Here is a 55,911-nt window from a genome sequence, read left to right as displayed (position 1 = left end):
AGCGACTACACCGCCGAGGGTGGCGACGCCGGCGTAGACGACGGCTGGTTCGCCGAGGGCAGCTTTCCCAGCGGCAGCCGCGACAACGACGGGGACGACGAGGGCGACGGCCAGGACATCCAGGCCGCCGTCACCAGTCTGAAGGACCACCTAAACTGGCAGTTGGGCCTGACCTCCCTGTCGGACCGGGACCGCAGCCTGGCCAGCTTCATCGTCGAGGCCCTGGACGACGACGGCTACCTGGACCAGTCCCTGGACGAACTGGGCGAAGCCCTGCCCCACGAGCTGGAGGTCGAGCCGGAAGAACTGGAGATCGCCCTCAAGCACGTGCAGAACCTGGACCCCACCGGCGTGGGCGCGCGCAGTCCCCAGGAATGCCTGGCCCTGCAACTGCGCGCCCGCCCCGCCGGCCCGGTGCGCAACCTGGCGCTGACCCTGGCGGAAAAGCACCTGGACCTGCTCGCCAACCGGGACTTCACCCGGCTCAAGCGCCAGCTCGGCTGCGACGACGAGACGCTGAAGGCGGTGCAGGCCATGATCATGGGCCTGGACCCGCGCCCGGGAGCCCGCTACGCGCCCCTGGAAACCCGCTACATCATCCCCGACGTGATCGTGCGCAAGGTGCGCAATCAGTGGGTAGCGAGCATCAACCCAGACGCCTTCCCGCGCCTGCGGGTCAACCGGCTCTACGCCGACCTGCTGCAAAAGCACCGCACCCGCGGCGAGAGCGGCGGCATGTCCGGCCAGTTGCAGGAGGCCCGCTGGCTGATCAAGAACGTGCAGCAGCGCTTTGACACCATCCTGCGCGTCTCCCAGGCCATCGTGGACCGGCAGCGCGCCTTCTTCGACCACGGCGAGGTGGCGATGCGCCCCTTGGTGCTGCGCGAGATCGCCGACATCCTCGACCTGCACGAATCCACCGTGTCCCGGGTGACCACCCAGAAGTACATGGCCTCGCCCCGGGGTATCTTCGAACTGAAGTATTTTTTCGGCAGCCATGTGGCCACCGATACCGGCGGAGCCTGTTCGGCCACCGCCATCCGCGCCCTCATCAAGCAGCTGGTGGGCTCGGAAAACGCCAAGAAGCCTCTCTCGGACAACCAGATTGCTGACATCCTCGGCCAGCAGGGCATTGTCGTCGCCCGCCGGACGATAGCAAAATACCGGGAGGGGATGGGCATTCCAGCTGCCAATCTCCGCAAGTCCCTCTAAAGGAGTAGAACCATGAATCTGCAGATCAGTGGGCATCACCTGGAAGTCACTCCGGCGATCCGTGAATACGTGACCGGCAAACTGGACCGCGTCATCCGTCACTTCGACAACGTGATCGACGTAAGCGTGATCCTCTCGGTCGAGAAGCTGAAGCAAAAGGCCGAAGTGACCGTCCACGTGCGCGGCAAGGACATCTTCGTCGAGAGCGAGGATTCCGACCTGTACGCCGCCATCGACAGCCTGATCGACAAGCTGGACCGCCAAGTCATCAAGCACAAGCAAAAAATCCAGGATCACCACCGGGACGAGAAGAACATCCCCGTCGCCGAGTGATCTAACCAACGGATCGGCCGGGCCCCGCGGGGGCCCGCCGACTGTTCCCCTCACGGGCCCCTCGACCCTCGCTGCCCCGGGGCGCAGCCCCCGTCAGCGCAACGACCGGAAATCCTGTATCCTCCCGGCCACGTTTCGCCCTTAGTCTCCGAGACCCCGGCCCGATTTCCTCCCGGCCCGCTCCGAATCCCATCGCCACACCGGTGGCACCGTGCATTCAAGGCTGGCCCGTTCAACGTCTCCGTGGATCGTCCGATGGAGCTCATCGCCAAACTCCTTCCTCTCGAAAACGTCGTCCTAGACCTGGAAGCGACCAGCAAGAAGCGGGTCTTCGAACAGGCCGGCATTCTCTTCGAAAACCGCAACGGCATTGCCCGCGCCACGGTCTTCGACAGCCTGTTCGCCCGGGAAAAGCTCGGTTCCACCGGGCTGGGCCAGGGCGTCGCCATTCCCCACGGCCGCATCAAGGGTCTCAAGGAAGCCGTCGGCGCCTTCCTGCGCCTGGCCGCGCCGGTGCCTTTCGACGCTCCCGACGGCAAGCCGGTGAGCCTGGTGTTCGTGCTCCTGGTGCCGGAACAGGCCACCGAGCAGCACCTGCAAATCCTGTCCGAATTGGCCCAGCGCTTCTCCGATCGCGGCTTCCGCGAACAGCTCGCCAGCGGCGGCGACGCCACCATCCTGCGCGACCTCTTCATCCACGGGGCACCCCATGCGCCAGATCAGCATCGCGCAGCTGTTTGAGGACCACCGCGACAAGCTCGACCTGACCTGGGTCGCCGCCAACGGCGCCAAACGTCATCTAGAACTCAAGGAGCGGGGCAACTACGGGGCCGACGTGGTCGGCCACCTCAACCTGATCCACCCCGAGCGCCTCCAGGTGTTCGGCGTGGCCGAGCGGGAATGGTCCCTGCGGGTCGCTCCCCAGCGCCTCAAGCAGCAGGTGGACGACCTGATCGCCGCCCACCCGCCGGCGATCATCATCGCCGACGGCCTGGAAGTCCTGCCCACCATCCAGGAAGCCTGCGAGGCCACCGGCACCCCCCTGTTCGCCACTCCCAAGCCCTGCTCAGCGGTGATCGACCTGCTGCGCATCTACCTGTCGCGCCGCCTGGCCGACACGGTGGCGGTGCACGGCGTGTTCATGGACGTGCTCGGCATGGGTGTGCTGATCACCGGCGACTCCGGCGCCGGCAAGAGCGAACTGGCCCTGGAACTGATCTCCCGGGGCCACGGCCTGGTGGCCGACGACGTGGTGGAGCTGGCGCGTATCGCCCCCACCACCATCGAGGGCCGCTGCCCGGGCATGCTCAAGGATTACCTGGAAGTGCGCGGCCTGGGGCTGCTCAACATCCGCACCATCTTCGGCGAGACCGCCTCGCGGCGGAAGATGAAGCTCAAGCTGATCGTGCACCTGCAAAAGCCGGTGGCCGGGGTGGAAAGCCCGCGCCTGCCGCTGGATGCCCAGACCCAGGACATCCTGGGCGTACCGGTACGCAAGGTGATCATTCCCGTGGCTGCCGGGCGCAACCTGGCGGTGCTGCTTGAGGCGGCGGTGCGTAACACCATCCTGCAGCTGCGCGGCATCGACAGCATGGAAGAATTCATCCAGCGCCAGCAGCGTGAATTGTTGGACGAAGACCTGTAAGCTAGTTCGCCGTCATCATCCCCTCTGGAGGAAGTGCCATGAAGACCCTAGCCGCCGCTGTCGCCCTGACCTTTGCCACCCTCGCCGCCGGCTCCGCCCTGGCCGCCGACGAGAAGAAGCCCACTCCCCAGCAGGAACGGATGAAGTCCTGTAACAAGGAGGCCGGCGACAAGGCCCTGAAAGGCGACGAGCGCAAGAAGTTCATGAGCTCCTGCCTCAAGGGCGAGACCGCCGCCGAGGACAGCAAGGTGACCCCGCAGCAGGAAAAGATGAAGTCCTGCAACAAGGAAGCCGGCGACAAGGCCCTCAAGGGCGACGAGCGCAAGAAGTTCATGAGCTCCTGCCTGAAAGGCTGAGGCGACGGCACCGGGCTGGGCTGCATGCCGGCCCGCCTCATCAAGCACACAAACAAAAGGCCGATCCCGCGGGATCGGCCTTTTGCCTTGCACGCCCGGAAAACGCCCGGGGCCAGCGAGGGATCAGAGGTGCTCGAAGGTCACCACTTCCACCCCGGGGGCGGTGGTGGAATGGCCAAAGGCCAGCTGGCCAGCGCCGTTCAGGATGATCTCCTCGCGGCGCAGGAACATTTCCGGCCCCCCGGTGCAGACCAGGTAGGTGCCGTTGGTGCTCTGGTCCACCAGCACGAAGCCGCCGGGGCGGCGCTCGATGCGGGCGTGGCTGCGCGACACTTTGCCGTCGGTGACAATCACGTCGTTGCCGTTGCCGCGGCCGATCGACAGAGCTACGGAGCCCTCGTCGAGCAAATAGGCCTTGCCCCGGTAGCGCACGCAGAAACGGCCGCTGCCGGCGGGCGGGACCGGCTCGCCGATGCGGAGCCCCAGGGCGGCACCGGCCGAACCGTTGAGGTTGGCCAAGGTGGTGGCGGTCAGGGGCATGGCGGTGGAGGGATCGGTGGTTTCCGGATCGAAGACATAGACCGGCGCCAGGCCGTCGGGCACCCCGTCCGCTTCCACCAGGTGCTCCTGTTCGTCGGGGGCCAGCATCTCCCGGGTGCCAGCGTCCAGGGCCACCCGGCCGGGCACGCAGAGGTCGGCCAGGCGGGCGGCGCGCTGCGCCACCGCGGCATCGTCCAGGGCGCCGGCGCACAGCCCTAGCTGCAAATCGAGCTTGATGCCCGATACCGGGGGCAGGTCGTCCACCCGCACCAGCATCTCCAGGGTGCCATGCCAGGCGCTCTCGGCGGACGGGAAGCCGGCCACCATCTGGCCGCCGACGCACTGGCCGACGACGCCGCCGGCCCCCAGTACCGAACGCTCTACCCGCTTCAGGCAGCGGTCCACGGCGTGCTGGGCCTCCAGCCGGCCGATCTTACCGGCCAGGCGGGCCGACCCCACCACGTCGATATGCAGTACCAGCGCCACTGGATTAATCATGGCGTTCCCCCCGGTTTGCCCACATGCGTGCCACCCCCATACAGTGTCGATCCCAGTCGATTCTTAGTTAGTGTGCGAGGCTGCCAGGCGCCGGTTCCTCCCGGAACCGGTCTGGCGGCCAGTGTAGCAAACCGTTTATTGTCCGGCTGCCACGTTGCCGCCCCATGTCATCGTGCTACGACCGGGAGCGGAAAATTGCCCAGCGGCGTATCGCTGCCATCCTCCGCGCCGCCGGCCCGGGCCCAGGCCGCGGCGTCCATGGCCGGCATCACCGGCGGCAGCTCGGGGGCGTCGAAGGCCAGGTCGCCGCCGTCGGCATCGGCCGGGTCCATACCCAGGCGCAGGCCCTTGAAGTCGAACAGGGCGTTGTCGGCCAGATGGGACGGCACCACGTTCTGCAGCGCGGTCATCACCGATTCGGTGCGGCCCGGGTACTTGCGGTCCCACTCGGCCATCATTTCGCGGATCTTCTGCCGCTGCAGGTTCTCCTGGGAGCCACACAGGTTGCAGGGGATGATCGGATAGCCCATGCCCCGGGCGAAACGGGCGATGTCGGCCTCGTCGCAGTAGGCGAGGGGGCGGATCACCACGTGGGCGCCGTCGTCGGTCACCAGCTTGGGCGGCATGGCCTTGAGCTTGCCGCCGAAGAACAGGTTGAGGAACAGGGTGTGCACGATGTCGTCCCGGTGGTGGCCCAGGGCGATCTTGTTGGCGCCCAGCTCCTTGGCGGTACGGTAGATGATGCCGCGGCGCAGGCGCGAGCACAGGGAGCAGGTGGTCTTGCCCTCGGGAATCTTCTCCTTGACCACCGAGTAGGTGTCGGCCTCGACGATGCGGTGTTCGACCCCCAGCTGGGCCAGGTAGGTGGGCAGCACGTCGGCGGGAAAGCCGGGCTGCTTCTGGTCCAGGTTCATGGCGATGATGCGGAACTTGATCGGCGCCCGCTCGCGCAGGGCCAGCAGCACCGACAACAGGGTGTAGGAGTCCTTGCCGCCGGACAGGCACACCATCACGGTGTCGCCGTCCTCGATCATGGCGTAGTCGCCGATGGCCCGGCCCACCTGGCTCTCGAGCTTCTTCTTGAGGCGCAGGAAATTGTTCGAAAATTCCACGATGCTGCTTCTTTCACGGGCGCCAGCGGCACCCGATTTCAGAGGTGGGCGCTGCGCCCACCGTCCACGTTGATGACCTGGCCGGTGACGTAGGTCGCCTCGGCCAACAAGAAGCACACCGCCCGGGCGATGTCGTCCGGGCTGCCCTCGCGCTTCAGGAGGGTGTGATCGACGATGGCCTGACGGGCCGCCGCCGGAAAATCATCGCCTTCAGGCCACAGGATCGGCCCCGGCGCCACCGCGTTGACCCGCACCGCCGGCCCCAGCTCGACGGCCAGCGCCCGGGTCAGGGTGAGCAGGGCGCCCTTGGCGGCGCAATACAGGGCGTAGCCTGCCAGAGGCCGCTCGGCGTGGATGTCGGTGATGTTCACCACCGCGCCGCGGCTGGCCGCCAGGGCCGGCGCCGCCGCCTGGGTGAGGAACAGGGGCGCCTTGAAGTTGCTGCCCACCAGGTCGTCCCAGGCCGCCTCGGTGATCTCCCCCAGCGGCGTGGGAAAGAAGCTGGAGGCGTTGTTCACCAGCCCGTCGAGGCGGCCGAAACGCTCCAGCACCCCGTCCACCAGGCCGGGCAGGCTGGCGGTGTCGAGCAGGTCGGCTTGCAGGCAGGCCGCCGATCCCGGGCGCAGGGCCTCGAACTCGGCGGCAAGGGCCTGGGCCTCGGCGACGGCGTGGCGATAGTGCAACGCCACCGTCGCCCCGGCGCCGTGCAGGCGGCGGGCGATCGCCTCCCCCACCCGCCGGGCCGCCCCGGTCACCAGAACCACCTTGCCTGCCAATTCGTGCATCGCTTCCTCGGCCTTGTCCCGTGTGTTGCGCTAAGTTTGCGAATTTTAACGGATTGCCCGATGATTCCGGCCTTTTCCCGAGCGCCGGAAGGCGTGAAAAATTTCACACACCAGGAAATATTTCACACTTCTCTTCCCTTCGCCTCTCCGTCCCTCCTCCGCGGTCCCACTTCCCCAGCGATCCCTGCCATGGCCCTGCCCCTGCCCTCCCCCGACGCCCAAGCCGCCAGCGACGCCCTGAGCAACCAGCTCCGCGCGGCGATCCGCGAGGCCGGAGGCTGGCTGTCCTTCGCCCGCTTCATGGAACTGGCGCTCTACGCCCCCCGGCTCGGCTACTACGCCGGCGGCGCCCACAAGTTCGGCGCGGCCGGGGATTTCGTCACCGCGCCGGAACTGACGCCCCTGTTCGCCCAGGCTGTCGCCGTCCAGGTGGCCCAGGGCATGGCCGGCAGTGCGCCCCAGGTGCTGGAAGCCGGCGGCGGCAGCGGCCGGCTGGCCGCCGACCTGCTGCTCGCCCTGGAAGCCCGGGGTGCACTGCCGGACACCTACGCCATCCTGGAAGTCTCCGGCGAGCTGGCCGCCCGCCAGCGCGACACCATCGCCGCCGCCGCCCCCCACCTGCTGCCCCGGGTGCACTGGCTCGACCGGCTGCCGGAACGCTGGCGCGGCGTGGTGCTGGGCAACGAGGTGCTCGACGCCATGCCGGTGCAACTGGTGCGCTGGAGCGATACCGGGCCTCAGGAACGGGGCGTGGCCCTGGCGGAGGACGGCCGCTTCGCCTTCGCAGACCGGCCCGCCGCCGGGGCGCTGGCCGCCGGCGCGGCCCGGCTGGCCGGGGACTACGGCATCGCGCCGGGCTACCTGTCGGAAATCAACCTGGCGGCGGAAGCCTGGATGGGCGAATGGGGCCGGCGCCTGGAGGCCGGCCTGGTGCTGCTGTTCGACTACGGTTTTCCCGGCCGGGAGTACTACCACCCGGACCGCCGCGCCGGCACCCTGATGTGCCACTACCGGCACCACGCCCACCCGGACCCGTTCTTTCTGCCCGGCTTGCAGGACATCACCGCCCACGTGGATTTCACCGCCATGGCCGAAGCGGCCTTTACCGGCGGCCTGGACGTGCTCGGCTACACCGGCCAGGCGGCCTTCCTCTACAACTGCGGGCTGCTCGACGCCCTGGCCGCCCTGCCCGACGAGAACGCCCGGCTGCGCGCCACCGGCGCGGTGCACAAGCTGACCTCGCCGGCGGAAATGGGGGAACTGTTCAAGGTGCTGGCCTGCGGCAAGGGCCTGGCCGAACCCCTGGTCGGCTTCGCCCGCCACGACCGGCTGGCGGCGCTGTAAGCCTTCGACCCTCCCCGCCCGGGCGGCGGGGGGCATTCGGCGGCGTCTTCGCCCGGATATTGTCCGGATTCGGGCCGCCGCGTACGGGCCGGCCAGGCTCCGAATTTCGTCTCAGGCCCCGTCCTTGGCCTGCCAGAGGGCCCGGGCGAACGCCTTCCAGGCGTCGTTGCCGTGGGCCAGGATGCCCTGGTCGGCGCTGTGCTCCATGGTCATCAGCATGATCCCGGACAGGCCGAACAGGTCGAGCTTGGCCTGGGCCAGATGGTCGCCGCCGGCGGCCTGCTCGCGGATGCGGTGCAGGGCGGTCTCGTCGAGCATCTCTTCGGCCAGGGCACGCATCTGGGCGGGGTTGCCCCAGTCGGCCCCGAGGGCGATCAGGCGGCGGGTGATTTCCAGGGAAACGGCGTCGGCATCTTGGCCGTAGCGCAGGGCATCGATCATGGCGTGTCCTTGTAGGCATGTGCGTGCCGGCGGGGCTCGTGCCCCCGGCCGGCACGGGCGGGATCGACTATGATAAAGTTGTTGGCGTACGTTGTTGTCTGTTGTTTGCTTGCCGCCCTCCGGGGCCGATGAATCGGGAGAGTCCGATGGACGTCACCAGCATTGCCGCCACCGCCACGGCCATGACCACCCTCAACCAGACCAACCAGGTCCAGTTGAGCGTGCTCAAGAAGGCCATGCAGATCGAGCAGCAGGGCGCCATGGCCCTGATCGCCGCCCTGCCCCAGCCCGTTCAGTCCGCCAATCTGCCGGACCACCTGGGCCAGAACGTCAACACCACCGCCTGAGGCTCACAGCTCCAGGCTCTCCAGCCAGGCGGCCAGGTGCTCGGCCACCTGGAGCCAGTCCCGTTCCAGCATCATGCCGTGGCCCATGTCGGGGAAGATATGGGCCGGCACCCCGTAGGCCCCCGCCGTGGCCCGCACCTGGGCGGCCGGAATCAGCCGGTCCGCCTCCGCCCCCATTACCAGCAGGGGCGGCACCCGCATCGCGTACAGCCGCGGCAGGTCGAACAGGCTCATGTCCCACAGTGCCCGGGACGATTCCCCCTGCATCAGTCCGTAGTAGCGCTCCAGCCGCGCCTCATCCATCGGGTGGGCGAACAGCACGTCGGCCAGCAGGTCAGGATGGGCCGCGTGGCCGGCCATGTAGCGGTTGATCTCGCCGAACAGGTCGGGCCGGGCCAGGGCCAGGTGCATGGTGCTGGCCGCCAGCCCGTGGGGCGGCACCGCGGCCAGCAGGGCCGCCGCCGGCCAGGGTTCGTCCTTGGCGTATTCCAGGCACTTCTGCACGACGAAACCGCCCATGGAATGGCCGATCAGCACCGGCGGCCGCTCCATGCCGGCGGCGACGAAGCGCACGTCGCGCACGTAGTCGCCGATGCTCCACCAGTCCAGGTGGTCGTGCCCCTCGCTCTGGCCGTGGCCGCGCAGGGACACGGCTTGGGCCACGTAGCCCCGGGCGGCGAACCAGGCTAGGAAGTACTCGTCCCAGCACCAGGCGCCGATGAAGGCGCCATGGACGAACAGCAGGGGCACGGGCTTGCGCGCCACGCCTGCAGGCGGCAGGCGGGTGATGATTTCCAGTTTTGGGGTCATGGTCGGATCAGGAGAGCGGAGGAAAACCGCCCCGGCGCATCGGCAAGGCGGCGGGGCCGCCGGCCGGGAGGGCATGGTTAAATGGCGGCTTCGGTTTTGGGTTTTTTGTCATGCTGAAGTGGATTATTGCATTGGGCCTGGCGGTCATCGTCATCGGCGTGCTGCATCCGGCCATGGCCCGGCGTCTGCCCCTGGGCCGGCTGCCAGGCGACGTGCGTGTGGCCTTCCGCGGTCGAGCCTACCATTTTCCCTTTACCACCACGTTGCTCTTGTCGGCCCTGCTGGGCCTGGTACTGCGCCTGCTGTAGGCCGGAACCGGCAACGGCCCCTGAGACTCCAACCGCCATGACCCGCGCCCCCCTGCTCTGCCTCCTCCCCGCCATCCTGGCCCTGGCCGCCGTTCCGGCGAGCGCCCAGATGTACCGCTACGTGACCCCGGACGGCCGCGTCGTCTTCGGCGACTCGGTACCTGCCGGCGCCCGCAAGGTGGAAAGCATCGCTCCGGCGGACACGGTGACCCCCGAGCAGAGCGCCGAGGCCCAGCGCCGTCTGCAACAGGAAAAGGCGGAAGCCGCCCAGGGCGATGCGCGCCAGGAGCGCTTCGACGCCTCCTACGATGCCCTCAAGGCGGCGGAACAGAACCTGGAGGCCGCCCGGCAACGGCAGAAGGACGGCGAGGAGCCCCTGCCCGGCGAGCGGGTCGGCAACGTGGGCGGCACCTCGCGCCTGCGCGAGAGCTACTTCCAGCGCCAGGAACAGCTCAAGGCCGACGTGCAGCGGGCCGAGCGCAAGGTGGAAGCCCTGCGCTCCCAGACCCGGTCCCTGGAGTAAGGGCCGCCGGCTGCGGCCGGTGCCGTGGGTACGCGGCTACGGCCGTACCGCCCCGATCCTCCCTCTCCTGCTCATCCCTCCCGTTCAGCATCTTCGCCCGTCGCAGGCACCGGCATGCCCCGACATGCCTGGCGACGCCATCGCCAACGGGTGCCGGGGCGTCCGGGGAGTACTTTCGATCTATTAATTTTCTTCATGTTTCCCAACAGGCGGAGCGCCAAACACCAATACTGGCGCGGACCTTTGCTTTCCGCCAAGCTGGATAGATGAATTTTATTAATACATCCGGCGCCGCCTAGCCGCTCCGTCGTCCCTATTGCCTGCCCGATACCCACGGCTAGCCGGTCCAGCCCGGGCGGATCGGCCAGCCTCACGATCCCGCAGCGCCCCCTGTGGAAAGGCGCGCCCCGCTTGGCGTTCCCGCGCATGGCCGTGCAACGCCGCGGCGTCGACCGTTCCTCACATCCTTTATCGGAAAATCGGCCAGGGGCGCCGGTTACAGGCGCACGCCCGTCCAGCCCCTCTGCCCCTCAGCCGGACAACGCCTCGGCCACCGCCCGCACCCGGGCCTGGTGCAGCCGCTCGGGGATGGTCGCCGGCTTGCCCGCTTCCTGGCACTGCCGGGCGATGGCGCCGCCGTCCACCGCCGCCGCCGCGGCCCGGGCCCGCTCCCACAGCGCCGCCGCCGGATAGGGATCGTCGCCGTGGCCGAGGCGCCCCTGGGCGTCGCAGGCGCAGGCGGCGAGGAGCTGGGCGAATCGCTCCGGGCGGCGGAAGGCGTCGCAATGCTCCAGCACCTTGACGTAGGTGGACGGGGTGAGGTGCTCGTCACGCCCGGCGGCCCGGTGGATGGTGCCGTGGTAGCGGGTGCACAGGCGGGCCAGATCGCGGCAGTCGGTCGGCACCTTCCAGCGGGCGGCCAGGGCCTCCACCAGGGGCACGCCGCGCTCTTCGTGGCCGTGGTGGTGGGGCAGGTACTCGGCCGGGGTGGAGCCCTTGCCCAGGTCGTGGCACAGGGCGGCAAAGCGCACCGGCAGGGGCTCGCCCCGGGCCGCGGCCCGGTCGAGCACCAGCAGCAGGTGGGCGGCCACGTCCCCTTCCGGGTGGAATTCGTGGCGCTGGGGCACGCCGAACAGGGCGTCAATCTCCGGCGCCAGCCGGGCCAGGGCGCCGCACTCGCGCAGCACCTGGATCAGGCGCGACGGCGCCGGCTCCATCAATCCGCGGGAAACCTCCTGCCAGACCCGCTCGGGCACCAGGTGGTCGGCCTCGCCGTCGTCCACCATGCCGCGCATCAGGGCCAGTGTTTCCGGCGCCACGGTGAAATCGGCGAAGCGGGCGGCGAAGCGGGCCAGGCGCAGGATGCGCACCGGGTCCTCGGCAAAGGCCGGGCCGACGTGGCGCAGCACCTTGGCGGCCAGGTCGGCCCGGCCGCCGTAGGGGTCCACCACCGTGCCGTCGCCGCCCACTTCCTCGGCCATGGCGTTGATGGTCAGGTCGCGCCGGGCCAGGTCCTCTTCCAGGGTGACGTCTTCCGCCGCGTAAAAGGCAAAACCGTGATAGCCGCGCCCCGTCTTGCGCTCGGTGCGAGCGAGCGCATACTCCTCCTTGCTTTTGGGATGGAGAAAGACGGGAAAATCCCGCCCCACGGGCAGGTAGCCCTGGGCCACCATGGCCTCGGGGGAGGCGCCGACCACCACGTAGTCCCGGTCGTTGACCGGTCGGCCGAGGAGCCGGTCGCGCACGGCGCCGCCGACGATGTAGGTTTTCATGGGCAGGAAGGCTGGGTTCGCTCAGGTGGAGGAAAGCCCCGGCAAACCGGGGCGCGGGAGAACACACTGCAACGAAGGCCGCTCGCCCGGTAGCAGGCACCGATACGCCCGCCCCCACGGGCGGGTTCGGGCAGCGTCCCGCACAGGACCGACCTGCGCCGAACGAAGCGCCGCTGGCTGCCGCCGGGTCGATGCCAACGGCCAAAAGACGCAAGGCCCTCGGTCGAGGGCCTTGCAGCGGGCGACCGCGGGGGTCTCCTGGAAAGCGCCGGCTGGCGCGGTGCGGTCAGCGGTCAGCGACCGGCGTGGGCGCGGAACACGTCCAGGCGCAGCTTGGGCTGGTGGCGGCCCAGATAGGTGGGGGCCACCGCTTCCAGGTATTCCGGGTTCCAGCCGGCCGGGGCGACGCTGTCGCCGGCCAGCACGCTGTCGATCTCCATGGAGCGCAGGTTGTCCGGGGACAGGGGCGGCTTGGGCAGCAGGGTCATCAGGCCGGCCTGCAGGTAGGCCCAGCCGTCGGACAGGGCGATCACCGGGCGGCGGTGACCGGTGAGCTGGCCCACGTACTCGACGATCTGGCGCAGGCTGTAGACCCGGGGGCCGGCCAGGTCGTAGGCGCGGCCGAAGGTGGATTCGTCTTCCAGGCTGGCGATGAAGGCCCGGGCCACGTCCTCGACCCACACCGGCTGGAAGCGGGCGCTGGCGCCGCCCAGGGGCATCACCGGGAAGGACTTGAGCAGACGGGCGAACATGTTGAGGAAGGCGTCGCCGCGGCCGAAGATCACCGAGGGGCGGAACACGGTCACGTCCAGCTCGCCCTGGGCAGCCAGGACGATGGCTTCGCCGGCGGCCTTGGAGCGCAGGTATTCGGAAGGCGCGTCGGCGGCAGCCTTGAGGGCGCTCATGTGCACCAGGCGGCGCACGCCGGCCTTCTTGCAGGCGGAAACGATGATCTGCGGCAGGTCCACGTGGGCGCGCTTGAAGGCCGGGCCGTAGGGCAGGGCCGGGTCGCTGTGCAGCACGCCGACCAGGTTCACCACCGCGTCCACGCCGTCCATCAGGCGCACCAGGGCGGCTTCGTCGAAGACGTCGGCCTGGATCATGTCCACGGCGGGCAGCAGGATCAGTTGCTTGGTGCGCTCGCGGCGGCGGGTGGGCACCACCACCGAGATGTTCCGTTCCACGAGCTGGTTGGCCAGGTGGGTGCCAACGAAACCGCTACCGCCGATTACCAGGATCTTGTTCATCGCCATGGGTGCAAAACCGTCGTTTTAGGAAGGGGGACGGCCGCGCCGTCCGGGAAGCGTGCTTTTGCTTTACGCCGGCATTTTACGCCAAAACGCGGCGTTTTCGCCCTTCCCTTCGGTTTCTGCCCCGTTTATGGCAGTTCCTCGCCCTTCTCCAGCAGGCTCGCGTCGGCCCCGCCCCGGGGCGCCACGGTGCCCAGCAGGCGCTTCAGCGACGGCGGGGTGCCGTCGAACAGGGCGCCGTAGTAGACCGCGTTGTTCATCACTTTCTTGACGTAGTCGCGGGTCTCGGAGAAGGGGATGGTCTCGGCGTACACCGCCCCTTCCAGGGGCTTCACGTCCTTCCACTTGCGCGCCCGGCCGGGGCCGGCGTTGTAGGCGGCGGAGGCCAGCACCGGGTGGTTGTCCAGGCTTTCCTTGACCAGGCGCAGGTAGGAGGTGCCGAGCATCAGGTTCACCTCGGTGTCGGTGACCCGGCCCGGGTGGTAGTCGGCCAAGCCGATCTTCTTGGCCACCCAGCGGGCGGTGGCGGGCATCAGCTGCATCAGGCCGGAGGCGCCCACCGACGAGCGGGCGCCGGTAACGAAGCGCGATTCCTGGCGCATCAGGCCGTACACCCAGGCTTCGTCCACCTGGGCCGAGCGGGCGGCAGGGCGCACCTGGTCGGCGTAGGGGGCCAGGTAGCGCAGGGAGAAGTCGTGCTCGCCCCGGGTCTTTTCCGCGGAATAAATGGCCCGGTCGTAGAACTCGGCGCGGCGCGCCACCTCGGCGGCGGCGAGCAGGTCCCGGTCGGAAAGGCCCCGGGTGCCCCAGTTCCATTCGCGCACGGCCTCGGTGCGCAGGCCCAGGCGGTTCAAGGCCAGGGCGCGGCGGAAGGCGGGGTTGGCGCCGGCCTTGGCCAGCTCTTCGGGGCTGGCGGGGCGGGCCTTGGGCGGCACGGTGATGCTGCGCCCCATCTCCTCGTCGGCCAGGGTGCCGTAAAAGTGGGGCTGGCCGGACAACCGGGCGAACAGGGCGTTGGCCGCCTCCAGCTGGCCGCCGGCCTTCTTGGCCCGGCCGAGCCAGTACACCCATTCCGGCTGGGCGGCCTGGGCGGGCGCCATGGCCTCGATGCTGCGCAGTACCTCGCCCCAGTCCTGGGCGCGCAGGGCGGCCCGGGTGCGGAAGGCCAGGGCATCGTCGGACACCAGGGGGGCGGCCAGGGGCTTGCCCAGGGCCGCGTCGGCCTTGCGGTAGTAGCCCAGGGCCTCGGGCATCAGGCGGAAGGCGGCCTGCCAGCCGGCGTAGGCCCAGGCGTAGGCCCGGTCCTCGGGGGTGAGGCGGGCGCCCAGGCGGTCCAACTGCTCGGCGGCCATGGCCGGGTCGTTCTTGGCGATACGGGCCAGGGCGAGCACCGCCAGTTCGCGGCTGGTGCGGCCGTCCAGGCTGCCGGCGGGTTGCTTGATCAGGTAGGGCAGGGGCTTGTCGAGCACCAGGTCGAACAGCTTGGCCGAGGGGGTCTGGCCCTCGGGCAGGTACTGGAGGGTGGCCCGCGCCGCCCCCTGCTTGCCGGTTTCCACCTGGCGGCGCACCCGGGCCCAGACGTCGGTGGTGCCGACCTTGCCCTGGGCGACCAGGGCATTGAGCACCGGCTGGCAGCCCTCGGGCACTTCCAGCTGGGTCAGCCACAGGGCCCGGGCGTCGTCCAGGGCGGCGGCGTCGCCCCGGGCCAGGCGGGATTGCAGGGCGTAGCAGTTGAGTTCGGGGTCGCCCTGGACCAGCTTCGGGTATTCGGCGTCGAAGACGCTCCAGCGGCCGTAGCGGCCCAGCTGCTTGAGCCACTCGCCGCGCAGCTTGTCGGCCAGGTAGGTGCCGTCCTCCCGGGTCAGGAAGGCGCGGATGGCGTTGTCGTCGACGTCGCCGGGGCGTTTCAGGGTGGCGGAAAGGAGCCAGTAGGTCGGGTAGGCCCCCAGTTCGCTGCCCTGGAGATCGGACGCCAGGGCGGTGAGCTTGGCCCGGTCGCCGAGGCGGGCGGCATCCTTGGCGGCGAGCAGACGATCGTCGTCGCTCTGGGCCAGGGCGGTGTTGCAGGTCAGGGGCGCCAGGGCCAGGACGAAGGACAGGCGGGCGGCGGCGACCAGGGGCGCGAAGCGGGTGGCGCGGCGGAGCAGGCGGCGAGACGGCATGTGATAGGCTGCGGCAAATTGCGGACGTCCCGGCTTTCGCACCTGGCAGGCCGGTAGGGCCGCGACGGACGAATGGGAGGCTGGGGACGAGTGGGACGGTTTGAGGATAACACGGTGAACGCAGGGGACGCCCCCAGGATGACAGCGCCGGCCGACGGGATTGCCGGGGCCGCCCGGGATGCCGCGCAGCGGACGGCGGCGCGCAAGCGGCTGCGCCAGGACATGATCGCCCGGCGCGAGGCCCTGCCCCCCACCGATGCGGCGCAGCGCAGCGCCGCCGTGTGCGCCCACCTGACGGCGCGCTTTTCCGCCGACTTCTTCGCCTTCTTCCCCGACGGGCGAGCCAAGACCATCGGTTTTTGCTGGCCGGTGCAGAACGAGCCGGACCTGCGCCCGGCGATCCGCACCTGGCTGGCCCAGGGCGGCCACGCCTGCCTGCCGGTGGTGGTGGCCCCCGGCGAGCCCCTGGCCTTCCGCCCGTGGACCCCGGCCACGCCGCTGGCGCCGGACCGCTACGGCATTCCCACGCCGAGCGAAGGCGACCTGGTGCTGCCCGACGTGCTGCTGATCCCGGTCAACGCGGTGGATGGGGCGGGCTTTCGCCTCGGCTACGGCGGCGGCTTCTTCGACCGCACTCTGACCAGGCTGGCGGCTGTCGGCCACCCGGTGGTGACCCTGGGAGTGGGCTTTGACTTCCAGCGGGTGGACACCATCCACCCGGAACCCCACGACGCGCCCCTGATGGGGCTGGTGACCGAATCGGGCTTCGTCGAATTCGACTGAGCCGGTCGGTTTACTCAGGCATCGGACAGAAGCCCCGCCCCGCCTCGTTCTCCAGACAGGTGCCGCGGAGCGCCGCGCCAGTCCTCGATCCCCAGACAGCCATATCGGAAAGCCGCGCCCCGCTTGGGGTTGCGGCGTGCAGCTTCTCGCCGCCGCGGTGTTCGTTCGGTGTTACAGAGCGCCGGGGGACAGCGCCCCCCGGCGCGCGGCGCCTCCGCCGGCCTCAGCCGAGGAACAGCTTGTAGGCCGGGTTGTCGCTCTCGTTCCAGTACAGGTAGCCGAGCTGATCGAGGAAGCGGTTGAAGTCGCCCATGTCCTCCGGCGGCACCTGCATGCCCACCAGCACCCGGCCGTAGTCGGCGCCGTGGTTGCGGTAGTGGAACAGGCTGATGTTCCAGCCGGCGCTCATCTTGTTGAGGAAGTTCATCAGGGCGCCGGGCCGCTCGGGGAATTCGAAGCGGTAGAGGATCTCATTCCGCACGTTGGGCGCGTGGCCGCCGACCAGGTGGCGGATGTGCATCTTGGCCATCTCGTCGTCGGTCAGGTCCAGGGTCGGGTAGCCGTGCTTCTGCAACTGCTCCACCAGCTTCAGGGACTCGGCCCGGTTGCCCACTTGCAGGCCGACGAAGACGTGGGCCTCGGACTTGTCGTTGTAGCGGTAGTTGAACTCGGTGATGTTGCGCGAGCCGATCAGGGAGACGAACTTCTTGTAGCTGCCGGGCTTCTCCGGCAGGGTCACCGCCAGCACCGCCTCGCGCTGCTCGCCCACCTCGGCCCGCTCGGCGACGAAGCGCAGGCGGTCGAAGTTGGTGTTGGCGCCGGAGGCCACCGCCACCAGGGTCTGGCCCTTGAGCTTGTGGCGCTTGGCGTACTCCTTGGCGCCGGCCAGGGCCAGGGCGCCGGAGGGTTCGAGGATCGAACGGGTGTCCTCGAACACGTCCTTGATGGCGGCGCAGATGGCGTCGGTGTCCACCAGTACCACCTCGTCCAGGTATTCCTGGCACAGGCGGAAGGTTTCCTCGCCGACGAACTTGACCGCCGTGCCGTCGGCGAACAGGCCCACCTGGTCGAGACGCACCCGCCGCCCGGCCTTGAGCGAACGGGCCATGGCGTCGGCGTCGAAGGTTTCCACGCCGATGATCTTGATGTCCGGACGCACCCGCTTCACGTAGGCGGCCACCCCGGCGGCCAGGCCGCCGCCGCCGATGGCGCAGAAGATGGCGTGGATCGGCCCGTCGTGGCGCGAATGCTGGCGCAGGATCTCCATGCCGATGGTGCCCTGGCCGGCGATCACGTCCGGATCGTCGAAGGGATGGACGAAGGTCAGCTTCTCGGCCTTTTCCAGCTCCACCGCGTGGGCATAGGCCTCGTCGAAGGACTCGCCGGCCAGCACCACCTCGCCGCCCCGGGCCGCCACCGCCTGGACCTTGATCTGGGGCGTGGTGGTGGGCATGACGATCACCGCCCGGCAGCCGATCTTGGCCGCCGACAGGGCCACGCCCTGGGCGTGGTTGCCGGCGGAGGCGCAGATCACGCCGCGCTTGAGCTGGGCCGGCGACAGGTGGGCGATCTTGTTGTAGGCCCCGCGCAGCTTGAACGAGAACACCGGCTGCATGTCCTCGCGCTTGAGCAGGAAGCGGTTGCCGAGGCGAGCCGACAGGTTGGTGGCGAAATCCAGGGGGGTCTCGACGGCGGCGTCGTAGACCTGGGCGTTTAGCACCTTGGTAAGGTAATCGTGCGGCATGGGAAGAGGGGGCTGCCGAAGGCGTAAAGCGACCCAGTGTACCCCCCGGGTCGGGGCGCAGTCCATGCGCGGAGCGTCCCGAGCGGCATATCCACCGCCGGCCCCAAAAAAACGGGGCGGGTGCCTGCCGGCCCCGCCCCGCTGGTCCGCCGTGGCGAACCGGATGGGTCAGAACGAGTTGCGGATGCTGAGGTTGAAGCTGTGCATGGTCATGGAACCCATGCTGTTGCTGTACTGATAGCGGGCACCCAGGGACCAGGAGCGCTTGAAGTCGACGTCGCTGCCCAGGCCGAACACCAGGGCGTTACGGTTGATCCGGGTCGGCGCGATCTGGTAGATCGCCCCCCCAGGTCGTCCGCATAAGCGACCCGGGCCACGCCGGGGTCCTCAAAGTCGTGCTGGTACTCGGTGCGGAAATTGGGCCGGATGCGCGCCGACTCCAGGGCGATCACGGTTTCGCCGCGCAGGCCCCAGGACAGCTTGGTGGTGTTCACCGTCTGGGAGAAGTAGGTCAGGTTGTAGAACCCGGCCCCGCTCTCGCTGGTGGCGTCGAGCCGCGTCTCGGCCAGGTCCAGCCGCCCGTAGGGGGACAGCAGGAACTGGTCGGTGCGGAACTCGTAGGCGCCGCTGACCGAGGCGAACCACTGGGTACCGCTGCGCTTGGCAGTAGCGAAGGTGCCGGCCGGCGCCGAGTAGCGGCGCGATTCCATCTCCAGGTGGCCGACGCCGACGATGGCGTCGATGAAGGTACCGGGCATGGGCTGGTAGCTGCCGTACAGCGAGAAGGAGTAGTCGTTGCCGCTGTTGCGCCCGCCTTCCTGAAGCTTGGTCCAATCCCGGCCGAAGCCGGCGCCGACGCCCAGGACCAGCTTGTCGCCGAAGCGGCGGTCGGCGCCGAAGGAAATGCCCGAGGTGGTGAAGGTCATGCCCGCATCCTCCTGGCGGCCGATGTTGATCACCCCGGCACTCCACACGTCGATGCCGCTGCCGAAGGCATCGTTGGACTTGCTGCCGATGTTCAGGGAGGGCAAGCCCTGGGCGGACAGGCGCCCGCCGGAAATCAGCGAGAAGGGATCGAATCCGCCGCCCCCGGCCTGGGGCTGGGCCCCGCCGCCCATACTCCCGGACGGCACACCGTTGCCGGAATTGACCCCGGCCACGCTGCCCGTGCCGATCATGGTCGGCACCGGGCTGCCCGGCTGGGCGGACGCCAGCGCGTTGCCGCGCCGTTGACGCTGCTGCGGCTCCTGGGCCGGCGGTTGCGGATTCTGGGAACCCGGCCCGTCGGTGGTCGGCCCCTGCCCCGGCAGGTTCCCACCGGCCAACGGCGCTGCGGCCCCATCTTGCCGGCGCAGGCGGCCATGCAGGCTTTCCAGGCGGGACTGGAAGTTGCCGATCTGGGCCTGGCTGAAGCGCCGGGCGGTTTCCACCTGGCTGCCCACCAGGCCCGTCACCGTGGCGTCCTGGGTCGGGTCCGGACGGCCCATGACCTGGATCGTCACCGTCGCCGGAGCCGAGGTGGCCGTGGTGTTGGTCGCGGTATAGACGAAGGAATCCGTGCCCTTGAAGCCGGCATTCGGACTGTAGGTGATCGCCGCCCCATTCACCGCCACGGTGCCGTGCACCGGCGCGGTGGTCACCGCCACGCTGTTGGCCGCCCCCCCCGTCAGATTGAGGGGAATCGGGTTGTTGGCGCTATTGATCTGCACGGTGACGTTGACCGCCCCGGCCACCGGGGCCTGGGGATTGACCGTGATCGTCACCGTCGCCGGGGCCGACGTGCCCCCGGCGTTGGTCGCCGTGTAGGTGAAGCTGTCGTTTCCCGAGTAGCCGGCGGCGGGGGTATAGGTGATGCTGGTGCCCGACGCCGTGGCCGTGCCGTGCTGGGCCGGGGCGGCCACCGCCACGCTGGTCGGCACACCGCCGCTGATGCTGAGCGTAACCGGATTGGCGCTGCTGCCAAAGGCCACCGTGGCGCTCACCGCCCCGGCCACCGGCACCTGGGGATTGACCGTGACTGTGACCGTCGCCGGCGCCGACGTACCGCCGGCGTTGGTCGCCGTGTACGTGAAGCTGTCGCTGCCGACGTAGCCGGCGGTGGGGGTGTAGGTGATGCTGGTCCCCGACGCGGTTGCCGTGCCGTGGCTGGCCCCCGCCACCACCGCCACGCTGGTCGGCGCACCGCCGCCTGCGAGGTTGAGGGTAATCGGATTGGCCGAGCTGTTGTAGGCCACCGCAACGCTCACCGCCCCGGCCACCGGCACCTGGGGCGTCACCGTGATCGTTACCGTCGCCGGCGCCGACGTACCGCCGGCGTTGGTCGCCGTGTACGTGAAGCTGTCGCTGCCCGAATAGCCGGCGGTGGGGGTGTAGGTGATGCTGGTGCCCGACGCGGTAGCCGTGCCGTGGCTGGCCGCCGCCACCACCGCCACGCTGGACGGTGCGCCGCCGCCAATGTTGAGCGTGATGGCATTGGCCGAGCTGCCGTAGGCCACCGTGGCGCTTACCGCGCCGGCTACCGGTACCTGGGGATTGACCGTGATCGTCACCGTCGCCGGCGCCGACGTGCCTCCGGCGTTGCTCGCCGTGTAGGTAAAGCTGTCGCTGCCCGAATACCCGGCATTCGGCGTGTAAGTAATGCTGGTGCCCGACGCCACCGCCGTGCCGTGGCTGGCCCCGCTCGCCACCGCCACGCTGGTCGGCATACCGCCGCCGATGTTGAGCGTGATCGGGTTGGCGCCGCTGCCGTAGGCCACTGTGGCGCTCACCGCTCCGGCCGTCGGCACCTGGGGATTGACCGTGACCGTCACCGTCGCCGGCGCCGACGTGCCCGTCGCATTGGTGGCCGTGTAGGTAAAGCTGTCGCTGCCCGAATACCCGGTATTCGGCGTGTAAGTAATGCTGGTGCCCGACGCCACCGCCGTGCCGTGGCTGGCCCCGCTCGCCACCGCCACGCTGCTCGGGGCGCCGCCGGTGATGTTGAGCGTGATCGCATTGGCCGAACTGTTATAGCCCACCGTGGCGTTCACCGGGCCCGCACCCGGCAACTGGGGATTGACCGTGATCGTCACCGTCGCCGGCGCCGACGTGCCGCTGGCGTTGGTCGCCGTGTACGTGAAGCTGTCGCTGCCCGAGTACCCGGTATTCGGCGTGTAAGTAATGCTGGTGCCCGACGCCACCGCCGTGCCGTGGCTGGCCCCGCTCGCCACCGCCACGCTGCTCGGGGCGCCGCCGGTGATGTTGAGCGTGATCGCATTGGCCGAACTGTTGTACGCCACCGTGGCGCTCGCCGCATTGACTATCGGTAGCGGGGGATTGACCGTCACCGAATAGGTACGGAGGGTGGAAAAGGGCGCGCCGGTGCCGCCGGTGCTGTCGGTTGCTTGGACGGTGAAGTTGTAGGTGCCTTCGGCCGTCGGCGTCCCGGACAGGGTGCCGCCGGTAGCCAGGCTCAAGCCGGGCGGCAGGCTGCCATTGGACACACTGAACGTATAGGGGGCCACGCCGCCGCCCGCCGTGAGCGTCTGGGTGTAGACCGTGTTCCGGATCGGGTTCGGCAACGAGGTTGGCGACAGGGTCAGGGTCGGGGCGTTGACGGTCACAGCAATAGTGCCGCTGGTTCCGCTGTAGGGCCCGGACCCTGTGCTGCTGTCGCTGGCACTGACGGTGAACGAATAATTTCCCGCCGCGATCGGCGTTCCGCTGACCAGGCCGGTCGCGTTGAGGGTCAAGCCCGGCGGCAGACTGCCACTGGCCACGACAAAACTGTTGTAGGGCGCCGTGCCGCCGCTGACGTTGATCTGCTGACTGTAGGCGGTGGCCGGCGTAGCCGCCGGCAGGGTTGCCGGAGAAAAGCCCAGGGTCGGTGCAGCGATGGTCAACGAAATATTGGAACTGGTCCCGGAATAGGGGCCCGTTCCGCCACTGCTGTCGGTTGCGCGCACAGCAAAGGTGAAGGTTCCGCCCGCTGTCGGCGTGCCCGACAGTACACCGCCGGAACTCAAGGTCAGGCCCGCCGGCAGGCTGCCGCTGATGATTGTATAGGTATAAGGGCCGGTACCTCCGCTCGCCGAAAACGACTGGCTGTAGGCCGTCGCCACGGTGCCTCCGGGTATGGTGGCCGGGGTTATGTTGATCCCGGGAGGTGCAATCGTCAGGGAATAGACCTGGCTGATCGTCGCGGTCGTAACGTCGGTAGCCGTCACGGTGAATGAGAACGTCCCGCTTGAGCTAGGGGTGCCCGAAACGACGCCATTGGCAGTATTGAGGCTCAAGCCAGTGGGCAGCGCTCCGGCGCTAATGGAATACACATAGGACGAGCCGCCACTGGCAGCAAAAGTCTGGCTGTAGGCAACCCCCATGGCTCCCGCCGTGAGCGTTCCAGCGGCAGGCGTCATGGCCAGGGTTGGAAAATTGGGCGACACCATCAGGTTGTCGATGCTTATAAAACCATCGCCATCTGCGGCGAACCGAAGCTCATTGATGTTGGTGAAATCCAGCTGGACCGTTTTGAAACTGTAGGTGTCACTGGTCAGCGAAATGACTTTGCCGTCCACAATCGCGCCATTGAGGTAGGCCGTGATCGTGACGGAACTGTTAGTCCCCGGGCTCGATATTTCCAGTGAACTAATATTGAAATGGTCATATCCGGAAATCGTGCCGATCCGCGCAGGGTTGGCGCTTGTGCCGTAGCAGGTACCGGCGCAGTCTGTCGTCGCATACGGCCCTGGATGGGGAGGGATGTAGTTCGCCCCGGCATCGCTGTCTAGAAACCACGTGTTGTAGAACCGCAGCCCGCTGCCATCAAGTACTTCAAAGGGGAAGCCTAGCGTAGGCGAGGGCGGACCAAACGTGACCGGCCCGGTTTGCACCACAGCCCCGGCCGACGTGGCTCCCATCACGGACAGCAGCAACAACAGGATGCGCAGCAGGCGCATGGCAAGCGACATTCTTGACGACACTACGTGTTCTCCAGCAACGATCGGTAATTCAGGCGGCGACTCGGTCCCCGGTATCAGGGACGTGCCGGAAAATCTCCAACTAGGCAGATACATAGGTTCAGCACGAGGTAAGGCTGGGCGTTGTCATGCGCCTGGCCTTCACCACTGACACCGATCAGTGCCGGTGACATGGCGCCATTGGCCGCTTGGCCGGAATACGTCCTCACTGGCGCGGAACGGCTTCCCACCGTCACGCCTTTCGCCCAGTAATGGCCTGCAGGAGACGTGACGGTGCCGTTGCCGTTTTGCACCGTCACGGCATGGTTATGGGCAGGCATGGCATCGGCGGTCAGGCTTTCGCTCATGGCTGCCCTGCCGCCATGGCCATCGGGGGGCGGATCATGAACAGGTAGATGCCCCGCTCCGCCTCGTCGATCAAGCGCTGCAACAGCCCTCCGCCGACGCCCAGGCGCCGGTAGTCGCGCAGCAGGGCGATATCCACCACCCGGATGTCGCCCACCTGGCGATTGACGTACAGCCGGCCGGCCGGCCGTCAACGACAATCAGGTCGAATGCCGGGTGGTCGTAATTGCGCTGATACTGGGCATGCTGGAAATCGAATTGCTGGCGTAGAAAGTGCTCCCACGCGGCCTCGTCCCAGCCGACCAGCTCCCGCTCCTCATCGCGCGACGAGGCATAGACCTGGAACAGGAATTCCAGGTCGGCGGAAGTAACGGGGCGCAACTCGACATGCGGCGGCAACGGTGTCGCCATGGAAGTCCGTTCAGGAAATCGGAACCGGTCAGCTTGCTCGATCGGCGGAATCGCCGCCGTCAAACACCAAATCCCGCGCAATATCGCTAAAGACTCCCCCTCTGGCAATTCAACCTAAGGCATAGAATCTATATATAAAGTCAGAGTAAGCCGGCTAATAACGCCAAAAATCACCATTTTGGTGCACAAATCCGTGTTTTATTTTTATGACAGGTTCGCCGAAGCGCAATTTCCTGCTCCAAAACGCACCGGCGACGAGTAGGCCCGGTTGTCAGATCGGCCCATAATGCCGGCCACTTTCGTGGCGGACGCGCTCTGGGCCGCCCACGCCTTCCACCACCTTTTCCCCGCCCCACCTCCATGCTCGAATGGCTTTCCGACCCGGCCGTTGGCCTGGGCGGCCTGTTTCTGGTCAGCCTGCTGGCCGCCACCTTGCTGCCCATCGGTTCCGAAGCGTTCTTTCTGGCGTTCGCCTACGCCCACCCGGACACCCTGGCGGCGGCGCTGCTGGTGGCGACCCTGGGCAATACCCTGGGGGGAATGACCTCCTACGCGGCCGGGCGGGTCTTGCCCCACGGGGCGCGTTGGGAACGGTTGCAGCGCGGCGACGGCCCCCTCTCGCCGGCCTGGCTGGCGCGGATGCACCGCTGGGGCAGCGCCAGCCTGCTGCTGGCCTGGGCGCCGCTGATCGGCGACGGGCTGTGCCTGGTGGCTGGCTGGCTGCGCCTGTCCTGGCCGGCCTGCGCCCTCTACATGGCCGCCGGCAAGGCCGCCCGCTACGGGGTGCTGGCCCTGGGGGCCGGCTGGCTGGCGGGATGATGGCGGCGGCGGGGCGGACGCCCTTGCCCCGAAACGCCCGCCGCCCCGGTTAACCCCATGATGGATAGGGGCTTTGCCGCCTCCGGCGCAGGGACCGCCGCGGTTTTTCCGCAGCGCAATACTGTAAAATCCTGTTTTTAAGGACTGCGGCGAACGCCACGCACCTCCATGACTGCACGCCTGCGCGAAATCCCCTACAACTACACGTCGTTTTCCGATCGCGAGATCATCATTCGCCTGCTCGGCGAGGAAAACTGGCAGATCGTCGAAGAACTCCGCAGCGAGCGGGTCACCGGCCGCTCTGCCCGGATGCTCTACGAAGTCCTCGGCGACGTGTGGGTGGTCACCCGCAACCCCTATCTGCAGGACGACATGCTCGGCAACCCGGGGCGCAGCAAGGCCCTGGTGGACGCCCTGCGCCACCGCCTGCGCGAGGTGGAAAAGCGCCGCCGCGCCACCGAGAACGAAGATCCGGCCCGCTCCGAGAAGGTGCGCAAGCTGGTGGTGGCCGCCGGCGAGGCGGTGGACCGCTTCGAGCAATGGTTCGACAAGACCGGCGAGCTGCGCCGCAAGGCCCTCAAGTCCCTGTCCCGCCACACCCGCCGCGACAACATCGCCTTCGACGGCCTGGCCCGGGTGTCCCACGTGACGGACGCCACCGACTGGCGCGTCGAATACCCCTTCGTCGTCCTCTATCCCGATACGGAAGAGGAAATCGGCCCCCTGGTGCGCGACTGCATCGCCCTGGGCCTGACCATCATTCCCCGGGGCGGCGGCACCGGCTACACCGGCGGCGCCGTGCCCCTGTCGCCCTACTCGGTGGTGATCAACACCGAGAAGCTGATCGACATGGGTCCGGTGGAGCACCTGGAACTGCCGGGCGTCGGCCACAAGGTCGCCACGGTGCGCACCGGCGCCGGCGTGGTCACCCGCCGCGTCATGGAACGGGCCGAGGATGCGGACCTGGTGTTCGCCTGCGATCCGACCTCGGCGGATGCCTCCTGCATCGGCGGCAACATCGCCATGAACGCCGGCGGCAAGAAGGCCGTGCTGTGGGGCACCGCCCTCGACAACCTGGCCTGGTGGAAGATGGTCACCCCCGACGGCAACTGGCTGGAGGTGGAGCGGCTCAACCACAACATGTCGAAGATCCACGACCAGGAGCTGGCCACCTTCCGCCTGCGTCGCTTCGACGCGGAAGGCAAGACCCTGCTGGGCGAGGAGTTGCTCGAGATCCCCGGCCAGAAGTTCCGCAAGGTCGGCCTGGGCAAGGACGTCACCGACAAGTTCCTGTCCGGCCTGCCCGGGGTGCAAAAGGAAGGCACCGACGGCATCATCGTCGCCGCCCGTTGGGTGCTGCACAAGATGCCGCCGGTGACCCGCACCGTCTGCCTGGAATTCTTCGGCCAGGTGCGCGAAGCCGTGCCCTCCATCGTCGAGATCACCGACTACTTCAAGCCGGGCGGCGCCGGCGCCCAATCCGGCGTGCTGCTGGCCGGCCTGGAGCACTTGGACGAGCGCTACGTGAAGGCGGTGGGCTACGCCACCAAGGCCAAGCGCCACGGCCGGCCGAAGATGGTGCTGATCGGCGACCTGGTGGGCCACGACGAGGCCGCGGTGATGGCCGCCGCCTCGGAAGTGGTGAAGATGTGCAACCTGCGCGGCGCCGAGGGCTTCATCGCCGTCTCGCCCGAGCTGCGCAAGAAGTTCTGGCTCGACCGTTCGCGCACCGCCGCCATCTCCAAGCACACCAACGCCTTCAAGGTGAACGAGGACGTGGTGATCCCCCTGCCGCGCATGGGTGACTACTGCGACGGCATCGAGCGCATCAACATCGAACTGTCGATCCAGAACAAGCTGGAGCTGTGCGACGCCCTGACCGAGTTCCTGCAAGGCGACCTGCCGGTCAATGCCGGCGATTCGGCCCTGGACAAGGACGTGCTGATCGGCGACCGGCGCGAGGCGGCCCTGGAGCACGTAGCCCAGGTGCGCGCCCGCTGGGAATGGCTGCTGGCCAACCTGGACCTGCCCCTGGCCGAGGCCGAGGCCCGCTTCGCCGAATTCGGCATCAATGCCGGCGAGCTGACCAACCGGGCGGCCAACCCGACCCTGTTCCACCGCTTGCAGGACTATTCGGTGCGGGTGTCGTGGAAGAAGGAGCTGAAGCGCCCCCTGGAAACCATCTTCGACGGCAACGTCTACCGGCCGACCCTGGAAAAGATGGAAGAGGCCCAGAAGGCCGTGCTGCGCGGCCGGGTCTTCGTCGCCCTGCACATGCACGCCGGCGACGGCAACGTGCACACCAACATCCCGGTGAACTCGGACCACTACGCCATGCTGCAGACCGCCAACGCGGCGGTGGACCGCATCATGGCCCTGGCCCGCAGCCTGGGCGGAGTGATCTCCGGCGAGCACGGCATCGGCATCACCAAGCTCGACTACCTGACCGACGCGGAGATGCAGCCGTTCCGCGACTACAAGGCCAAGGTGGACCCGGAAGGCCGCTTCAACAAGGGCAAGCTGTTGCCCGGCGGTAACCTGGTGAACGCCTACACCCCGTCGTTCAACCTGATCGGCCACGAGTCGCTGATCATGGAGAAGTCCGAGATCGGCGGCGTGGCCAACATGATCAAGGACTGCCTGCGCTGCGGTAAGTGCAAGCCGGTGTGCTCGACCCACGTGCCCCGGGCCAACCTGCTCTACTCGCCGCGCAACAAGATCCTCGGCACCGGCCTGCTGATCGAAGCCTTCCTCTACGAGGAACAGACCCGGCGCGGCGTGTCCCTGGCCCACTTCGACGAGTTCAACGACGTGGCCGACCACTGCACCATCTGCCACCGCTGCGTGAAGCCCTGCCCGGTGGACATCGACTTCGGCGACGTGTCGGTGGCGATGCGCAACTTCCTGCGCAAGCAGGGCAAGAAGCGCACCGACCCGGGCAAGGCCCTGGCCATGGCCTTCCTCACCATCAAGGACCCGGCCACCATCAAGGCGATGCGGGTCGGCATGATGGACATCGGCTACAAGGCCCAGAACCTGGCGCACAAGGTGGCCAAGTCCCTAGGACTGATCCAGGAGCAGGTCAAGCATCCGCCCGCCACCCTGGGCACCGCGCCGATCAAGGCCCAGGTGATCCACTTCATCAACAAGCCGATGCCGGGCAACCTGCCCAAGCGCACCTCCAGGGCGCTGCTCGACATCGAGGACGATGCGGTGATCCCGGTGATCCGCAACCCGAAGAAGACCACCGAGGAATCCGACGCGGTGTTCTACTTCCCCGGCTGCGGCTCGGAGCGCCTGTTCTCCCAGGTCGGTCTGGCGACCCAGGCCATGCTCTACGAGGTCGGCGCCACCACCGTGCTGCCCCCGGGCTACCTGTGCTGCGGCTACCCGCAGACCGCCGCCGGCGAGGAGGACAAGGGCCAGAAGATCACCACCGACAACCGGGTCCTGTTCCACCGGGTGGCCAACACCCTCAACTACCTGGACATCAAGACGGTGATCGTCTCCTGCGGCACCTGCATGGATCAGCTGCAGAAGTACGAGTTCGAGAAGATCTTCCCCGGCTGCCGCCTGCTCGACATCCACGAGTACCTGATGGAAAAGGGCGTCAAGGCCGAGGGACTGAGCGGGGTGAAGTACATGTACCACGAGCCCTGCCACACGCCGATGAAGACCCACGCCTCGGCCAAGGTGCTCGAATCGCTGATGGGCGCCCCGGTGCCCCTCAACGACCGCTGCTGCGGCGAATCCGGCACCCTGGCGGTGTCCCGCCCGGACGTGTCCACCCAGGTGCGCTTCCGCAAGCAGGAAGAAATCGAGAAGGGCGCCGCCGCCCTGCGCGGCGACGATGCCGACGCCAAGGTGAAGATCCTCACCTCCTGCCCGTCCTGCCTGCAAGGCCTCTCCCGTTACCGGGACGACGCCAACCTGGAGGCCGACTACATCGTGGTCGAAATGGCCAAGTCCGCCCTGGGCGACAACTGGATGGCCGACTATGTGCAGAAGGCCAACCAGGGCGGCATCGAGCGGGTGCTGCTGTAAGACGCCGGCCGGAACCAAACCCACTCGCGGGGCATCCATTGGATGCCCCGTTTTTTTGCCCCCGACGCCCGTCTGGCGTTCCCCGGCGCAAGGCGGCACAATCTCCCCAACTCCATTTGTGTGAAATATTTCACACTTTCCCCATCCGCCTGCGGACCTTCCCGCCCCCTGGAGGCCCCGATGTCCGTGCCCGACCTGACCTCCCCCAACGCCGCGTCCGCCTACCTGGCCACCCTGCCCCTGGCCGACCCCCTGGCCACCCTGGGCCGCCTCGCCCCCTACATGGACGCCCTGGCGGCGCGCGCCCTGCCCGCTCCCGCCCAATTCGCGGCGCTGCACGGCGCGGAAGCGCCCCTGGCCCTGGTGGTGGAAGACGCGGAAAAGCGCCTGCGCGGCCGCCCCCTGCCCTTCGCCGAGGCCGAGACCGCCGTCCTCGCCCAGACCCTGGCCTTGCTCGCCGCCTGCGCCGATGCCTGGCGGCGCCTGGCGGACGGGCTGGCCAGCCAGGGCCCCCAACCCGTCGGCGCCCCGGCCCATGCCGAACCGGCGCAGGCCTACGAACGCGCCCTGTTCCACCGCGGCCAGGCCCTGCAAATCGCCCTGCTCGCCCGCAGCGAGCCACCCGCCGGGCTGTGGCGCCAACTGCACGGCGACTTCGCCGCGGCCGAAGCCGCCGGCGTGGCCGCCCAGGCCTGGCCCGACCGCAAGGGCCGCACCGTGGGGCCGATGCGCCACTACGTGGCCACCCTGCTCATCGACATGGCCAAGCCGGCCTCCCAGAGCTTCCGCGAGCAGCGCCAGACCCAACGCTGGGCGCGCCGCCTGGCCAAGCTGGCGCCGGTGATGCCCTTGCCCGCGGACGGCGAGCTGCCGCCCTTCCTGATCGACCTGCGCGCCGACCGGGGCCTGCGCAGGCAAGGCCGCAACGATGGCGATGCCCGGGGCGCCCTGCGCGTCCTGGACAGCGCCCCCCTGGCCGAGCACCTGCGGCGCCTGAAAAGCCGCCTCAAGGCCGGCCACAGCCCGGCCGAACTCGGCCTGGGCGAGGGACTGGGCGCAGACGAATGCAGCCGCCTGCTTGACCACCTGCGTCCCCCCTGGTCCCAACAGGCCTTGGCCCGGGCCTACGCGCCCGAACCGATCCAGGGCCAGGCCCGACTGATCACCGCCTTCTCCGCCCTGGCCTGGCACCTCGGCCAACTGGCGCCGGATGCCGCCAGGCCGGTGCAGACCCGCAACGACTTCGACCGGCTGGTGGTGTTCGGCAGCAGCGGCAGCCAGGGCACACCCCAGGTGCCAGAAGCCAGCGAATGGGGCGTGATCGAGCAGGGGGCCGAGGCCTGGCGGCTCTTCCACCCGAGGCCACCGGAACGCCTCTTCCACGACCAACTGGTGGCGGTGGCGGATTCCGCCGGCCGCTTCGGTCTCGGCCGGGTTTCCAGCCTGCTGATGGCCCTGGGGGGCGGGCTGGCGGTCAAGGTGCGACGCATCGACGGCCCGGTAGCCGGCGTCCTCGCCCGCTTCGCCGACGGGGGCGAGACCCATCCCGCCCTATGGGTCGGCCATAACGAGCTGCCGGCCCTGCTTCTGCCCCGGGGCGCCTACCGGCGCGGCCGCCTGGCCGACGTACCGCCCCCGGCGGCGGCCGGAAACGGGCGCCAGCAGTGGCGCCTGGAAAGCGTCCTCGCCGCCGGCGCGGACTGCGAACTCGCCGCCGTCCAGCCGGTCTGACTTTCGCCCTCGGATCGGCCTCCGGCGTGATGGATTCCCTTGTCGCCCCGCCGGCCCAGGCATAGAAAAAAGGTATCAAGTCGGCCCGCGGCGTGTAGGCGGGGAGGAATCCCCGCCATTCCCGTGATTCCCACGCTATCCTCCGGCCCCGACCGGCACGGTCCGCGATGGGCGCGGCCGGCATCCACCGGCTTTTTCCGGTGCCCACTTCACGCTTTCCAGGAGCCCCCATGGCCGTCCCCGCCAGCCCGTCCGCCTGCCCCCTGTGCGCCACTCCGGGAGGCCAGCTTCTGGTGGAGAGCCCCGAGTGGCGCATCATCCGTGCCGAGGAACCCGACTACCCGGGCTTCCTACGGGTGATCTGGTCCCGCCATGCGGGGGAGATGAGCGACCTGGACGACGGCGAACAGCAGCGCCTGATGGCGGCGGTGCTGGCCTGCGAACGGGTACTGCGGCGCCTCTACGCCCCCGACAAGGTCAACCTCGCCAGCCTGGGCAACATGGTGCCTCACCTACACTGGCACATCATTCCGCGCTGGCGCGACGACCCCACCTTTCCCGGCGCGATCTGGGCGGCGCGGCGCACCGACGGCGTCGCCCCGGCCCCCCGGCCAGCGGTGGACGACCGCACCCTGGCGGAGGCCCTGAAGGCCGAGCTGGAGCCGGCCAAGGCATAACCCGGGGCATTCCCCACCCGTTCGAGGAACCGGCCATGAACATCGCACTCACCGCACACCACCCCGCTTCCCCGAACCCGCCGAAACCCGCGGGCCTGCCCACGATCCCCACCCTGGACGCGGGGCTGGCCCATCTGGCCGCCCTGCCCCTGGCCAACCCGGCCCAGGCCCGCCACGACCTGGCCGTGCTGCTGGACAGCCTGCGCCACGCCCCCCTGCCGGCGGCGGACTACCTGACCCTGCTCGAACAGGGCCGCATCGCCTTCACCTACCTGCAGGAGGAAATGGCCCGGACCTTCACCGACCGGGCCGTGCCCCTGGGCGAGCGGGAGCAGGAAGTGCTCGCCTGGGTTGCCGGGGACTGGCATCGCCTGGCCAGCGCCTATGCTCATTGCGCCCAGGTGGCGCCCGCCGACGACCCCCTGTCGCCGCAGCAGCTGGCCCTGATCCTGCAGCGCTGCCTGTACTGCACCGGCCATGCCCTGTACGACCACTACCGGGCCCGCCGCGAAGCGCCCCCCGGCCTGTGGCTCGATCTGCACGGCTACTACGCCAGCGCCGAGGAGTGGGGAGTGGCAACCCAGCCGGTGGACGAACCCCTGGACCCGGGCCGAGGCTCGACCCACGCCACGGCCACCTATGTGGAAGCCCTGCTGCTCGACCTGGCCGCCCCCTATGGGCTGGATTTGCGCGCCCTGGCCTTCGTGCGCCGCCTGGCCTCGCGCTGGGCGCCCCTGGTGCAGATCGACGCGGTGGAGACCGAAGCCCTGCCCCGCTTCGCAGTCGACCTGTTTGCCGACGCCGGGGTGCGGCCGCTGGCCGATGGCCAGTCGGGGACGGGCCTGCGCCGGCTCGACGTCGGACGCCTTACGGCCCAGTTGCAGCAGACCCAGGTCCAGCTGGCGCAGCGGGTGCAGCCCGCTCAACTGGGACTGGGGGACAACATGATGGCCGACCGCTGCGCCCACCTGATCGGCCAGCTCCATCGCCCCTGGTCCCTCACCGCCGCACCGCGCCGCTTCCGCCGCCTGCCCGCCAGCGGCGAGGCCCGGGTCTGTCGCGGCGGCGACGCCATCTTCCGCCTGCTGGCGGGGCGCGCCTTCGTCCAGCCGGCGGCGGCCGTCTATTCGCGCGGGGAATTCGAACGCCTCTATATGTTCCGCCAGCAGGTCGAACCGGCCGCCGGCCTGGCCGGGACGCCCCACCACGACACCCAGGCCACCGAAACCTGGCAGGTCATCAACCACTCCGCTGCGGGATTCCGCCTCAACCGCAACCGCGCCGGACTGCGCCTCAATCACGACCAACTGCTCGCCGTGGTTCCTCCGGACGGCGCCCACTGCCTGCTCGGCCGCACCAGCTGGCTGATGGAAGACCGGGACGGCGGACTGGTGCTGGGGGTGGCGGTGCTGCCCGGCCTGCCGACGGCGGTGGCGCTGCGCCCGGTACCCAGCGGCGGGAACCGGGACCCTTACCAGCCCGGCTTTCTTCTGGCGGGACTGCCGGCCCTAGGCCAGGCGGCCTCCCTGGTGATTCCCAAGGGTTGGTACGTCACCGGCCGCCACCTGGAAGTGGCCGCCGACAACAGCCAGTGGCGGATCAGGCTGACCCGGCTGCTGGAGCAGGGAGGGGATTTCGAGCGGGTTAGTTTTACCGCGGCGGAGTGATGCCACGGCCGGCGGCGGGCTTGCGCCGGCCTCGCCTGCGGCAGCGGATCAGGCAGCCCGGGCGGTGCCGGGCGCCGGCGCCGAAACCAGGCGCGCCGCCGGAATCCTGGCGGTGAAGCGGCTGCCCTTGCCGGGCTCGCTTTCCACTTCCAGCCAGCCCTGGTGCCGGGTCAACACGTGCTTGACGATGGCCAGCCCCAGGCCGGTGCCGCCGGATTCCCGGGAACGGCCCCGGTCCACCCGGTAGAAGCGCTCGGTGAGCCGGGGAATGTGCTGGGGCGGGATGCCGATGCCGGTATCGGCCACGACGAAGGCGGCGCCGCCATCCCCGCCGGCCGCACCATCCACTTTTTGCCAGCGCAGGGCGATGCTTCCCCCTTCCGGGGTGTAGCGCACCGCGTTCGAGGCCAGGTTGCCGAAGGCGCTGCGCAATTCGGTGGTGGCGCCCAGGATGTGGCTGGGGCCGTCCATTTCCAGGGTGATGCGGTGCCGCCCCCCCGACAGGGCCAGGGTATCGGCCTGGACTGCTTCGAGCAGGGGCGCCACGGCCACCGGCTCGACCTCGGCGTTGCTGCCGCCGGTTTCCAGGGCAGACAGGGTGAGCAGGTCGGAAATCAGGTGCTGCATGCGGATCGACTGGTCGTGGGCCAGGCTCAGGTAATGCTCCACCTGGTCGGGACTCAGGGAACCGTGCAAATCCTGGAGGGTTTCGATGAAACCCGCGACCACGGTCAGGGGCGTCTTCAGCTCGTGGGAGACGTTGGCGACGAAGTCGCTGCGCATGGTCTCCAGCCGTTCCAGCTTGGTCACGTCGCGCACCAGCAGCAGCTGCCGCTCGCCGGCGTAGGGCACCACCTGGATCTGCAGGCTGGCCCCGTCGGCCCGGGTGTTGCGCAGCACCAGGGGATCGTCGAAGGCGCCGGTATCCAGATAGGCGCTGAAGTCCGGCTGGCGCAGCAGGTTGGTGATGGTCTGGCCCATGTCGGTGCGCTGATTGAGGCCGAGGAACAGCGCCGCCTTGGAGTTCATGCCTTCGATCTGGCGGTGCGGCGACAGGATCACCACCCCGTCGGGCAGGGCCTCGGCGGCACGGCGGAAGCGCTCCAGGGCCAGGTTCAGGGCCCGCTGCTGTTCGTTGCGGGTGCGCACCCGGCGGTGCAGCCCGATGAACACCTTGTCCCAGATCCCGGAGCCTTCGGGCACCGGCGCATCCAGGGGGCCTTTCAGCCAGCCCATCAGCTTGTGCAACTGCTGCAGATGGTGCAGGCCGAGCAGGACGGTGAGCACCAGTGCCACCCCAAGCCCCCAGGCCGTGCCCAGGGCCAGCCCCACGCCGGTCCCCACCATGGTCAGCAGCAGGGCGGAGAAGAATGCGCCGAACCAGAGGGTTTTCACGATGGCGCCCGGCTTTCCTCAGTCTTGCAGGGAGGAAAAACGGTAGCCGCTGCCGCGCACAGTCTGCACCAGACCTTCATGGCCGGTGGGTTCGAGGGCGCTGCGCAGGCGGCGGATGTGCACGTCCACCGTGCGCTCTTCGACGAAGACGTGGTCGCCCCACACCTGGTCGAGCAACTGGGTGCGGCTATGCACCCGCTCCGGGTGGGTCATGAAGAAGTGCAGCAGGCGGAATTCGGTGGGCCCCAGCTCCACCGGCCGGCCGTCGCCGGTGACCCGGTGGGTGGCCGGATCGAGCTTGAGGCCGCCGATTTCCACCGAGTCTTCGGTCATCTGCGGGGCGCGGCGGCGCAGCACGGCCTTGATGCGGGCCACCAGCTCCCGGGGCGAGAAGGGCTTGGTGATGTAGTCGTCGGCGCCGGTCTCCAGGCCGAGGATCTTGTCCTGCTCGTCGCTGCGGGCGGTGAGCATGATGATCGGCACGTCCTTGGTGCGCTCCTCGCCGCGCAACTTGCGGGCGAACTGGATGCCGGACTGGCCGGGCAGCATCCAGTCGAGCAGCACCACGTCGGGCAGGGCGTCGCGCACCAGGCGGCCGGCGGTTTCGGCATCGTCGGCGCGCAGCACGTGGTGGCCGGCGTGCTGCAGGTTGGCGGCGATCAGCTCCTGGATCGCAGGTTCGTCTTCGACCACGAGAATGTTGGCGGGCATGACGGTTTCTCGCTCACTACATGAATAATTGGCGGCCAGTCTATTAAAGCCCCGTGACAGATTCGTGACAACGTCACGGCCCGAAGGTGCCATGTTTTTCCAGCGGTTTTGCACAGCCGGGGGGCGGGTGGAGGGTGGCTTTGCGCTAAGATAGGCGCCCCACCGCCCCGGTCCGCCACGGCGGACGGGATATTGCCGTTTTCTCCGCGAGCTTGCCATGGCCGGACTGACCAAAGACACCCCCCTGCCCACCGCCATCACCCTGCACCAGAAGTCCCGAGTGCTGGAAATCGCCTTCGCCGATGGCCGCAGCTTCCAGCTGCCCTATGAATACCTGCGCGTCTATTCGCCCTCGGCCGAGGTGCGCGGCCACGGCCCGGGCCAGGAAACGCTCCAGGCCAACAAACGCGAGGTGGGCATCGAACGGGTCGAACCGGTGGGCAGCTATGCCCTCAAGCCGGTGTTCTCCGACGGCCACGACAGCGGCCTGTATTCCTGGGACTACCTGTACGAACTGGGAACCAACCAGGAGGCCTGGTGGGCCGACTACCTGGCCAAGCTCGACGCCGCCGGCCTGTCCCGCGATCCCCTGCCGCAAAGCGGTGCCCCTGCCGCCGGCGGCTGCGGTTCCGGCAGTTGCGGCTGCAAGAGCTGATCCTTTGATCCGCCGATCCTCGTTTCCAGCCTTTTCCCGAATTTCAAATTCCGACTTCTGACGCCGTTCCGTCGAAAGCACTGCCATGAGCGAAACCGATACCACCAACAAGACCACCCACTTTGGCTACCAACAGGTGGCCGAAAGCGACAAGGCCAAGCGCGTCGCCGGCGTGTTCGACTCCGTGGCGACCCGCTACGACGTGATGAACGACCTCATGTCCGGTGGCCTGCACCGCCTGTGGAAGGCCTTCACCATCGGCAAGAGCGGCGTCAAGGCCGGTGACCGGGTCCTCGACGTGGCCGGCGGCACCGGCGACCTGTCCCTGGCCTTCGCCAAGCGGGTCGGCCCCACCGGCCAGGTGTGGCTCTCCGACATCAACGCCTCGATGCTGGCGGTGGGCCGCGACCGCCTCACCGACCGGGGCCAGATCGTGCCGGCGGTGCAGTGCGACGCCGAGGCCCTGCCTTTCCCCGATCAGTACTTCAACGTGGTCACCGTGGCCTTCGGCCTGCGCAACATGACCCACAAGGACCGGGCCCTGGCCGAGATGCGCCGCGTCATCAAACCCGGCGGCAAGGTCATGGTGCTGGAGTTCTCCAAGGTCTGGGAACCGGTGGCGCCGCTCTACGACTTCTATTCGTTCCAGGTGATCCCCCGGGTCGGCCAGGTGGTGACCAACGACGCCGACAGCTACCGTTACCTGGCCGAGTCGATCCGCATGCACCCGGACCAGGAAACCCTGAAGGGCATCATGGAAGGCGTGGGCTTCGACCGCGTCGAGTACCACAACCTGACCCTTGGCGTGGTGGCCCTGCATATCGGCTACCGCTTCTGACCCGGCGCGTCACCGCCGGGCAAGGGATGATACTAATCGTTACTGATTTCACGACGGATTGATGGTCTATTCGGACCATCATTAATCCGAGGAGACCCTAGTGGCCCGCTCATCCTTCTTCAAGTCCTTCGTTATCGCCACCGCCGCCATCGCCGTGGTGGCGGTGAGTCCCGTTGCCGAAGCCAAGCGGCTGGGGGGAGGCAAGTCCTACGGCATGCAGCGCCAGGCGACCCCCACCGCTCCTGCCCAAGCCCCGGGTGCCGCCCCGGCACCCACCGCGCCGCAGCGCGCCCCCAGCCAGGCCACGCCGGCCCAGCCTGCTCCAGCGGCGGCCGCCGCCCAACCCAAGCGCAACTGGCTCGGCCCCATCGCCGGCCTGGCGGCCGGCCTGGGCATCGCTGCCCTGCTGTCCCACTTCGGCATGGGCGAAGGCATGGCCAACTTCCTGATGATCGCCCTGCTGGTGATGGCGGCGGTGTTCGTCTTCCGCCTGATCTTCTCCCGCCGCGCGGCCCCGGCCCGCAACGAGCAGCCGCTCCAGTACGCCGGCGTGGGCGGCCCCAGCTACGCCCCGGCCCCGGAAGCCAGCCTGCCTGGCGGTAGTGCCGGTGCCGCTAGCGCCCCTGCCGAAGCCGCCGCTGCCGCGACCGAAGCCCCCCGGGTTCCCGCCGGCTTTGATGCCGCGGGCTTCCTCGACGTGGCCAAGCGCAACTTCGTCCGCCTCCAGGCCGCCAACGATGCCGGCCACATCGACGAGATCCGGGACTTCCTGACCCCCGAGATGTTCACCGTGGTCAACGCCCAGCTTGCCGAGCGCGGCAGCGCCAGCCAGACCACCGATGTGGTCCAGCTCAACGCCAACCTGCTGGAAGTGGCCGACGAGGGCAGCCGCTACATCGCCAGCGTGCGCTACTACGGCCTGCTGCGCGAGGAAAAGGATGCACCGCCGACGGCCTTCGACGAAATCTGGCACCTGGTCAAGCCGGCCAGCGGCGACGGCGGCTGGCGCGTCGCCGGCATCCAGCAGCTGGACTGACGCAACGCCATGACTACAGGAAGCGCATTCCCCTCGCCCCGCGCCGTGCTCGAAAGCCTGGTTGCCCCGGTGCTGGCGCGGTTCCCCGCCCCGCCGCTGCCGTTTTCCGGCGCCCCGGCGGGCGCGCGGCTCTTCGTCGCCGCCGCCAATCACCTGATCGCCCAGTCCGGCTGGGCGGCAGGCCGGCTCCGGCCCTTCGCCGGGCGCCACGCCCAGGTGGTGCTGGGGGCCGGCCAGGCGGATGGCAGAGGCGGGATGCGCTTTCCCTTTTCGATCGGCGCCGACGGCCTGCTGGCCGCGACCGGGAACGACACCGACATTCCAGCGGACGTGACCCTGCGCCTACCCGGCGACGCCCTGACGGCCCTGCCGGGCGGCGGGCTGGAGGCTGTGCTGGGCCGGGTGCAGGTGAGCGGTGCGGCCGATCTGGCCGAGACCCTTGGCTTCGTCTTCCGCCAGCTGCGCTGGGACGGGGAAGCCGATCTGGCTCGCCTGGTTGGCGACATTCCGGCCCATCGCTTAAGCCGGCTCGCCGGCCAGGCCGTCACCTGGCAGCGGGAGGCCGGCCAGCGGCTGTTGGCCAACGGCACCGAATACCTGGTGGAAGAGCGGGGTTTGCTGCCGGCCAAGGGCGAGCTTGCCGTATTCGGCCACGACGTGGACCGGCTGCGCGACGATCTGGCGCGGCTGGAGAAGCGTCTACAGCGCCTCAACGAACAGTCCCGGAGCAAATGAACCAGGACTCACGTTGCGGTTGAAGCCGACAGCCTTGTGATAGGTCTGCCGGCAACGAAAAAAGGCAGCCGAATGGCTGCCTTTTTTCTTGGAGTGCCGGGCGGAAATCCGTCCGGCACGACCTTAGTGAGCGCGGCGCTTGCGCAGCTTGTCGATGGTCGCCAGCTGAGCCACGGCTTCGGCCAGTTCGGCTTCGGCCTTGGCGTAGTCGATGTTGCCGCTGCGGTTCTGCAGGGCTTCCTCGGCCGCTTTCTTGGCTTCCAGAGCCTTGGCCTCGTCCAGGTCGGCACCGCGGATGGCGGTGTCGGCCAGCACGGTGACCATGGTGGGCTGGACTTCGAGCATGCCGCCGGAGACGTAGATCACCTCGGCTTCGCCGTCCGGCACCTTGATGCGCACGGCACCCGGCTTGATCCGGGTCAGCAGCGGCGTGTGCCGCGGCCAGATGCCCAGTTCGCCGGCTTCACCGGGAAGCACCACGTATTCCGCCTCGCCGGAGTAGATCTGCTCTTCGGCGCTGACGACGTCAACGTGAACTCTCAATGCCATAGTCTGTCCTCTCGCCGACCCAGCTCGCCGGGGTCACCCCCGGGAGCGGGCGGCTGGTCGGTTGCGTCCGTGCAGGATTACTGCAGGGTCTTGGCCTTTTCGAAGGCTTCCTCGATGGTGCCGACCATGTAGAAGGCCTGCTCGGGCAGGTGGTCGCACTCGCCGGAAACGATCATCTTGAAGCCCTTGATGGTTTCCTTGAGGGGGACGTACTTGCCGGGAGAGCCGGTGAACACTTCGGCCACGTGGAACGGCTGGGACAGGAAGCGCTGGATCTTACGGGCCCGGGCCACGGACAGCTTGTCTTCGGGAGACAGTTCGTCCATACCCAGAATCGCGATGATGTCGCGCAGTTCCTTGTAGCGCTGCAGGGTCATCTGCACGCCACGGGCCACGCCGTAGTGCTCTTCGCCCACGATCAGCGGGTCGAGCTGACGGGAGGTGGAGTCGAGCGGGTCCACGGCCGGGTAGATACCCAGGGCGGCGATGTCACGGGACAGCACCACGGTGGAGTCCAGGTGGAGGAAGGTGGTCGCCGGGGACGGGTCGGTCAAGTCATCCGCGGGCACATACACGGCCTGGATGGAGGTGATGGAGCCGGTCTTGGTGGAGGTGATGCGCTCCTGCAGACGACCCATTTCCTCGGCCAGGGTGGGCTGGTAGCCCACGGCGGACGGCATACGACCCAGCAGGGCGGACACTTCGGTACCGGCCAGGGTGTAGCGGTAGATGTTATCCACGAAGAACAGGATGTCCCGGCCTTCGTCGCGGAAGCGCTCGGCCATGGTCAGACCGGTCAGCGCCACGCGCAGACGGTTGCCCGGGGGTTCGTTCATCTGACCGAACACCATGGACACCTTGTCCAGCACGTTGGAGTCCTTCATCTCGTGGTAGAAGTCGTTGCCCTCACGGGTACGCTCACCCACGCCAGCAAACACGGACAGGCCGGAGTGCTGTTTGGCGATGTTGTTGATCAGCTCCATCATGTTCACGGTCTTGCCCACACCGGCGCCGCCGAACAGACCCACCTTGCCGCCCTTGGCGAACGGACAGACCAGGTCGATCACCTTGATGCCGGTTTCGAGCAGGTCCACGGAGGGGGAGAGATCCTTGAACTCGGGGGCCTTCTGGTGAATAACCCGCAGTTCGTCGGCTTCGATCGGGCCGGCTTCGTCGATGGGACGACCCAGCACGTCCATGATGCGGCCCAGGGTACCGTGGCCCACGGGCACGGCGATCCCCTTGCCGGTGTTGTTCACCGGCATGCCACGACGCAGGCCGTCGGTGGAGCCCAGCGCGATGGTACGCACCACGCCGTCACCGAGTTCCTGCTGCACTTCAAAGGTAAGGCCCTTCTCGACGTTCTCATGCTCGGCAGAGGCGTCGAGCATCAGGGCGTCATAGACCTTGGGCATCGCGTCGCGGGGGAACTGGATATCCACCACCGCGCCGATGCACTGAACGATTGCACCTTGACTCATCGTCTTTTCCCTTAAACCAATAAACCGTTAAACGGCCGCAGCCCCGCTGACGATTTCCGACAGCTCTTTGGTAATCGCGGCCTGACGGGTCTTGTTGTAGACCAGTTTCAGCTCGCCGATCACTGTCTTGGCGTTGTCGGACGCCGCTTTCATCGCCACCATCCGGGCGCTCTGCTCGGAAGCCATGTTCTCTGCTACCGACTGGTAGATCAGTGCTTCCACGTAGCGCACCAGCAGTTCGTCGATGACGGACTTGGCGTCAGGCTCGTACACGTAATCCCAGCGAGTCGACTCGGTGCCGACGGTATCGTCGGACAGCGGCAGCAGCTGTTCCACCACCGGCTCCTGCTTCATGGTGTTCACGAAGCGGGTGTAGGCGATGTACAGGCGGTCGATCTTGCCTTCATTGAACGCGTCGAGCTGCACCTTGACCGGGCCGATCAGCTTTTCCAGGTGGGGGGTATCCCCCAGGCCGACCACTTGGGACACCACTTCGACACCGGCGCGCTGCAAGAAGCCCAGGCCCTTGTTGCCGATGGCGGTGGCTTGAACACCGATGCCGCTGTCGCCCCATTCCTTCATCTTGTGAAGGACGGCGCGCAGCACATTGGAGTTCAGCCCGCCGCACAAGCCCTTGTCGGAGGTCACCACGATGAGGCCGACCTTCTTGGCCCCATCGCGGTTGATCAGGAAGGGATGCTTGTACTCGGTGATCGCGTGGGAGAGGTGGGCGGCGACGCGCCGGATCTTCTCGCCGTACGGACGCGACTGACGCATGCGTTCCTGCGCCTTGCGCATCTTCGAGGCGGCCACCATCTCCATGGCCTTGGTGATCTTGCGCGTGTTTTCGACGCTCTTGATCTTGTTGCGGATTTCCTTGCCGCCAGCCATTACGCTCTCCTCGACGGATTAGACCCAGGCGGCCTTGAATTCCTGGATGGCGGCGACGAGTTGCTTCTCGCCTTCGGAATCCAGATCCTTGGTCGTCTCCATCTTGGACACCAGGTCGGCGTACTTCTGGCGGACGAAGCCGTGCAGGCCCTTCTCGAACTCGAGCACACGCTTGACGTCGATTTCGTCCATGTGGCCGCGAGTCACGGCAAACAGGGTCACCGCCATGTCGGCGATGTTCATCGGCGCGTATTGCAGCTGCTTCAGCACTTCCACGGTACGGCGGCCGCGCTCGAGCTGCTTGCGGGTGGCCTCGTCCAGGTCGGAAGCGAACTGGGCGAAGGCGGCGAGTTCGCGGTACTGGGCCAGGTCGGTACGGATACCGCCAGACAGCTTCTTGATCAGCTTGGTCTGAGCGGCGCCGCCGACGCGGGACACGGAGATACCGGCGTTGATGGCGGGACGGATACCGGCGTTGAACAGGTCGGTTTCCAGGAAGATCTGGCCATCGGTGATCGAGATCACGTTGGTCGGCACGAAGGCGGACACGTCGCCGGCCTGGGTTTCGATCACGGGCAGGGCGGTCAGGGAACCGGTCTTGCCTTTGACTTCACCATTGGTCAGCTTCTCGACCCATTCCTCGGACACGCGGGCAGCGCGCTCGAGCAGGCGGGAGTGCAGGTAGAACACGTCGCCGGGGTAGGCTTCGCGGCCGGGAGGACGGCGCAGCAGCAGGGAGATCTGACGATAGGCCCAGGCTTGCTTGGTCAAGTCGTCGTAAACGATCAGGGCGTCCTGGCCGCGGTCGCGGAAGTACTCGCCCATGGTGCAGCCGGCGTACGGCGCGATGAACTGCATCGCGGCGGATTCGGACGCGGTGGCGGCGACCACGATGGTGTATTCCAGGGCGCCGTGCTCTTCGAGCTTGCGCACCACGTTGGCGATGGTGGAGGCCTTCTGGCCCACCGCCACGTAGATACACATCATGTCCTGGCCCTTCTGGGCGATGATGGCATCCACGGCAACAGCGGTCTTACCGGTCTGACGGTCACCGATGATCAGCTCGCGCTGGCCACGGCCGACGGGCACCATGGCGTCGATAGCCTTGATACCGGACTGCACCGGCTGCGACACGGACTTACGCCAGATCACGCCAGGCGCGACCTTTTCGATCTTGTCGGTCAGCTTGTTGTTCAGGGGACCCTTGCCGTCGATCGGCTGGCCCAGCGCGTTGACCACGCGGCCGAGCATTTCGGGGCCCACGGGCACTTCCAGGATGCGGCCGGTGCACTTGGCAACGTCGCCTTCCTTGATGTGCTCGTAGTCGCCCAGCACCACGACGCCGACGGAATCGCGCTCGAGGTTGAGCGCCATGCCGAAGGTGTTGCCGGGCAGTTCGATCATTTCGCCCTGCTGGGCGTCGGCCAGGCCGTGCACGCGGCAGATGCCGTCGGTCACGGAGACGATCACGCCCTGAGTGCGGGTCTCAGCGCCCACGTTCAGGCCCTGGATCTTGCTTTTAATCAGTTCGCTGATTTCAGAAGGATTCAGCTGCATGGAAATCTCCTAGCTCTTGAGCGCCGTGGCCATGGCGTCCAGCTTGCCGCGGACGGAGGCGTCGAGCACCTCGTCGCCCACCGCGGCCTTGATGCCGCCGATCAGTTCGGGATCGACTTCAACGCGGGCGGTCAGCTTGGACTTGAAATGGGACTCGAGGTGGGCGACCAGCTGCTTGAGCTGGGCGTCGTCCAGGGGGAAGGCGCTGTGGATCACAGCCTCCTTGACCCCTTCCTCGGTGCTCTTGAGTTGCTCGTAGAGCTCGTAAATTTGCGGAAGGACGGCGAGGCGCTCGTTTTCGGCAAGCGCCCGGACAAAGTTCGCGAATTCGGCGTTCTTTTCCTCACCCACCACCGCCAGCGTCACTTGCACACGCTGTTCAGAAGACAGGCTCGGGTTGGAGAACACCTCGACCATGTCCGCATTCTGCGCTGCGGCGGCGAGCGCCTTGAGGCGCTCGGACCAGGCAGCGAGAGCCTTGGCATCCCGCGCGAGGCGGAAGACCGCCTCGGCGTACGGACGGGCGATGGTGATGTTTTCAGCCATACGCGTTACAGGTCCTTCTGGATCGCCGCCACGATGTCGACATGAGCCTTGGCGTCGATTTCACGACGCAGGATCTTGCCGGCACCCGCCACGGCCAGCTCGGCCACACGGGCACGCAGCTCTTCCTTGGCACGGACGACTTCCTGAGCGACTTCGGCGCGGGCGGCGGCGATGATCTTCTCCGCCTCGGCCTTCGCGGCTTCCTTGGCTTCCTCGACGATCTGCTGGCCGCGCTTGTCGGCCTGGGAGATCAGTTCGGCAGCCTTTTCCTTGCCTTCGCGCAGGGCGTCCGAGGAGCGCTTGGTGGCAAGCTCGAGATCGTGCTTGCCGCGCTCGGCGGCAGCCAGGCCGTCGGCGATTTTCTTCGCGCGCTCGTCGAGTGCCTTCACGATGGGCGGCCACACGAATTTCATCGTGAACCACGCCAAAATGAAGAACACAACGAGCTGGGCGAACAGCGTTGCGTTCAGATTCACGGCTTCAACTCCCTATGAATTGATACGGGAAGGGGAAGTCCGGGATTACTTGAGCACGAACGGGTTGGCGAAGGCGAACATCATCGCGATACCGACGCCGATCAGGAAGGCGGCATCGATCAGACCGGCCAGCAGGAACATCTTGGTTTGCAGCTCGTTCATCAGCTCGGGCTGACGGGCGGAAGCTTCCAGGTACTTGGAGCCCATGATACCGATACCGATACAGGCACCGATGGCGCCCAGACCAATGATCAGACCGGCGGCGAGAGCGACAAAACCGAGGATGTGTTCCATGACTACTCCTTAAAGTGGGTTAAAGGTTGAAAACAAAAAGGGGTTATCGATCACCGAAAGAAACGGGCAACCCAGGGGTTGCCCGTTTCCTTTAGTGGGATTCGTGCGCCTGGCCGATGTACACCAGGGTCAGCATCATGAAGATGAAGGCCTGCAGTGCAACGATCAGGATGTGGAAGATGGCCCAGACGGTGCCGGCGATGACGCCGCCGACCCACAGGGCGGCACCGCTGGCGGTACCGGCCCAGGCGGCGCCCATCAGGGCGATCAGCATGAACACCAGTTCGCCAGCATACATGTTGCCGAACAGCCGCATGCCGTGGGACACGGTCTTGGCCAGGAACTCGATCATCTGCATGGCGAAGTTCACCGGGTACAGCACCGGGTGGCTGCCGAAGGGGGCGGTGAACAGTTCGTGCACCCAACCGCCCAGGCCCTTGATCTTGATGTTGTACCAGAGGCAGACCAGCAGCACGCCGATGGACATACCCAGGGTGCCGTTCAGGTCGGCGGTGGGCACGACGCGCAGGAAGGCGTGCTCGTCACCGGAGACGCCGGCCCAGATCTTGGGCAGCAGGTCCACCGGCAGGAAGTCCATGGAGTTCATCAGGAAGATCCAGACGAACACGGTCAGGGCCAGGGGGGCGACGAACTTGCGGGATTCCTCGCTGTGGACGATGCCCTTGGCTTGGTTATTCACCATTTCCAGGACGATCTCCACGGCGGCCTGCATGCGGCCGGGAACGCCGGACGTGACGCTCTTGGCGACGCGCCACATCACGAACAGGCCGAGCACGCCCATCAGGATGGAGAAGAACAGAGTGTCGAGGTTGATCACCGAGAAGTCGATGACCGACTGCTGGGCGTGACCCGTGGTGTTGAGCTGGGTCAGGTGGTGGACGATGTATTCGCCCGCGGTGGGGGCATGTGCTTCGTGACCGGTTGCCATGTCAGGACGTTTTCCAAATAGCCAAGAAATTCGCTTGCAGCACGACTACCAGGCCGATCAGCAGGGTGGGCCAGTGCACATCCCCGTAGGCCTTGGCAGCGAGCGCCAATAATCCGATCGTTGCGGCTACCTTGACGAATTCGCCCAAGAAGAACCCGGCGGCGCTCGGCGCGCGCCTGTGGGCGGAAACGGCTAAACGGACGGCGAAGAGGAAGGACGGCACCAAATAGGCGGCTGCCCCCAACGCCGCCGAAACCGCACCGCGGATTCCGACGAACCAGCCACAGAGGACCGCTGTCAAACTCGCCATCACCAGCTGCAGAAAGATCACCCGAAACACGCTTGCCGCCTTTTCTCACCTGCTGCAAACCCACCGGGACCTTGCATCTGCTCGGCGCTCGTCGGCACTCCCCGTACCGCGAACGCTGCTGGGCGCGCCTTGCCAACGGTCGCCACAAAGACGGTCTACTATAAGACGCGATCGTTATTACGTCAATGTTGGTGCTACGCAGCAAGAGGGCTACGCCCCTCTCTGGTGCTGGATTTCGCCTATTCAAACGCCTTCCGTTATACGCAACGCCAACAGCGTTTGAAACGCAGGTTATCCACAGCCCCGGCGGCCCGTTGAAACGGGGCCGCCGGGGCCGGCTTTGAAATCAGCGCAGCCGGCCGAGCAGGCCGTCCAGTTCTTCGAGGGAATCGAAGGCGATATGCACCTTGCCGGTGCCTTTTTTGTTGGCGCGGATTTCCACCCGGGCCCCCAGGACGTCGGACAGTTCTTCTTCCAGGCGCAGCAGGTCCCGATCCACCTTGCGCGGCTCCGGTTCCTTGGGCGGTTGCAGGGCGAGCTGGGCCAGCTTCTCGGTTTCGCGCACCGACAGGCCCTTGCTCGCCACCCGCTGGGCCAGGGACAACTGGACCGGGGTAGGCAGGGGCAGCAGCGCCCGGGCGTGGCCCATGTCGATCTGGCTTTCCAGCAGCAGATCCTGGATCGGTGCCGGCAATTGCAGCAGGCGCAGCAGGTTGGACGCCGCTGGCCGGGAACGGCCCACCGCGTCGGCCGCCTGCTGGTGGGTCAGGCCGAACTCGTCCACCAGGCGTTGCAGGCCCATGGCCTCTTCGAGGGGATTGAGGTTCTCGCGCTGGATGTTCTCGATCAGCGCCATGGCCAGGGCGGCTTCGTCCGGGATTTCCCGGATCAGCACCGGCACCTCGGACAGCCCGGCCAACTGGGAGGCCCGCCAGCGCCGCTCACCGGCGACGATTTCGTACTTTTCGCCCAGGGGGTCGCGCAGCGGCCGCACCAGAATCGGCTGCATCACGCCCTGGGCCTTGATCGAGGCCGCCAGCTCCTGGAGCGATTCGCTGTCCATGCGCGTGCGCGGCTGGTACTTGCCCGGCAGCAGCAGGGTCACCTTGAGGCTGCGCTGCACGTCCTTGGCAGCGGGTTCGCCGGCCAGCAGGGCGTCCAGCCCCCGGCCCAGTCCCTTTTGTTTCATGAGGCGTCGTTTTCCTTGAATTCGTCGGTTGGCGGCTGAAACACCGTCCTCACTGCAACCCGGCCGGGCCCTGGCCGGTGCCCCTGGCGTGGCGCGCCAGCATTTCCTCGGCCAGGGACATGTAGGCCTGGGCGCCCCGGGAAGCCCGATCGAAGGCGATCACCGGCTTGCCGTAGGACGGCGCCTCGGCCAAACGCACGTTGCGCGGGATGAGGGTGGTGTAGACCTTCTCGCCGAAGTGGCTCTCCAGCTCGCCCGACACCTGCTGGGTGAGGGTGCTCTGGGGGTTGTACATGGTGCGCAGCAGGCCCTCGATCTCCAGGGCGGGATTGAGGTTGGCGCGCACCTTGCGCAGGGTGGTGACCAGGTCGGTCAGCCCCTCCAGGGCGTAATACTCGCACTGCATCGGAATAATCACTGCGTTGGACGCCACCAAGCCGTTCACCGTGAGCAGGTTGAGGGCCGGCGGGCAGTCGATCAGCACGTAGTCGTAGTCGCCGGCGACCTTGGCCAGTTCTGACTTGAGGCGGGTTTCGCGCTGGTCGATCTCGATCAGCTCCACCTCGGCCCCGGCCAACTCCCGGTTGGCCGGCAGCACGTCGTAGCCGAACTCGGTCTTGATCCGCACCTGGTCCAGGGTGGCGTTGCCGATCAGCATCTGATAGACCGAAGGCAGGGCCTCGCGCTTGAAGATGCCGCTGCCGGTGGTGGCGTTGCCCTGGGGGTCCAGGTCGATCATCAGCACCCGCTGGCCCTGGGCCGCCAGGCAGGCGGAAAGGTTCACGCTGGTGGTCGTCTTGCCGACGCCGCCCTTCTGGTTCGTGATGGCCAGCACGCGCATGGTGCCTTACTCCCTGTTGGCGCCCCTAGGGCGCGGTTGAACGGTATATACGGTAGTCATGATGCCGGACGCCATGTTACGCCGATGCGGCGGCGCCTTCCGGCACCACGATCACCACATGGCGCTCGCCCTCCACCTCGGGGACGGCGAGCGGATGCACCGCGGCCACTTCGACCCCCAGGCGGGCGGCATCGAGCCGCTCGATTTCCTCGGCCGGATAGACGCCCTTCATGGCCAGCCAGCGCCCGCCCGGGGCGATCAACTTGCGGGTCAGGGCGATGAAGTCGGCCAGCTCGGCAAAGGCCCGGGAGGTGATCTGGGGATAGCCGCCAGGACGCTCCAGTTCCTCGACCCGGGCGCAGCGGGCGGTCACGTTGGGCAGGCCCAGCTCGATCACCGCCTGGGTGAGGAAGGCCACCTTCTTGCTGTTGCTGTCCACCAGGGTCACCGCCAGGTCGGGGCGGGCGATCGCCACCGGAATGCCCGGCATGCCGCCGCCGCTGCCCACGTCGAGCAGGTCACCGTCACCGACGAAGGGCAGCAGCGCCAGGGAATCGAGCAGGTGGTAGGGCAGCACCTTGGCCGGGTCGCGCAGGGCGGTGAGGTTGTAGGTGCGGTTCCACTTCAGCAGCAGGGCCTGGTAAGCGAGCAGCTTTTCCTGGGCGGCGGCATCCAGGTCCAGGCCCAGGGCGGCCAGCCCGGCGGTCAGTCGGGCGGCGCTCATGCGGCGGACTGGGCCGAGGAGGCGCCCTGGCCGGCGGAACCGTTTCGGCCGGTGAGCTTCTTCAGGTGGATCACCAAGAGCGAAATCGCCGCCGGGGTGACGCCCTGGATGCGCGAGGCCTGACCCAGGGTTTCCGGGCGGTGCTGGCCGAGCTTGCCGCGCACTTCTTTGGACAGGCCGACCACCGTCTCGTAGTCCAGGTCGGCGGGCAACACCTGGCTCTCGTAGGCCGCGGCGCGGGCCACCTCGTCCTGCTGGCGGTCGATGTAGCCCTGGTACTTGGCCTGGATCTCCACCTGCTCGATCACCTGTGGGTCCAGGGCCGTCTCGGCGCGCCCCTCGGCGGCGCCGGGCAGGGTCATCAGACTGGCGTAGCTGGCCTCGGGCCGGCGCAGCAGGTCGTGCAGGTGGTATTCCCGCTCCAGGGGCTTGCCGAACACCCGCTCGGCCTCGCCGGCTGGCAGCTTGCCCGGGTGCAGCCAGGTGGCCTTGAGGCGCTGGCGCTCGGCCTCGATGGCGTCGCGCTTGCGGCAGAAAGCGTCCCAGCGGGCATCCGGCACCAAGCCGAGGTGCCGGCCGGTCTCGGTGAGCCGCAGGTCGGCGTTGTCCTCGCGCAGTTGCAGCCGGTACTCGGCCCGGGAGGTGAACATGCGGTAGGGCTCGGACACGCCGCGGGTGATCAGGTCGTCCACCAGCACCCCCAAGTAGGCCTCGTCCCGCTGCGGGCACCAGGCGTCCTTGCCCAGGGCCTGCAACGCAGCGTTGGCCCCGGCCAAGAGGCCCTGGGCGGCAGCTTCCTCGTACCCCGTGGTGCCGTTGATCTGGCCGGCGAAGAACAGGCCGCCGATGGCCTTTGTCTCCAGGGACGACTTGAGGCCGCGCGGGTCGAAGTAGTCGTACTCGATGGCGTAGCCGGGGCGCAGGATGTGGCAGCGCTCCAGGCCCTTGATCGAACGCACGATCTGCAGCTGCACGTCGAAGGGCAGGCTGGTGGAGATGCCGTTGGGGTAGATCTCGTGGGTGTCCAGGCCCTCGGGTTCGAGGAAGACGTTGTGGCTGTCCTTGCCGGCGAAGCGGTGAATCTTGTCCTCGATGGACGGGCAGTAGCGCGGCCCGACGCCCTCGATCACCCCGGTGTACATCGGCGAGCGGTCCAGGTTGTCGCGGATGATGTCGTGGGTGCGGGCGTTGGTCTGGGTGATCCAGCAGGGCAACTGGCGCGGGTGCTGGGCGGCGTTGCCGAGGAAGGAGAACACCGGCAGCGGGTCGTCCGAATACTGGGGCTCCATGCCGGCGAAGTCGATGGTCTTGCCGTCGAGGCGCGGCGGGGTGCCGGTCTTCAAGCGGCCCTGGGGCAGCTTCAGTTCCTTGAGGCGGGCGGCCAGGGATACGGACGGAGGGTCGCCCATGCGCCCGCCGGTGTAGTTTTGCAGGCCGACGTGGATCAGGCCGTTGAGGAAGGTGCCGGCGGTGAGCACCACTGCCCGGGCGGAGAAGCGCACCCCGAGCTGGGTGACGGCGCCCACCACCCGGTCGCCCTCGACGATCAGGTCGTCGCAGGCCTGGGCGAACAGGGTCAGGTTGGGCTGGTTCTCCAGGCGCTTGCGGATCGCCTGCTTGTACAGCACCCGGTCGGCCTGGGCGCGGGTGGCGCGCACCGCCGGCCCCTTGGAGGCGTTGAGGATGCGGAACTGGATGCCGCCCTCGTCGGTGGCTTCCGCCATGGCGCCGCCCAGGGCGTCCACTTCCTTGACCAGGTGGCCCTTGCCGATGCCGCCGATGGACGGGTTGCAACTCATCGCCCCCAGGGTTTCCAGGTTGTGGGTGAGCAGCAGGGTCTTGGCCCCGGCGCGGGCCGCGGCCAAGGCCGCCTCGGTGCCGGCGTGGCCGCCACCGACGACGATGACGTCAAAGGATTCGGGGTACAGCATGGGGAAGGACTCCAGGCGGAGCGGACGAGGACTGCGGAAAAGGGGCTGGGATTATACGCCATCCCGTCCCGGCCCGGGCCGTGATAATGCGCCAATGGGCTGAATTTTAACCGCTTTTCGCCCGCCTCTGGGGATCTTGCGCCGTCAGCCGCGTCCGCCTCCCGTCCGGCGGCGATCCCAGGAACCTGTCATGCTTTATTCATGTCCCTTGCATCATGCGGGCCACATCCCTTAAGTTCGCCGCCCAAACAACCGTTCTTGCCCTCATGGCCGCTCCTTCCATCCAACAATCCAACGCCCTGCTCGCCGCCCTACAGGACCAGCTGCTGCGCCTGCGCGTGCTGGTGGTGGACCGCCACCCCAACGCCCGCAACGCCCTGCGCACCATGCTGTCGACCCTGGGGGTGACCCAGGTGCACGGCGCCAGCTCGGCCTGGGAAACTCTGCGCCACGTGGCCAAGCATGAGTTCGGGGTGATCTTTTCCGACTACGTGCTGGAAGACGGCCGGGACGGCCAGCAGTTGCTCGAAGAGCTGCGCCACCGCCACCTGATCCCCCTATCCACCGTGTTCATGATCGTCACCGCCGAGCGGGGCTACCAGCACGTGGCCTCGGTGGCCGAGCTGACCCCGGACGACTACCTGATCAAGCCGTTCACCGCCGACCAGCTGCAAGCCCGGCTGGCCCGGGCCCTGTTCAAGAAAAAGATCTTCTCCGCCGCCTACGCCGCCCTGGAAAAAGGCGACTGGGCCGCCACGGTGACCGCCTGCGAGGCCATCGTCGCCAGCCAGCCGGCCCACGCCGGCGAAGCACTGCGCCTGCAGGGCGAGACCCTCAATGCCGCCGGCCGCTACGCCGACGGCGAAGCCGTGTTCCGCCGTGTGCTGGCCGACAAGCCCCTGCCCTGGGCGCGCATGGGGCTGGCGGTGGCGCTGCACGCCCGGGGCGCCGCCGAGGAGGCGGAAGCGCTGCTCAGCGAATTGCTGCGCGATTGCCCGGAATACCTGGCCGCCTATGACTTCCTCGCCCGGTTGCAGGAAGAACGGGGCGATTCGGCCACCGCCCAGGAAACCCTGCTCGAAGCCGGACGCATCGCCCCCCACAACACCCAACGCCAACGCCTGGTGGGTGACGTGGCCAGCCGCAACGGCGATCTGGCCCAGGCCGAGCGGGCCTACCAGAACGCCCTGGCCCGGACCCGGGGTTCGACCCTGGCCTGCGCCGACGACTACGCCAACCTGTCCAAGGTGCTGATCGAAAAGGGCAACGTCAACGCCGCCCGGCAGGTGATCCAGGATCTGAAACGGGAGCGGCGCGGCGACAAGCAGGCCGAACTGGCCTCCCTGGTGCTCGAATCGGAAGCCTGCCGCAAGGAGGGCAACGAGAGCGGGGCGCGCAAGCACCTCGACCAGGCCCTGGCCCTGCACGACACCCTGGTGGCCGAGGGTGGCCACGAGGCCGCCTCGCGCCGGCTCCAGGTGGAGCTGGCCCAGGCCTGCCTGGCCCAAGGCAAGGACGAGGAAGGCGGCGGGCTGATGAAGCGGCTGGCGGCGGTGCACCACGACGACCCGGCCACCCTGTCCCACATCCGCCAGGCCTTCGAGAAGGCAGGCAAGGAAGAGGCCGGCCAGGCATTGCTGGCCGAGGTCAGCCAGGAGATCGTCACCCTCAACAACCGGGGCGTCAGCGCCGCCCAGGGCGGCGACCTGCAAGCCTCGGTGGACCTGCTCATCCAGGCCGCCGAGCGGGTGCCCAACCTGCAATTCCTGGTCAACGCCGCCAACGCCATCTTCACCCTGCTCGAACACAAGGGCTGGCAGGAGGAAATGGCCCTGCGCGGCCGGCGCTACCTGAAGCTGGCCCGGGAACGGGACCCGCGCTCGCCCAAGCTGTTCGCCGCCTGGGAGTTCTACCAGCGGGTGGGCAAGAAGTACGGCATCCTGGTGCCGCCGATCACCGCGCCGGACCCGGAACCCCAGGACTGACCCCTCGGAACTCCGCGCCTGGCGCTGACCTCGAAGGCACCCTTGCGAAACCCCGCGCCAGTGCTCGCTCTGCGCGATGGCACCGCGTAAACGCAAGTAGGGCGCGGTGTTCCGGAGCGTTACCGCCTGATCCGGAATACCGCGCCCTGCGCGGGGAATACAAAGGGAACGGCGTGCAGCGAAACCGTGAAACCGCGGCCCCGCGGCCTCAGCCCTTCTTGCCGCCCAGGTAGGTGGCCGCCACCCGCTCGTCCGCCGCCAGGTCGGCGCTCGGGCCTTCCAGGGCGACGTGGCCGGTTTCCAGCACGTAGCCGTAGTCGGCCACCTTGAGGGCGGCCCGGGCGTTCTGCTCCACCAGCAGGATCGACACGCCGGTCTTCTTCAGCTCGGCGACGATGCGGAAAATCTCGCGGATGATCAGCGGCGCCAGGCCCAGGGAGGGTTCGTCGAGCATCAGCACCCGGGGCTTGGCCATCAGGGCCCGGCCCATGGCCAGCATCTGCCGCTCGCCGCCGGACAGGGTGCCGGCCTCCTGGCCGCGCCGCTCCTTGAGGCGCGGGAACAGGTCGTAGACCTCGGCCAGGGTGTCGTCCCGGGCGGCGCGCCCCTCGGCGCGACGGGAGAAGGCGCCCAGGCGCAGGTTGTCCTCGACGCTCATCTCGGCGAACAACTCGCGCTTTTCCGGCACCAGGATCATGCCCCGGCCGACCCGGGCTTCCACGTCCACGTCGGCGGAGAGGGGCTGGCCGTCGAGGGTCACCTCGCCCCGCGCCGGCAGCAGGCCCATCAGGGCCGACAGCAGGGTGGTCTTGCCGGCGCCATTGGGGCCGATCACGGTGACCAGCTCGCCCTGGCGCAGGGTCAGGTTGGCGCCCTGGAGGGCTTCCACCTTGCCGTAGGCCACGGCCAGGTCGCGGACTTCGAGTAGGGGTTTGTTCTTCTGTTCCATGCCGCTCATCACTCCACGCCGCCCAGGTAGGCCTCGATCACCGCCGGGTTGGTCTGGATCTCGGCAGGCAGGCCCTCGGCGATCTTCTCGCCGAATTCCATCACCACCACCCGGTCGGCCAGGCCCATGACGAAGTCCATGTCGTGCTCGACCAGGAGGATGCCCAGGCCTTCGCCCTTGAGGCTCTTGAGCAGCTCGGCCAGGGCCTGCTTTTCCAGGTAGCGCAGGCCGGCAGCCGGCTCGTCGAGGAGCAGCAGGCAGGGATCGGCGCACAGGGCCCGGGCGATTTCCAGGATGCGCTGCTGGCCGAGGGCCAGGCTGCCGGCCGGCTGGTCGGCGTAGTCGGCCAGGCCGACCCGCTCCAGGGCGCGCTGGGCCTCGCGCAGCAGGCGGGCCTCCTCGTTGCGCTCCAGGCGCAGGGCGGCGGCCAGGTAGCCGCCGTGGCCGCGCAGGTGGGCGCCCAGGGCCACGTTCTCGCGCACGGTCATGGTCGGCAGCAGGCGCACGTGCTGAAAGGTACGGCTCATGCCGGCCCGGGCGATGCGCCGGGATTCGGCCCCGTCCACCCGTTCGCCGAGGAAGGAAATCTCGCCGCTGGTGGGGGTGTCCACCCCGGAAATCTGGTTGAAGAAAGTGCTCTTGCCGGCGCCGTTGGGGCCGATCAGGGCGAGGATTTCGCCGGCGGCGACGGACAGGCTCATGTCCTTGTTGGCCACCAGGCCGCCAAAGCGGCGGGTCACCTGGCGGGCGTCGAGCAGCACTTCGCCGGCCTTGCGCGCCGGGCGGCGCTCCAGGGGCTCGGCCTCGGGCAGGACCCGGGCCCGGGGCGCGGCGCCCAGGCCGTGGAAAAGCTTGAGCACCAAGGGCCAGATGCCGTCCCGGGCGCGTTGCAGCATGAAGATCATGAGCAGGCCGAAGACGATGATCTCGAAGTTGCCGTCGCTGCCCAGCAACTGGGGCAGCAGGTCCTGCAACCACTGCTTGAGCACGGTGATCAGGCCGGCGCCGACGATGGCGCCCCAGACGTGGGCGACGCCGCCCACCACCGCCATGAACAGGTACTCGATGCCCATGTTGAGGGCGAACGGAGTCGGGTTAACGAAGCGTTGCAGGTGGGCGTACAGCCAGCCCGAGGTGGCGGCCATCAGGGCGGCGATGAGGAACACCACCATCTTCACCCGGGTGGTGTTGACCCCCATGCTCTCGGCCATCACCACGCCGCCCTTGAGGGCGCGGATGGCCCGGCCGGTGCGCGAATCGAGCAGGTTGCGGGTGACCAGCACGAAGGCCAGGACGATCAGCCAGATGAGGAAGTAGAGGGATTCGCCGGACTTGAGCTCCAGGCTGCCCAGGCTCAGCGGCGGGATGCCGGTGAGGCCAGTGTGGCCGCCCAGGTCGTCCAGGTTGCCGAACAGGAAGTACAGGCTGATGCCCCAGGCCAGGGTGCCCAGGGGCAGGAAATGGCCGGACAGGCGCAGGGTAATGGCGCCGAGCAGCAGGGCAAAGCCGCCGGTGATGATCCAGCCGATCACCAGGGTGAGCCAGGGCGACAGTTCGTGGGCGGTGGTCAGGTAGGCGGTGGTGTATGCCCCCAGGCCGACGAAGGCGGCCTGGCCGAAGGAGGTCATGCCGCCCACGCCGGTGAGCAGCACCAGCCCCAGGGCGACCATGGCGTAGAGGCCGATGTAGTTGAGCAGGGTGACGCCGAACTCGGGCAGCCACAGGGGACCGGAGGCGAGCAAGGCGACGAACAGGGCGACGGGGAGGTGGCGGCGCATCACTCTTCCTCCTCCACGTGCCGGGTGGTCAGGGAACGCCACAGCAGCACCGGAATGATCAGGGTGAACACGATCACTTCCTTGAACGAGCTGGCGTAGAACGACGAGAAGGATTCGAGCAGGCCCACCAGCACCGCCCCCAGGGCGGCCACCGGGTAGGAGATGAGGCCGCCGATGATGGCGCCGACGAAGCCCTTGAGGCCGATCAGGAAGCCTGAGTCGTAGTACAGGGTGGTCACCGGCGAGACCAGCACGCCGGAGAAAGCCCCCATCAGGGCGGCGACGAAGAACGACAGCTTGCCCGCCAGGGTGGTGGAAATACCCATCAGCCGGGCACCGGTGCGGTTCATGGCGGTGGCGCGCAGGGCCTTGCCGGTGAGGGTGCGGCCGAAGAACAGGTAGAGGGCGACGATCAGCACCAGGGAGACGCCGACGATCCACAGGCTCTGGTATTGCAGGGTGGCCGGGCCGAGTTCCAGGCTGCCGTCGGAGAAGGCCGGGGTGCGGAAGCCTTCGGCGCCGAAGAAGACCAGGCCCAGGCCCATCAGGGTCATGTGGGTGGCCACCGAAACGATCAGCAGCACCAGCACCGGCGCCGAGGCCAGGGGCTGGAAGGCCAGCCGGTAGATGAGCGGTCCCAGGGGCGCCACCACCGCCAGGGCGAGCAGGATTTGCAACGGCAGGGCCAGGGTGGCCGCGTCCAGACCGTGGATCAGGGCCGCCACCGCCAGGGGCACGCCCAGGGTGAGGGCGGCCAGGCCGGGCAGGCGGCGCCAGGCCCGGGCGCGCAGGGCGATCGCCGCGTCGATGACGAAGACCACGGCGCCGAGGGCCACCGCCAGCCAGATGGTGGCGGGCACCTTGCCGGCCTGGAGGGCGGCCAGGGTCAAGGCGCCGTAGGCGACGAACTCCCCCTGGGGGATGAAGATGACCCGGGTGACGGCAAACACCAGGACCAGGGCCAGCGCCAGGAGCGCGTAGATGGCCCCGTTGGTGAGCCCGTCCTGGCCAAGGAGGAGGAGGATCTGCAAGTCCATGGTCGGTCGGCTGCGGTGAGCTTGGTTGCTTCGGTGGCTACTTTGCTTCGTTCAAACGTAAAACAACGGGGGCGGCGTCCGCTGGTGTGGCGGACGCCGCCCCCGAGGTCGGCTGGCTTACTTCTGCAACTTCCAGGTGCCGTTCTCGATGCGCACCATGACCCGGGCGCGCTGATCGAAACCCATGTGGTCCTGGGGCGTCATGTTGTAGATGCCGTGGGAGCCGACCACGTTGGTGGTGCCTTCCAGGGCGTCGCGCAGGGCCTTGCGGAATTCCTTGGTGCCCGGCTGGCCCTTTTTCAGCGCCAGCGGGACGGCGTGCTGGAGCAGGATCGAGGCGTCCCAGGCGTGGGCGCCGAAGGCGGAGACGCTGCCGGCGCCATGGGCGGCCTCGTACTTCTTCACGTACTCCAGGGCGGCCTTCTTGACCGGGTTGT

51 protein-coding genes and 1 pseudogene (2 of these 52 running past the window's edge) are annotated in these 55,911 nt (G+C 68.1%); 20 read left to right on the top strand and 32 right to left on the bottom strand.

Annotated features, from left to right (window positions below):
- The 5 genes from LWW89_RS03695 to LWW89_RS03675 form a co-directional block, all read left to right on the top strand.
- On the top strand, nucleotides 1-1,212 hold the 3' portion of the coding sequence (locus LWW89_RS03695) for an RNA polymerase factor sigma-54 (protein ID WP_293261240.1). 294 nt of this gene lie to the left of the window's left edge; the window shows 1,212 of its 1,506 coding nt (coding positions 295-1,506); its start codon lies off the left edge, out of view; its stop codon occupies nucleotides 1,210-1,212.
- A gap of 12 nt (nucleotides 1,213-1,224) precedes the next feature.
- A complete protein-coding gene (raiA, locus tag LWW89_RS03690; protein ID WP_293261238.1) occupies nucleotides 1,225-1,545 on the top strand; it encodes a ribosome-associated translation inhibitor RaiA in 321 nt (106 codons plus the stop codon).
- Between the two features lie 255 nt (nucleotides 1,546-1,800).
- Complete coding sequence (ptsN, locus tag LWW89_RS03685; RefSeq protein WP_293261236.1) at nucleotides 1,801-2,286, top strand: PTS IIA-like nitrogen regulatory protein PtsN; 486 nt, start codon at nucleotides 1,801-1,803, stop codon at nucleotides 2,284-2,286.
- Nucleotides 2,255-3,190: an HPr(Ser) kinase/phosphatase gene (hprK, locus tag LWW89_RS03680; protein ID WP_293261233.1), complete on the top strand. Its 936-nt coding sequence runs from the start codon at nucleotides 2,255-2,257 to the stop codon at nucleotides 3,188-3,190. The genes ptsN and hprK overlap by 32 nt, the downstream gene beginning before the upstream one ends.
- Before the next feature lie 38 nt (nucleotides 3,191-3,228).
- Nucleotides 3,229-3,546 carry a PsiF family protein gene (locus LWW89_RS03675; protein WP_293261230.1) on the top strand — a complete coding sequence of 106 codons (318 nt, stop codon included), beginning with the start codon at nucleotides 3,229-3,231 and terminating at the stop codon, nucleotides 3,544-3,546.
- A gap of 123 nt (nucleotides 3,547-3,669) precedes the next feature.
- On the opposite strand, the gene LWW89_RS03670 is transcribed toward LWW89_RS03675, so the two are convergent.
- From LWW89_RS03670 to LWW89_RS03660, 3 genes are all read right to left on the bottom strand, one after another.
- Nucleotides 3,670-4,584 carry an FHA domain-containing protein gene (locus LWW89_RS03670; protein ID WP_293261227.1) on the bottom strand — a complete coding sequence of 305 codons (915 nt, stop codon included), beginning with the start codon at nucleotides 4,582-4,584 and terminating at the stop codon, nucleotides 3,670-3,672.
- Nucleotides 4,585-4,751: 167 nt separating this feature from the next.
- A complete protein-coding gene (ttcA, locus tag LWW89_RS03665) occupies nucleotides 4,752-5,696 on the bottom strand; it encodes a tRNA 2-thiocytidine(32) synthetase TtcA (RefSeq protein WP_293261224.1) in 945 nt (314 codons plus the stop codon).
- A 38-nt stretch (nucleotides 5,697-5,734) separates the two neighbouring features.
- On the bottom strand, nucleotides 5,735-6,481 hold the full coding sequence (locus LWW89_RS03660) for a pteridine reductase (protein ID WP_293261221.1): 747 nt from the start codon (nucleotides 6,479-6,481) through the stop codon (nucleotides 5,735-5,737).
- Nucleotides 6,482-6,670: 189 nt separating this feature from the next.
- On the opposite strand from LWW89_RS03660, the gene LWW89_RS03655 reads away from it, so the two are divergent.
- Complete coding sequence (locus tag LWW89_RS03655; protein ID WP_293261219.1) at nucleotides 6,671-7,825, top strand: SAM-dependent methyltransferase; 1,155 nt, start codon at nucleotides 6,671-6,673, stop codon at nucleotides 7,823-7,825.
- Nucleotides 7,826-7,936: 111 nt separating this feature from the next.
- On the opposite strand, the gene LWW89_RS03650 is transcribed toward LWW89_RS03655, so the two are convergent.
- Complete coding sequence (locus LWW89_RS03650; RefSeq protein ID WP_293261216.1) at nucleotides 7,937-8,266, bottom strand: hypothetical protein; 330 nt, start codon at nucleotides 8,264-8,266, stop codon at nucleotides 7,937-7,939.
- 146 nt (nucleotides 8,267-8,412) lie between these two features.
- On the opposite strand from LWW89_RS03650, the gene LWW89_RS03645 reads away from it, so the two are divergent.
- Nucleotides 8,413-8,613 (top strand): putative motility protein, encoded by a 201-nt coding sequence (locus LWW89_RS03645; protein WP_293261213.1) that lies wholly within the window; start codon nucleotides 8,413-8,415, stop codon nucleotides 8,611-8,613.
- Between the two features lie 3 nt (nucleotides 8,614-8,616).
- On the opposite strand, the gene LWW89_RS03640 is transcribed toward LWW89_RS03645, so the two are convergent.
- Nucleotides 8,617-9,423, bottom strand: coding sequence for an alpha/beta fold hydrolase (locus LWW89_RS03640; protein WP_293261210.1), 807 nt, complete (start codon nucleotides 9,421-9,423; stop codon nucleotides 8,617-8,619).
- 110 nt (nucleotides 9,424-9,533) lie between these two features.
- Here LWW89_RS03640 and LWW89_RS03635 point away from each other — a divergent pair, with 110 nt between their 5' ends.
- Both LWW89_RS03635 and LWW89_RS03630 read left to right on the top strand, forming a co-directional pair.
- A complete protein-coding gene (locus tag LWW89_RS03635) occupies nucleotides 9,534-9,731 on the top strand; it encodes a DUF2905 domain-containing protein (protein ID WP_293261207.1) in 198 nt (65 codons plus the stop codon).
- 37 nt (nucleotides 9,732-9,768) lie between these two features.
- Nucleotides 9,769-10,254 (top strand): DUF4124 domain-containing protein, encoded by a 486-nt coding sequence (locus LWW89_RS03630; RefSeq protein WP_293261204.1) that lies wholly within the window; start codon nucleotides 9,769-9,771, stop codon nucleotides 10,252-10,254.
- Nucleotides 10,255-10,784: 530 nt separating this feature from the next.
- Here LWW89_RS03630 and LWW89_RS03625 read toward each other — a convergent pair.
- The 3 genes from LWW89_RS03625 to LWW89_RS03615 all read right to left on the bottom strand — a co-directional run bounded on the left by LWW89_RS03625 (nucleotide 10,785) and on the right by LWW89_RS03615 (nucleotide 15,438).
- Entirely contained in the window at nucleotides 10,785-12,026 is a 1,242-nt protein-coding gene (locus LWW89_RS03625) for a multifunctional CCA addition/repair protein (protein ID WP_293261201.1), read from the bottom strand.
- 293 nt (nucleotides 12,027-12,319) lie between these two features.
- Nucleotides 12,320-13,279 carry a complex I NDUFA9 subunit family protein gene (locus LWW89_RS03620; RefSeq protein ID WP_293261198.1) on the bottom strand — a complete coding sequence of 320 codons (960 nt, stop codon included), beginning with the start codon at nucleotides 13,277-13,279 and terminating at the stop codon, nucleotides 12,320-12,322.
- 125 nt (nucleotides 13,280-13,404) lie between these two features.
- Nucleotides 13,405-15,438, bottom strand: a complete 2,034-nt coding sequence (locus tag LWW89_RS03615; protein WP_293261195.1) for a lytic transglycosylase domain-containing protein — start codon at nucleotides 15,436-15,438, stop codon at nucleotides 13,405-13,407.
- A gap of 114 nt (nucleotides 15,439-15,552) precedes the next feature.
- On the opposite strand from LWW89_RS03615, the gene LWW89_RS03610 reads away from it, so the two are divergent.
- Nucleotides 15,553-16,221 (top strand): 5-formyltetrahydrofolate cyclo-ligase, encoded by a 669-nt coding sequence (locus LWW89_RS03610; RefSeq protein WP_293261192.1) that lies wholly within the window; start codon nucleotides 15,553-15,555, stop codon nucleotides 16,219-16,221.
- Between the two features lie 223 nt (nucleotides 16,222-16,444).
- Here LWW89_RS03610 and ilvA read toward each other — a convergent pair whose 3' ends face one another.
- From ilvA to LWW89_RS03590, 5 genes and pseudogenes are all read right to left on the bottom strand, one after another.
- Entirely contained in the window at nucleotides 16,445-17,965 is a 1,521-nt protein-coding gene (ilvA, locus tag LWW89_RS03605) for a threonine ammonia-lyase, biosynthetic (RefSeq protein WP_293261189.1), read from the bottom strand.
- Nucleotides 17,966-18,174: 209 nt separating this feature from the next.
- Nucleotides 18,175-21,846, bottom strand: coding sequence for an Ig-like domain-containing protein (locus LWW89_RS03600; protein ID WP_293261186.1), 3,672 nt, complete (start codon nucleotides 21,844-21,846; stop codon nucleotides 18,175-18,177).
- A gap of 36 nt (nucleotides 21,847-21,882) precedes the next feature.
- Nucleotides 21,883-22,326 (bottom strand): annotated as a pseudogene (locus LWW89_RS17540) (putative Ig domain-containing protein); the annotation flags it as partial.
- Between the two features lie 653 nt (nucleotides 22,327-22,979).
- Nucleotides 22,980-23,270, bottom strand: coding sequence for a hypothetical protein (locus LWW89_RS03595; protein WP_293261183.1), 291 nt, complete (start codon nucleotides 23,268-23,270; stop codon nucleotides 22,980-22,982).
- Nucleotides 23,267-23,443 carry a GNAT family N-acetyltransferase gene (locus tag LWW89_RS03590; protein WP_365780952.1) on the bottom strand — a complete coding sequence of 59 codons (177 nt, stop codon included), beginning with the start codon at nucleotides 23,441-23,443 and terminating at the stop codon, nucleotides 23,267-23,269. The genes LWW89_RS03595 and LWW89_RS03590 overlap by 4 nt, the downstream gene beginning before the upstream one ends.
- Before the next feature lie 596 nt (nucleotides 23,444-24,039).
- Here LWW89_RS03590 and LWW89_RS03585 point away from each other — a divergent pair.
- The 5 genes from LWW89_RS03585 (at nucleotide 24,040) to LWW89_RS03565 (ending at nucleotide 32,617) form a co-directional block, all read left to right on the top strand.
- On the top strand, nucleotides 24,040-24,498 hold the full coding sequence (locus LWW89_RS03585; RefSeq protein WP_293261177.1) for a DedA family protein: 459 nt from the start codon (nucleotides 24,040-24,042) through the stop codon (nucleotides 24,496-24,498).
- A 168-nt stretch (nucleotides 24,499-24,666) separates the two neighbouring features.
- Nucleotides 24,667-28,542, top strand: coding sequence for a DUF3683 domain-containing protein (locus LWW89_RS03580; protein WP_293261175.1), 3,876 nt, complete (start codon nucleotides 24,667-24,669; stop codon nucleotides 28,540-28,542).
- Between the two features lie 180 nt (nucleotides 28,543-28,722).
- Nucleotides 28,723-30,273 carry a hypothetical protein gene (locus LWW89_RS03575; RefSeq protein ID WP_293261173.1) on the top strand — a complete coding sequence of 517 codons (1,551 nt, stop codon included), beginning with the start codon at nucleotides 28,723-28,725 and terminating at the stop codon, nucleotides 30,271-30,273.
- 230 nt (nucleotides 30,274-30,503) lie between these two features.
- Nucleotides 30,504-30,950: an HIT family protein gene (locus tag LWW89_RS03570; protein WP_293261170.1), complete on the top strand. Its 447-nt coding sequence runs from the start codon at nucleotides 30,504-30,506 to the stop codon at nucleotides 30,948-30,950.
- 35 nt (nucleotides 30,951-30,985) lie between these two features.
- Nucleotides 30,986-32,617, top strand: a complete 1,632-nt coding sequence (locus LWW89_RS03565) for a hypothetical protein (protein ID WP_293261167.1) — start codon at nucleotides 30,986-30,988, stop codon at nucleotides 32,615-32,617.
- 48 nt (nucleotides 32,618-32,665) lie between these two features.
- Here the strand turns inward: LWW89_RS03565 and phoR are convergent, their stop codons facing one another.
- Both phoR and phoB read right to left on the bottom strand, forming a co-directional pair.
- A complete protein-coding gene (gene phoR / locus LWW89_RS03560; RefSeq protein WP_293261164.1) occupies nucleotides 32,666-34,012 on the bottom strand; it encodes a phosphate regulon sensor histidine kinase PhoR in 1,347 nt (448 codons plus the stop codon).
- 18 nt (nucleotides 34,013-34,030) lie between these two features.
- Nucleotides 34,031-34,723 (bottom strand): phosphate regulon transcriptional regulator PhoB, encoded by a 693-nt coding sequence (gene phoB, locus LWW89_RS03555; protein WP_293261161.1) that lies wholly within the window; start codon nucleotides 34,721-34,723, stop codon nucleotides 34,031-34,033.
- A gap of 217 nt (nucleotides 34,724-34,940) precedes the next feature.
- Here phoB and LWW89_RS03550 point away from each other — a divergent pair, with 217 nt between their 5' ends.
- From LWW89_RS03550 to LWW89_RS03535, 4 genes are all read left to right on the top strand, one after another.
- A complete protein-coding gene (locus tag LWW89_RS03550) occupies nucleotides 34,941-35,378 on the top strand; it encodes a DUF971 domain-containing protein (RefSeq protein ID WP_293261158.1) in 438 nt (145 codons plus the stop codon).
- 85 nt (nucleotides 35,379-35,463) lie between these two features.
- Entirely contained in the window at nucleotides 35,464-36,216 is a 753-nt protein-coding gene (gene ubiE, locus LWW89_RS03545) for a bifunctional demethylmenaquinone methyltransferase/2-methoxy-6-polyprenyl-1,4-benzoquinol methylase UbiE (RefSeq protein WP_293261155.1), read from the top strand.
- A gap of 100 nt (nucleotides 36,217-36,316) precedes the next feature.
- The gene (locus tag LWW89_RS03540) at nucleotides 36,317-37,252 is read left to right on the top strand and encodes a Tim44-like domain-containing protein (protein ID WP_293261152.1); all 936 of its coding nucleotides are present in this window, start codon (nucleotides 36,317-36,319) and stop codon (nucleotides 37,250-37,252) included.
- Nucleotides 37,253-37,261: 9 nt separating this feature from the next.
- Complete coding sequence (locus LWW89_RS03535; RefSeq protein ID WP_293261149.1) at nucleotides 37,262-37,987, top strand: hypothetical protein; 726 nt, start codon at nucleotides 37,262-37,264, stop codon at nucleotides 37,985-37,987.
- 123 nt (nucleotides 37,988-38,110) lie between these two features.
- Here the strand turns inward: LWW89_RS03535 and LWW89_RS03530 are convergent, their stop codons facing one another.
- The 13 genes from LWW89_RS03530 to mnmG all read right to left on the bottom strand — a co-directional run bounded on the left by LWW89_RS03530 (nucleotide 38,111) and on the right by mnmG (nucleotide 49,725).
- On the bottom strand, nucleotides 38,111-38,536 hold the full coding sequence (locus LWW89_RS03530) for a F0F1 ATP synthase subunit epsilon (RefSeq protein WP_293261146.1): 426 nt from the start codon (nucleotides 38,534-38,536) through the stop codon (nucleotides 38,111-38,113).
- A gap of 77 nt (nucleotides 38,537-38,613) precedes the next feature.
- Nucleotides 38,614-40,017 (bottom strand): F0F1 ATP synthase subunit beta, encoded by a 1,404-nt coding sequence (gene atpD / locus LWW89_RS03525; RefSeq protein ID WP_293261143.1) that lies wholly within the window; start codon nucleotides 40,015-40,017, stop codon nucleotides 38,614-38,616.
- Nucleotides 40,018-40,044: 27 nt separating this feature from the next.
- A complete protein-coding gene (gene atpG / locus LWW89_RS03520; protein ID WP_293261140.1) occupies nucleotides 40,045-40,908 on the bottom strand; it encodes a F0F1 ATP synthase subunit gamma in 864 nt (287 codons plus the stop codon).
- A gap of 18 nt (nucleotides 40,909-40,926) precedes the next feature.
- Nucleotides 40,927-42,465, bottom strand: coding sequence for a F0F1 ATP synthase subunit alpha (gene atpA / locus LWW89_RS03515; protein ID WP_293261137.1), 1,539 nt, complete (start codon nucleotides 42,463-42,465; stop codon nucleotides 40,927-40,929).
- 9 nt (nucleotides 42,466-42,474) lie between these two features.
- Nucleotides 42,475-43,011: a F0F1 ATP synthase subunit delta gene (locus LWW89_RS03510; protein WP_293261134.1), complete on the bottom strand. Its 537-nt coding sequence runs from the start codon at nucleotides 43,009-43,011 to the stop codon at nucleotides 42,475-42,477.
- A gap of 5 nt (nucleotides 43,012-43,016) precedes the next feature.
- The gene (locus LWW89_RS03505; RefSeq protein WP_293261131.1) at nucleotides 43,017-43,487 is read right to left on the bottom strand and encodes a F0F1 ATP synthase subunit B; all 471 of its coding nucleotides are present in this window, start codon (nucleotides 43,485-43,487) and stop codon (nucleotides 43,017-43,019) included.
- Between the two features lie 45 nt (nucleotides 43,488-43,532).
- A complete protein-coding gene (atpE, locus tag LWW89_RS03500) occupies nucleotides 43,533-43,781 on the bottom strand; it encodes a F0F1 ATP synthase subunit C (protein WP_014235959.1) in 249 nt (82 codons plus the stop codon).
- 91 nt (nucleotides 43,782-43,872) lie between these two features.
- Nucleotides 43,873-44,730 (bottom strand): F0F1 ATP synthase subunit A, encoded by an 858-nt coding sequence (gene atpB / locus LWW89_RS03495; RefSeq protein ID WP_293261107.1) that lies wholly within the window; start codon nucleotides 44,728-44,730, stop codon nucleotides 43,873-43,875.
- 1 nt (nucleotide 44,731) lies between these two features.
- On the bottom strand, nucleotides 44,732-45,070 hold the full coding sequence (locus tag LWW89_RS03490; protein WP_293261104.1) for an ATP synthase subunit I: 339 nt from the start codon (nucleotides 45,068-45,070) through the stop codon (nucleotides 44,732-44,734).
- Nucleotides 45,071-45,386: 316 nt separating this feature from the next.
- Entirely contained in the window at nucleotides 45,387-46,229 is an 843-nt protein-coding gene (locus LWW89_RS03485) for a ParB/RepB/Spo0J family partition protein (protein WP_293261101.1), read from the bottom strand.
- Nucleotides 46,230-46,278: 49 nt separating this feature from the next.
- On the bottom strand, nucleotides 46,279-47,070 hold the full coding sequence (locus LWW89_RS03480; RefSeq protein ID WP_293261098.1) for an AAA family ATPase: 792 nt from the start codon (nucleotides 47,068-47,070) through the stop codon (nucleotides 46,279-46,281).
- A 76-nt stretch (nucleotides 47,071-47,146) separates the two neighbouring features.
- Nucleotides 47,147-47,794 (bottom strand): 16S rRNA (guanine(527)-N(7))-methyltransferase RsmG, encoded by a 648-nt coding sequence (gene rsmG, locus LWW89_RS03475; RefSeq protein ID WP_293261095.1) that lies wholly within the window; start codon nucleotides 47,792-47,794, stop codon nucleotides 47,147-47,149.
- The gene (gene mnmG / locus LWW89_RS03470) at nucleotides 47,791-49,725 is read right to left on the bottom strand and encodes a tRNA uridine-5-carboxymethylaminomethyl(34) synthesis enzyme MnmG (RefSeq protein WP_293261092.1); all 1,935 of its coding nucleotides are present in this window, start codon (nucleotides 49,723-49,725) and stop codon (nucleotides 47,791-47,793) included. Before mnmG ends, rsmG begins: the two co-directional genes overlap by 4 nt.
- A gap of 266 nt (nucleotides 49,726-49,991) precedes the next feature.
- Here mnmG and LWW89_RS03465 point away from each other — a divergent pair, with 266 nt between their 5' ends.
- Nucleotides 49,992-51,710: a response regulator gene (locus LWW89_RS03465; RefSeq protein ID WP_293261089.1), complete on the top strand. Its 1,719-nt coding sequence runs from the start codon at nucleotides 49,992-49,994 to the stop codon at nucleotides 51,708-51,710.
- Between the two features lie 208 nt (nucleotides 51,711-51,918).
- Here the strand turns inward: LWW89_RS03465 and LWW89_RS03460 are convergent, their stop codons facing one another.
- The 4 genes from LWW89_RS03460 to LWW89_RS03445 all read right to left on the bottom strand — a co-directional run.
- On the bottom strand, nucleotides 51,919-52,668 hold the full coding sequence (locus LWW89_RS03460) for an ABC transporter ATP-binding protein (protein ID WP_293261086.1): 750 nt from the start codon (nucleotides 52,666-52,668) through the stop codon (nucleotides 51,919-51,921).
- Nucleotides 52,668-54,437, bottom strand: a complete 1,770-nt coding sequence (locus LWW89_RS03455; RefSeq protein ID WP_293261083.1) for a branched-chain amino acid ABC transporter ATP-binding protein/permease — start codon at nucleotides 54,435-54,437, stop codon at nucleotides 52,668-52,670. The genes LWW89_RS03460 and LWW89_RS03455 overlap by 1 nt, the downstream gene beginning before the upstream one ends.
- Nucleotides 54,437-55,474, bottom strand: coding sequence for a branched-chain amino acid ABC transporter permease (locus LWW89_RS03450; protein WP_293261081.1), 1,038 nt, complete (start codon nucleotides 55,472-55,474; stop codon nucleotides 54,437-54,439). The genes LWW89_RS03455 and LWW89_RS03450 overlap by 1 nt, the downstream gene beginning before the upstream one ends.
- 117 nt (nucleotides 55,475-55,591) lie before the next feature.
- On the bottom strand, nucleotides 55,592-55,911 hold the final stretch of the coding sequence (locus LWW89_RS03445; RefSeq protein WP_293261078.1) for an ABC transporter substrate-binding protein. 826 nt of this gene lie beyond the right edge of the window; the window shows 320 of its 1,146 coding nt (coding positions 827-1,146); the start codon falls outside the window, past its right edge — the gene reads right to left on this strand; the stop codon is at nucleotides 55,592-55,594.

The organism is Oryzomicrobium sp. (genome assembly GCF_021287045.1).
GTDB lineage: Bacteria > Pseudomonadota > Gammaproteobacteria > Burkholderiales > Rhodocyclaceae > Oryzomicrobium.
The sequence above is the reverse complement of the archived record's forward strand: the minus strand, read 5'-3'. Positions and strand labels throughout refer to the sequence as shown.

Bases quoted from the DNA above. Each gene is read 5' to 3' on its own strand.
- raiA (WP_293261238.1), top strand. From the start codon at position 1,225: ATGAATCTGCAGATCAGTGGGCATCACCTGGAAGTCACTCCGGCGATC.
- ptsN (WP_293261236.1), top strand. From the start codon at position 1,801: ATGGAGCTCATCGCCAAACTCCTTCCTCTCGAAAACGTCGTCCTAGAC.
- hprK (WP_293261233.1), top strand. From the start codon at position 2,255: ATGCGCCAGATCAGCATCGCGCAGCTGTTTGAGGACCACCGCGACAAG.
- LWW89_RS03675 (WP_293261230.1), top strand. From the start codon at position 3,229: ATGAAGACCCTAGCCGCCGCTGTCGCCCTGACCTTTGCCACCCTCGCC.
- LWW89_RS03670 (WP_293261227.1), bottom strand. From the start codon at position 4,584: ATGATTAATCCAGTGGCGCTGGTACTGCATATCGACGTGGTGGGGTCG.
- LWW89_RS03660 (WP_293261221.1), bottom strand. From the start codon at position 6,481: ATGCACGAATTGGCAGGCAAGGTGGTTCTGGTGACCGGGGCGGCCCGG.
- LWW89_RS03655 (WP_293261219.1), top strand. From the start codon at position 6,671: ATGGCCCTGCCCCTGCCCTCCCCCGACGCCCAAGCCGCCAGCGACGCC.
- LWW89_RS03650 (WP_293261216.1), bottom strand. From the start codon at position 8,266: ATGATCGATGCCCTGCGCTACGGCCAAGATGCCGACGCCGTTTCCCTG.
- LWW89_RS03645 (WP_293261213.1), top strand. From the start codon at position 8,413: ATGGACGTCACCAGCATTGCCGCCACCGCCACGGCCATGACCACCCTC.
- LWW89_RS03640 (WP_293261210.1), bottom strand. From the start codon at position 9,423: ATGACCCCAAAACTGGAAATCATCACCCGCCTGCCGCCTGCAGGCGTG.
- LWW89_RS03635 (WP_293261207.1), top strand. From the start codon at position 9,534: ATGCTGAAGTGGATTATTGCATTGGGCCTGGCGGTCATCGTCATCGGC.
- LWW89_RS03630 (WP_293261204.1), top strand. From the start codon at position 9,769: ATGACCCGCGCCCCCCTGCTCTGCCTCCTCCCCGCCATCCTGGCCCTG.
- LWW89_RS03625 (WP_293261201.1), bottom strand. From the start codon at position 12,026: ATGAAAACCTACATCGTCGGCGGCGCCGTGCGCGACCGGCTCCTCGGC.
- LWW89_RS03620 (WP_293261198.1), bottom strand. From the start codon at position 13,279: ATGGCGATGAACAAGATCCTGGTAATCGGCGGTAGCGGTTTCGTTGGC.
- LWW89_RS03615 (WP_293261195.1), bottom strand. From the start codon at position 15,438: ATGCCGTCTCGCCGCCTGCTCCGCCGCGCCACCCGCTTCGCGCCCCTG.
- ilvA (WP_293261189.1), bottom strand. From the start codon at position 17,965: ATGCCGCACGATTACCTTACCAAGGTGCTAAACGCCCAGGTCTACGAC.
- LWW89_RS03595 (WP_293261183.1), bottom strand. From the start codon at position 23,270: ATGAGCGAAAGCCTGACCGCCGATGCCATGCCTGCCCATAACCATGCC.
- LWW89_RS03585 (WP_293261177.1), top strand. From the start codon at position 24,040: ATGCTCGAATGGCTTTCCGACCCGGCCGTTGGCCTGGGCGGCCTGTTT.
- LWW89_RS03580 (WP_293261175.1), top strand. From the start codon at position 24,667: ATGACTGCACGCCTGCGCGAAATCCCCTACAACTACACGTCGTTTTCC.
- LWW89_RS03575 (WP_293261173.1), top strand. From the start codon at position 28,723: ATGTCCGTGCCCGACCTGACCTCCCCCAACGCCGCGTCCGCCTACCTG.
- LWW89_RS03570 (WP_293261170.1), top strand. From the start codon at position 30,504: ATGGCCGTCCCCGCCAGCCCGTCCGCCTGCCCCCTGTGCGCCACTCCG.
- LWW89_RS03565 (WP_293261167.1), top strand. From the start codon at position 30,986: ATGAACATCGCACTCACCGCACACCACCCCGCTTCCCCGAACCCGCCG.
- phoB (WP_293261161.1), bottom strand. From the start codon at position 34,723: ATGCCCGCCAACATTCTCGTGGTCGAAGACGAACCTGCGATCCAGGAG.
- LWW89_RS03550 (WP_293261158.1), top strand. From the start codon at position 34,941: ATGGCCGGACTGACCAAAGACACCCCCCTGCCCACCGCCATCACCCTG.
- ubiE (WP_293261155.1), top strand. From the start codon at position 35,464: ATGAGCGAAACCGATACCACCAACAAGACCACCCACTTTGGCTACCAA.
- LWW89_RS03535 (WP_293261149.1), top strand. From the start codon at position 37,262: ATGACTACAGGAAGCGCATTCCCCTCGCCCCGCGCCGTGCTCGAAAGC.
- LWW89_RS03530 (WP_293261146.1), bottom strand. From the start codon at position 38,536: ATGGCATTGAGAGTTCACGTTGACGTCGTCAGCGCCGAAGAGCAGATC.
- atpD (WP_293261143.1), bottom strand. From the start codon at position 40,017: ATGAGTCAAGGTGCAATCGTTCAGTGCATCGGCGCGGTGGTGGATATC.
- atpG (WP_293261140.1), bottom strand. From the start codon at position 40,908: ATGGCTGGCGGCAAGGAAATCCGCAACAAGATCAAGAGCGTCGAAAAC.
- atpA (WP_293261137.1), bottom strand. From the start codon at position 42,465: ATGCAGCTGAATCCTTCTGAAATCAGCGAACTGATTAAAAGCAAGATC.
- LWW89_RS03510 (WP_293261134.1), bottom strand. From the start codon at position 43,011: ATGGCTGAAAACATCACCATCGCCCGTCCGTACGCCGAGGCGGTCTTC.
- atpE (WP_014235959.1), bottom strand. From the start codon at position 43,781: ATGGAACACATCCTCGGTTTTGTCGCTCTCGCCGCCGGTCTGATCATT.
- atpB (WP_293261107.1), bottom strand. From the start codon at position 44,730: ATGGCAACCGGTCACGAAGCACATGCCCCCACCGCGGGCGAATACATC.
- LWW89_RS03485 (WP_293261101.1), bottom strand. From the start codon at position 46,229: ATGAAACAAAAGGGACTGGGCCGGGGGCTGGACGCCCTGCTGGCCGGC.
- LWW89_RS03480 (WP_293261098.1), bottom strand. From the start codon at position 47,070: ATGCGCGTGCTGGCCATCACGAACCAGAAGGGCGGCGTCGGCAAGACG.
- rsmG (WP_293261095.1), bottom strand. From the start codon at position 47,794: ATGAGCGCCGCCCGACTGACCGCCGGGCTGGCCGCCCTGGGCCTGGAC.
- mnmG (WP_293261092.1), bottom strand. From the start codon at position 49,725: ATGCTGTACCCCGAATCCTTTGACGTCATCGTCGTCGGTGGCGGCCAC.
- LWW89_RS03465 (WP_293261089.1), top strand. From the start codon at position 49,992: ATGGCCGCTCCTTCCATCCAACAATCCAACGCCCTGCTCGCCGCCCTA.
- LWW89_RS03460 (WP_293261086.1), bottom strand. From the start codon at position 52,668: ATGAGCGGCATGGAACAGAAGAACAAACCCCTACTCGAAGTCCGCGAC.
- LWW89_RS03455 (WP_293261083.1), bottom strand. From the start codon at position 54,437: ATGCGCCGCCACCTCCCCGTCGCCCTGTTCGTCGCCTTGCTCGCCTCC.
- LWW89_RS03450 (WP_293261081.1), bottom strand. From the start codon at position 55,474: ATGGACTTGCAGATCCTCCTCCTCCTTGGCCAGGACGGGCTCACCAAC.